This is a genomic window from Streptomyces sp. NPDC002911 (assembly GCF_053591835.1).
In genome coordinates, this window is the sequence record NZ_JBSFUO010000019.1 from 57,529 (window position 1) to 115,199 (window position 57,671).

The window sequence follows — 57,671 nt, forward strand, 5'->3', positions numbered from 1 at the left end:
CCACGCCGCCGATGAGGAGGTGGATCCCCATGTCGTGGGGCCGCGCCGGGTAGTGGCGCGCCAGCGGATCGAGATCCGCCCGGTAGATCTCCCAGTAGCTCATGGGCGTACCTCCGAGGACCCCGAGGCACGGGACGCTGCGGCCGTCCCCCGCGAGCTGCTGACGGAGATGAGCGGCGGTGAGCGACTCCGGTCCGGCGAGTTCCCAGAAGGCGGAGACGGCGGGGTCGTTCATCCAGCGGCTGATCACCACCAGGTCGCGTGCGGGGTCCACCGGGACGAGCTGGAACTCCCCGGCCGTGGTGGTGACCGGGCTCCACGTGCCGGGGTCGCCCACGAGAGCGAAGGCCTCGGCCCCTGTGGCGGCAGCCGTGGGGGCGGCACCGAGCAGGGTGAGGAGCTCTTCGGTCAGCCGTAGCTCCAGAGTGTCCTCGGTGCCGGTGACGTCGTGCGGGACGGCACCGGTCTCGGTGTGGGCATCGGCTCGATGCACCGTGACGCTCCCCTCTCGTGGGTTCAGGCGGTCATGTCCTCTAGCCGCGGAGCGGATTGGCGATGGTGACATACACGGACTGCGTGTCGACCGGCCCGACGAGTTCGTCCAGGCCGTGCATCCGGGTCAGCAGGTTGGCCTTGCAACGGAGCTGGCCGGTCTCCAGAAGGTATGCAGGAAGGGAGGAGCCCATTCCGGCGGCGCCTTCGAGGAAGCGGCGGAAGGCGGCGAGGAGCAGCTGTTCGTCGGCGAGCCGCTGGGAGCCGAAGGCCCCGATCAGCCCGAACACGTTGTTGATGCCGAGGTAGTAGGCGAGCCGCTCGTCGGTGACGGCGTCGGAGACGAAGGTGTCGCTGACGGCGCCGATGCCCGGGAGCCTGCGCTCGAGTGCGGACCGGTGGGACTCCCGGAAGTAGTAGCCCTGGTTGTCGCGGTACCTGCCGCCGACGGGCCAGCCGTCCGGGTCGAGGAGTACGAGCGTGTTCTGCTGGTGGGCCTCCAGGGCGACGCCGGCGTGTGCGTCGAGCCAGAGGACGGGGAGGACGACGCGGTCGAGATAGCGCAGGAACCACTCGGCGCACACCGCCCCGGTCGTCCTGCCCGTACGGGACGCCAGCGACGAGACCGTGTCGGCGAGCCGCGAGTGCGTGCCCGGGCGGCCGGACCACGGGCGGGGTGCGGTGAGTCCGGCGATGCAGACCGCGTCGTCGGCCGGGCCGAACGGATTGTGTCGGAGCATCACGTCGAGGCCGGGGACGGGGCTGCCGTCCGGGTGGTCGACGGCCAGCCATGCGGGGTCCCGGACGATGTCGAAGCCAGGGTGTGCCTCCTGCCACCGGTCCGCCAGGCCGGTGCGCAGCAGCCGGTGGACCTCGGCTCCGCGGTGGAGCTCCTTGCGGAGGTTCTCCCGGCGGGAGTTGGTGATGCGCACGCCCAGGGACAGCTTCAGCATGAGGTCGGAGCCGGGGCGGTGCACGGTGCGGACGGAGGAGGTGGGGTGCCAGCGTTCCCCGTACGGACCGAGGTCGTGCAGGAGGCCTTTCTCGCACATCGCGACGACCTCGGGACGGCGCAGGACCTCCGCGGCCTGCCAGGGGTGGAGCGGAAGGGCCGCGGTTCCCTCGGGGAGGCCCAGCCCTTCGGTGTGGGGTGCGAGGAGCGCCTCCGCCGGGACGGGCCTGCCGGCCTTCGTCCACGACGACTCCGTGGCCAGCACGGTGCGGTCCACGGCCAGCCAGTGGAGCGGGAAGGAACCACGCAACTCGGGTGAGTAGAGCAGCGTTTCGGACTCGGAGAGGCCTTCGCGGCTCTTGGGCGTGGGGTGCAGGGGGTGGCCGAGGACGAGGGACTGCTCGGCGGTGAGGAAGAGATCGGCCTCGGGCGACGCGGTGGGTGTGCGGCGCCGGTCCGCGATGAAAGCCGCCGTGTGCCGTACGGAGTCGGCCACCCTGGCCACCAGATCGACTCCGGTGTTCCGCTCGCTCTCACGGCTCAGCAACGCGGCCACGGTGACGGCGTCGACGCCCGGGGCACCGGAGGGCGCGTTCTCCAGAGCGGGCGTCCCGAAGCGGTGCCAGCCCGTCGCCGACCAGTGGACGACCGGGACCGTCAATGCGGTGCCGCTCGCGGGGAGCGGAATGCGCAGCGCGTTTTCCTGCGGACGGGGCAGGTCCTTCTCCCTGGTCCAGCAGCGCAGCAGATTCTCGGTACCGGCCGAGTCGGCCGCCCGAAGCGGGTCCGGATGATCCAGCGGGTCCTGCTCCGTATGCCCGGGGCGGTCCACCTGGACGGCGCCCGTGCGGGTGTCCGCCCCGGCACGCGGGGTTCCGTGCGGACCGGCCTTCTGGCGCGGAACGGTCGTGGACTCGACGGCGAGGGGGCCGTCCGGCAGGTCTTGTCCTCGCTGCTGGCTGGTGGGGGGGCCGTCGGCCTCGGGCGCAGGGGTGGGGTTCACGGCGGTCTTCCTTGTGGGGGGTCCGGATCAGCGGGTCGGCCCGACAGGGGCCTGGCGGTACGGAGAGCGCTCTGCCGCTCGCAGCGCGTCGGCGAGGCGGTCGACGACCGCCGTCGCCTGTTCGTCGGTGAGAGTGAGAGGAGGAAGCAGCCGGACTACGGCGCTGTGGCGTCCGCCGAGTTCGACGATGAGGCCGCGGCGTAGGCATTCCTGTTGCACCGCGGCGGCGAGGGCGGGATCGGGTGGCGGGGCGGAGCCGTTCTCGGCGGTGACGGTGAGCGGATCCGCCCCGGGGTCGACCAGCTCGATGCCGATCATCAGGCCGCGGCCCCGGACGTCGCCGATGCTCGGATGCTCCGCGCTCAGTGCCTGCAGCCTGGCGAGCATGCGCGCGCCCAGCGTTCCCGCGCGTTCGGCGAGCCGGTTCTCCCGTACGTACGCGAGGGTCGCGGCACCGGCCGCCATGGCGAGCTGGTTGCCCCGGAAAGTGCCCGCGTGGGCACCCGGCTGCCAGAGATCGAGCTCGGACCGGTAGACGATCACGGCGAGCGGCAGCGAGCCGCCGATGGCTTTGGAGAGCACCATCACATCGGGCACGATACCGCTGTGCTCAACCGCCCAGAAAGTGCCGGTCCTGCCGACACCGGTCTGCACCTCGTCCGCGATCAGGGCGATGGAACGCTCCTGGGTGATCTCCCGCATCCGGCGCATCCAGCCGTCAGGGGCGGGATTCACGCCGCCCTCGCCCTGGACCGGCTCCAGGATCATGGCGGCCGGAGCGGGCACCCCGCCCTTGGGGTCGTCCAGGAGGTATTCCGTCCAGCGCGCGGCGATGTCCGCGCCCCGCTCCCCGCCGGCTCCGAAGGGGCAGCGGTAGGTCTGCGGGAAGGGCAGCCTCGTCACCCGTACGTCCGTGGCCCCGCCAGAAGCGGCCATGGCACCGGCGGTCATTCCGTGGTACGCGCCGGTGAAGGCGAGGAGTTCGCTGCGTCCGCTCGCTGCCCGGGCCAGCTTGAACGCCGCCTCGACGGCGTCCGTGCCCGCCGGTCCGCAGAACTGGATCCGTGCGTTGTCGGCGAGTTCCCGGGGCAGGGTGGCGAACAGCTCCGTCGTGAAAGCGTCCTTGACGGGGGTGGCGAGGTCGAGCACATGCAGTGGTGCGCCGGAGTCGATGACCTTCCTGATGGCCGCGAGCACCACAGGGTGGTTGTGGCCGAGTGCCAGCGTGCCCGCCCCTGACAGACAGTCGAGATAGCGTCGGCCGTCAGCACCCTCGATGGTCATGCCTCGCGCGCGTACCGGCACGATCGGCAGGGACCGCGCATAGGTGCGGGCCGCCGACTCACGTTGTGCCTGCCGCCGCAGAATCCCTTCGTGCACAGGGGAAAGTGCCACCGGAGCTGGTTCGGTCACGGCCACGGCTGTTCGGTCCTCCTGCTGTAACAGTTGCGTTGCGCCTCGGTACGGCCCCCCGGGCGGACTGCGCCGATGAACGCTTTCCGGACGCCCCCCGTACGTACCAACGACGCCGAACGCGGGAGATCACGGGTATATCGGAAGATCCTTGCGCACGCGGAACCGTGGCCCTGCCGCGCGCCGTCCCCGTCGGCACCGGCATAGTAGGGGCCGCACTCGGGACGGAGCCGCCGCTCCGGGGTGTGCGCCGTGGTCCGCGGGTCCGTGCCGCGCACCCCGAGTCCGCAGTGCAGTACCGAAGTCAGTGACGAAGTCCCAGGGGGATCACCAGATGCGACCCATGCGCCCGATCGATACCGCACACCGCGGGGGGAGTGCCCGTCGTGCCCCTCGGGTGTTCGCCGCAGCCGCCCTCTCCGCTGTCCTGACGCTCACCGCTGCCGCCTGCGGGCCGGAGGAGGACGGGGCGATCAGCGAGCCGAGCAGTTCCACCGGCCAGTCCTCCGACGGAAAGATCGTGATCCCGGACGATCTCAAGGACCAGCTCAAGGAGCACGGGATCGACCTCGACACGTGGAGGAACGGCGAGTGGAAGAACTGGGACAAGGACAAGTGGCTGCGTGAGGCCCAGGACTACGTCAACCCCATCATCGAGGACCTCTGGGACCCGGACCGGATGCGGAAGGCCGACAAGCCCCCGGAGAACCCGGTCGACAACGACATCTCCGGCGACGAGGGCGTGACGGACCCGACCCCCGCACCGGTCGAGGCGGCGAACCTGCAGACCCCGTACCACGACAGCGCGCCGGAATCCGGCAAGCTCCTGTTCGACGGCCCTGAGGGTTCGATGGTCTGCTCGGCGACCGTGGTACAGGACCCCGCCCACCCGGGCAAGTCCAACATGGTCTGGACGGCCGGGCATTGTGTGCACGCGGGCAAGAGCGGCGGCTGGTACCGCAACATCGCCTTCGTCCCCTCGTACAACGACAGCGGTACGTCGACTGCCGAGCTGGAGAACGCGTCCACGGAGGAGATCGCTCCGTACGGCGTGTGGTGGGGCCAGTGGGCACAGACCTCCGAGCAGTGGATCAGCCAGGGCTCCGCGACCGGTGGCCAGGGCGCTCCGTACGACTTCGCGGTGCTGCAGGTCGCTCCGGAGAAGGGCTCGACGGGCAAGTCCCTCGAGGAGACCGTCGGTTCGGCACTCCCGGTCGAATTCGACGCGCCGGCAGTCCCGGAGATCGACAGCATAACGGCGACCGGCTATCCGGCGGCGCCGCCGTTCGACGGCCAGAAGGCGCTTCAGTGCACCGACGAACCGGGCCGCCTCGCCGTCTTCGAGCAGCAGCCGACGATGTACCGCATCGGGTGCACGATGACCGGTGGTTCCTCCGGTGGCGGCTGGGTCGCCAAGGGCCAGGACGGTAAGCCGGCCCTGGTCTCCAACACCTCCATCGGCCCCGTGACGGCGGGCTGGCTGGCCGGCCCCCGCCTGGGCCAGGAGGCCAAGGGCATCTACGAGGCCGTCAGCAAGAAGTACGCGGGACAGTAGGGCCCGCGGGTTCCGGGTTCCGGTGCGGCGATCGCCGCACCGGAGGCACAAGGAGGCCGGGCTCCCCCTTTTCGAGGGGAGCCCGGCCTCCTTGTGTGTTCTACCGGATCAGTGCGCCACCGGGACGAAGACCGCGAGCTCCGCTCCGAGTTCCTCGTGGACCCTCGCCTTGAGCAACGTCCCCTCCGGCGTGTGCTCCTCGGAGATCACCTCGCCCTCGGCATGCACCCGGGAGACGAGTCCGCCCTGGGTGTAGGGCACGAGCGCCTCGATCTCCACCGACGGCCGCGGCAGCTCGGAATCGATGAGCGCGAGCAACTCGTCGATACCGGCACCGGTCCGCGCCGACACCGCGATCGCGTGCTTCTCGGTGCGCAGCAGGCGCTGCAGCACGAGCGGGTCCGCCGCGTCCGCCTTGTTGATCACGACGACCTCACGGACGTCGAGCGCGCCGACTTCCCGGATCACCTGACGCACGGCGGCGAGCTGCTCCTCCGGCACCGGGTGGGAGCCGTCCACCACATGCAGGATCAGGTCGGATTCACCGACCTCCTCCATGGTGGAGCGGAACGCCTCGACCAAGTGGTGGGGAAGGTGCCGTACGAACCCGACGGTGTCGGCCAGGGTGTAGATCCGGCCGCTCGGCGTCTCGGCCCGACGCACAGTCGGGTCGAGGGTCGCGAACAGGGAGTTCTCCACGAGGACACCCGCGCCGGTGAGCCGGTTGAGCAGCGAGGACTTCCCGGCGTTGGTGTACCCGGCGATCGCCACCGAGGGCACCTTGTTGCGCTTGCGTTCCTGGCGCTTGATCTCACGGCCCGTCTTCATCTCCGCGATCTCACGGCGCATCTTCGCCATCTTCTCGCGGATCCGTCGCCGGTCCGTCTCGATCTTGGTCTCACCGGGGCCACGGGTTGCCATGCCACCGCCACCGCTGGAACCGCCGCCGCCCATCTGCCGGGACAGCGACTGACCCCAGCCTCGCAGGCGCGGGAGCATGTACTGCATCTGTGCCAGCGACACCTGCGCCTTGCCCTCACGGGACTTGGCGTGCTGGGCGAAGATGTCCAGGATCAGAGCGGTCCTGTCGACCACCTTGACCTTGACGACGTCTTCCAGGTGGATCAGCTGGCCCGGGCTCAGCTCACCGTCGCAGACGACGGTGTCGGCCCCGGATTCGAGAACGATGTCCCGCAGCTCCAACGCCTTGCCCGAGCCGATGTAGGTGGCCGGGTCCGGCTTGTCACGCCGCTGGAACACGGCGTCGAGCACCTGGGCACCCGCCGTCTCGGCGAGCGCCGCGAGCTCCGCGAGAGAGATCTCCGCGTCGTGGACGGTCCCCGATGTCCAGACACCGACGAGAACCACGCGCTCCAGGCGAAGCTGCCGGTACTCGACCTCGGTGACGTCCTCGAGCTCGGTGGAGAGTCCTGCCACACGGCGCAGCGCCGCACGCTCGGAACGGTCGAACTGCTCGCCGTCCCGCTCTCCGTCGATCTCCTGGCTCCAGGCGACGTCCTCTTCCATCAGGGCGTCGGCCCGAAGGCTCTCGGTGAGGCTCTCGGAGTTGGCTTCCGTGGCACTCTGCGCGTCCCGCGCGTCCTGGGGAAGGGAGGAAGAGGAGGTCATTGGATCCTTACGTCGATAGAAGTCCGTTACGCCAGTCACAACGCGTGACCCCGCCGGAAGATTCCCGCGAAGGAAGTCCACCGGCCGGCCGCTGTGCCGACCCGTCGATAGTGGCATGTGCCCGCCCGGCTCGTCATTCGGGTTTCGGCGCCCGCGCGGGGCTCGGCCCGGCTACCGCGTTGCGGGGTGTCTCGCTGCGCCAGTCCGGGTGCCCCGGCATGGGCGGGGTCTTCTTCCCGTACAGCCACCCGTCGAAGAACTCCGTCAGGTCCCGCCCCGCGACCCTCGACGCCAGGTCCGTGAACTGCCGGGTGCTCGCCGATTCGTCCCGGTGGGCGCGCACCCACGTCCGCTCCAGGCGGTCGAACGCGGCCCCGCCGATCTCCTCGCGCAGCGCGTACAGGATGAGCGCGCTCCCGTCGTACACGACCGGCCTGAACAAGCTGATCTTGTGGTCGGGGGTGGGGACGTCCGGGCGGGCGGGTGGGCCGCCGGCGGCGCGCCAGGTGTCGGAGCGGGCGTAGGCCTCACGCATGCGCCGCTCCATCGGCTTCTGGGCGTGTTCCTCGGCATAGCGGGCCTCGTACCAGGTGGCGTGTCCCTCGTTGAGCCACAGATCGGACCAGGACCGCGGGGATACGCTGTTTCCGAACCACTGGTGGGCGAGCTCGTGCACCATGACCGAGTCGACGTACCACTCGGGATATCCGGGCCCCGTGAACAGGGAACGTTCGAAGAGCGAGAGTGTCTGGGTCTCCAGCTCGAAGCCCGTCTCGGTGTCCGCGACCAGCAGTCCGTACGTCTCGAAGGGGTACGGGCCGATCTGCCTCTCCATCCAGGCCAGCTGCGCCGGGGTCTTCTTCAGCCAGGGTTCCAGCTTCTCGCGGTCGGCCGCGGGCACCACGTCGCGTACCGGCAGTCCGCCCGGTCCGGTGCGGCGCAGGACGGCGGAGCGGCCGATGGACACCTGGGCCAGTTCCGTCGCCATCGGGTGCTCGGTGCGGTAGGTCCAGGTGGTCGCGCCCGCGTGGTCCCGCTTGCCGGCGGGAAGGCCGCCGGCAACGACGGTCAGGCCCTTCGGTGCGGTCACCTGGAAAGTGAAGTACGCCTTGTCGGCGGGGTGGTCGTTGCTCGGGAAGACCCGGTGGGCGGCGTCGGCCTGGTTGGCCATCGCGAGACCGTCGGCGGTCGGGACCCAGCCCCCGCTGGCCCGGTCCCCCGAGGGATCGCTCGTATGCCGGACGGTGACCCGCACGGGCACACGGGCCGGGAGCCGGGAGGGAGCGTCGACGATCAGGTCCTCGCCCGCGGTGGCGAATTCCGCACGCAGCCCGTTGACCTCGACGGAACGCACCGCGCCCCGGGCGAAGTCGAGGTTGATCCGTTCCAGGGGCTCGGTGGTCCGCGCGTCGATCGTGGTGACGGCGTCGAGCGGGTCGGTGTTGCTGCCTTTGTAGGTGAGCGAGACGACGTACGAGAGGACGTCGTAACCCGGATTGCCGAGGTGCGGGAACAGACGGTCGCCGATGCCGAGCGGTTCGGGCGCGGGCAGGGTGGCGGCGACGAGGGTGACCGACGCGGTGGCCAGCAGTGCGGCGCGCAGTCGGCGGGAGGTGAGCGGCATGGACTACGGCTACCAGCGCGCACCGCCCGCGCGGGGGTGACGCGCTCCGCACCACCCGAACGGGGTCGTCGGGAAGCGGCGACGCGCGGCCGCCGGCGGTCAGCCCGCGGCGGCGGGCTGCTGGGCGCGGCTCACGTCGTACACACCGGGTACGTCACGCATCGCCCGGATGAGGCCCGGCAGACCTGCCGCATCCGGCAGCTGCAGCGTGTAGGTGTGCCGCACGCGCTGTTCGCTGGGCGGCTCGACGGTCGCCGAGACGATGGCCGCGTCCGCGGTCGCGATGGCCTCGGTGAGATCGGCGAGCAGCCGGGGGCGCCCGAAGGACTCGGCGACGAGGGTGACCCGGTATTCGGCGGTGGCGCTCCAGTCGCCCGGGTCGTTCCAGCGGGCCTCGACGGCCGCCCGGCCGATCTCCCGCATGCGGGCCACCGCCGAGCACTCCTCCCGGTGTACAGTGACGGCCCCGCCACGCACCGTGAATCCGACGATGCCGTCGGGCGGGACGGGGGTGCAGCAGCCGGCGAGCCGGACCGGCGCGCCCGGCGTCCCGACCGCCACGCTCGGAGCCCCGCCCCCAGCCCTGCCACGGCTGTTCGACGCGTCGTCGGCGGCCTGGGCCTGCGGCCTCGGTGCGTCAGGCTTGCTTCTGTGCTGCCCTTGCGCGCCGTCCGGATGGGCATCGAGCCACGTCGTGATCGCGATGCGTGCACCAGGGGTACGCGCGTGGTCGAGCCACTCCGGAGAGGGGCCGGACGAGGCGTCCTGGGCGAGCAGCAGCTGCACGGTGTCGCCGTCGTTCAGTACGGTGCTGAGCGTGGCCAGCCGCCCGTTGACGCGGGCTCCGATGCAGCCGTGCGCCTCGTCGCCGTACTGCGCGTAGGCGGCGTCGATGCAGCTGGCGCCCGCCGGCAGGCCCAGCGTCCCGCCGTCGCTGCGGAAGACCGTGATCTCCCGGTCCTGGGCGAGGTCGGCGCGCAGCGTGGCCCAGAACGTGTCGGAGTCGGTCGCTGATTCCTGCCAGTCCAGAAGACGGGAGAGCCAGCCGGGCCTGGTCGGGTCGGCGCGCTCGCCGTCGGCGGGTTCGGCCTGGTGCGCGGCGATGGTGTTGCCGTCCTGGGCGTACGGGTTGCCGAGCGCGACGACACCCGCCTCGGCGACCTTGTGCATCCGGTGCGTACGGATGAGGACTTCGGCGACCGCGCCCTCGGGGCCGACGACCGCCGTGTGCAGCGACTGGTAGAGGTTGAACTTGGGGGCCGCGATGAAGTCCTTGAACTCGGAGATCACCGGGGTGAAACAGGTGTGCAGTTCACCCAGAACCGCGTAGCAGTCGGCGTCCTCCCCGACCAGCACCAGCAGCCGTCCGAAGTCGGTGCCCCGCATCTCGCCACGTTTGCTCCTCACCCGGTGCAGCGAGACGACGTGACGCGGTCTGATGCGCACCGTGGCGCTGATGCCGGCTTCCCGCAGCGTCGAGGTGACGCTGTCCGCGATCTCTGTGAGCGGGTTCTGCGCCCCTCCCCATGCGCCGAGCAGGGCCTGGGTGCGCTCGTACTCCTCCGGGTGCAGGATGGCGAAGACGAGGTCCTCCAGCTCCGTCTTGAGGGCCTGCACACCCAGGCGCTCGGCGAGCGGGATGAGTACGTCCCGGGTGACCTTGGCGATCCTGGCCTGCTTCTCGGGGCGCATGACGCCGAGGGTCCGCATGTTGTGCAGCCGGTCGGCCAGCTTGATCGACATGACGCGGACGTCGTTGCCGGTGGCGACGAGCATCTTGCGGAAGGTCTCGGGCTCGGCGGCGGCTCCGTAGTCGACCTTCTCGAGTTTGGTGACGCCGTCGACCAGATAACAGACCTCGTCGCCGAACTCCTGGCGCACCTGATCGAGGGTCACCTCGGTGTCCTCGACCGTGTCATGGAGGAGCGAGGCCGTCAACGTCGTGGTCTCCGCGCCGAGTTCGGCAAGGATCAGGGTCACGGCCAGCGGATGGGTGATGTACGGCTCGCCGCTCTTGCGCATCTGGCCGCGATGGGAGGACTCGGCAAGGACGTAGGCCTCGCGCAGAATGGTGAGGTCGGCGTCCGGGTAGTGCGCCCGATGGGCCTCCGCGACATGCCCGATGGCATCAGGCAGCCGGTCACGGGAGACCGGCCCGAGCAGGGCGACACGGCCCAGCCTGCGCAGATCGATCCGTGAACGACCGCGCCTGCGAAAGGGAGCACCTGGTTCGGTGGCCTCTGCGCTCATGGGGCACGCACCTCCGGCAACGTCGACCGGCGGTGGGGAAGTGCGGATACACCTCCGGGCCGGTGCTTGATGCTATCGACCCCACCACGTGGCGCAGTCCAGCTCTCGCTCGGCGTGAAACGGATCACCCATTCGAGCGAGGTTCTAACCGGTCATCGTTTCGAGCCAGGCGGGGTCGATCATGCCCTCCGCGACGATCACGGCGGGTCCCGTCATGTCGATCCCGCCGTCCGGGTATTCGGTGATCACCAGCGTGCCGCCGGGCAGGTCCACGGTGTACGTGGCCGGGGAACCGGTCCGCGCCGGGTCCACGCCGTCCCGGCGGGCCGCGGCGACGGCCACCGCACAGGCACCCGTGCCGCAGGACCGGGTCTCGCCGGAACCACGCTCGTGGACGCGCATCGCGACGTGCCGGGGCCCGCGGTCCGCGACGAATTCGATGTTGACACCGTCCGGATAGACGGACCGCGGGCTGAACGGCGGCACGGAGCGAAGCTCTCCGGCGTGGGCCAGGTCCTCGACGAACGCGACGGCGTGCGGATTGCCCATGTTCACGTTGCGGGCCTCCCAGCTACGGCCGTCCACAGTGACCATGACTCTGTGCTCGGTCAGCACGGCCCGGCCCATGGAAACCGTGATGTCGCCGTCCTTCGGGATGTGCACCCGCTTGACCCCGCCCCGGGTCGCGACGGCCACATCGCCCTCCTCGACGAGTCCGGCGCGCTGCAGATAGCGGGCGAATACGCGCACCCCGTTGCCGCACATCTCGGCGACCGAACCGTCCGCGTTGCGGTAGTCCATGAACCACTCGGCCTGCGCGGCCATACCTCGCGCCTCGGAGTGCGCCGCGGACCGCACGACGTGCAGCAGCCCGTCGCCCCCGACGCCCGCCCGGCGGTCGCACAGCCGGGCGACGGCGGAGACCGGCAGGTCGAGGGCGTTGTCCGGGTCGGGCACGATCACGAAGTCGTTCTCGGTGCCGTGGCCCTTGAGGAAGGTGATCTGCGGAGTGCTCACGGTCCAACTCTACGAGTCCGCACCGACAGCCGGGAAACCCACCACCCGGCGGGACCGGCGAGGCCTGTGGCTCAGGAGCGGAGGCGGGCCACACGCCAGACGGCCAGGGCCACCAGTGCGGCGCACACGGCGACGTACAGCCCGATCACACGCCAGTCGGAGCGTGCGTTCGATCCCCGGGCGGGCAGACCGGGCCAGGTGTGACCCACACGGCGTGCGGCCATCATGCCCCAGCCCGCGGCACAGCAGCTGATCAGCAGTCCGAGCATCGCCACGACGGCGCCGCCGCCGCCGAACTCGAAAGCGAGCGGGAAGGCGAACATCAGGGAGCCGACCGCCGCCAGCCCCACGATGGGGGCGAGCTGCCAGATCCGCAGGCGGCCGGCCGGGCGCAGTTCCACCTCGACCTCGGGGGTCACATCGGTCTCGTCCGGCCCGTCAGGGCTCAGGCGTCCCGCCTCGTGCTGCGCATCCGGTGCGTTTCGGTCGATGTCGTGAGGGCCGGCCTCCATCGCCACGCGCCCTCCCAACTCGGACTCCACTGGTCGATCGATGCTCGATGATGGCACGGCCCCGGCCGCCGAAATGACGGGCGGAGCTTCCCGATGCCATCACGTGATCAGGCTGTAACCGCTCGTTCGACCAAGGCCAGCGCTCGGTGCGGAAGTTCTTCGCGCTGTTCCTCGGCACCACTCAGCCACCGGACGCGTGGGTCGCGCCGGAACCATGAGTCCTGACGGCGCGCGAAGCGCTTGGTGGCGCGGACGGTCTCGGTGCGCGCCTCGCTCTCGGTGCACTCCCCCGCGAGCGCCGCGAGCACCTGCTGGTAGCCGAGCGCACGCGAGGCCGTGCGCCCCTCGCGCAGTCCCCGAACCTCCAGGTCGCGCACCTCGTCCACGAGTCCGGCTTCCCACATCCGGTCCACTCGGCTACGGATCCGTTCGTCGAGTTCGGGGCGCTCGACGTCCACACCGATCTGCAGGGCGTCGTAGACCGCTTCCTCGCCCGGGAGGTTGGCGGTGAAAGGCTTGCCCGTGATCTCGATGACCTCCAGGGCGCGGACGATCCGGCGTCCGTTGCCGGCCAGGATGGCGCGGGCGGCAGCGGGGTCCGCCGCCGCGAGCCGGTCGTGCAGCGCCCAGGAGCCGAGCTCCGTCAGCTCCTGTTCGAGCCTGGCACGTACGCCGGGGTCCGTCCCCGGGAATTCGAGGGCGTCGATCGCGCCCTTCACATAGAGGCCTGAACCGCCCACCAGGACGGGGGTCCGTCCTTCGGCCAGCAGCCTGTCGATCTCGTCGCGGGCGAGCCGCTGGTATTCGGCGACGCTCGCGGCCTCGGTCACGTCCCAGATGTCCAGCAGGTGGTGCGGAACGCCGACGCGCTCGGGGGGAGTCAGCTTCGCGGTGCCGATGTCCATGCCCCGGTAGAGCTGCATGGAGTCGGCGTTGACCACTTCCCCGCCGAGCTGCTGGGCGAGAAACACTCCCAGATCGGACTTTCCGGCCGCGGTGGGACCGACGACGGTGATGACGCGGGGGGTGGGAGCTGATCTTCTCACCTGGACAGTCTCGCAAACTTCGACGTGCGTCCCGACCGGAAGAGACCGAGTGTTTCTCCGCCCGGTCCGGCGACGACGTCCCGGTCCGCCGGTTGTGGACGCCCCGCCCCGCGGGTGCGGACGGACACGGCGAGTGACGCGCGTTTGCCCACGGGCGGGTAAAATGTGACCACAGTCCCCCAGCACGGAAGGTGACCCATGGGTTTCCTGGACAACCTGAAGGCCAAGCTGGCCCCGGCCAAGGAGAAGGTCGGCGACCTCGCGCAGCAGCACGGGGGCAAGATCGACCAGGGCCTCGACAAGGCCGCCCGCACGGTCGACCAAAGGACCAAGGGCAAGTACAGCGACAAGATCGTGACCGGCACGCAGAAGGCCAAGGATGCGGTCGACCGCCTCGGCCACAAGAACGGCGGCGGAACACCGCCTCCGCCGCCCGCCCGCTGATCCGGGCCTCAGCGGAGTCGAGGGCCGTGGAGCGATGTTGCTCCACGGCCCTCACCCGTGCCCGTGAAGGGCCGTGGGCGGAGTCATGACCATGCGGCGACGGCGTATCCCACGCCGTACGGGGCGTCGTCGTACAGCAGCTGACCGCCGAGTCCCGCTCCTTGGGCCGCGCCCGCGAGCACCTGCCAGGGCGCCCGGCCCGCCGCCTTCAGTTCGTATGCGAGCGACTCGTCCAGAGCGCTCAGCACGGCCAGGTCCGCACCGCCCAGCGCCCGGGACGCCACGGCGTCGAACTCCGCCGCCCGCTCGTCCAGATAGCCGGGCGCCTTGACCGTACGGCAGGCACTGCCGTCCCCCATGACCAGTAGCGCCACCCGCGCCTCCCTGGCCGCAAGGTCCGCTCCGGCCCGCAGGCAGTGGTCGGCGGCGAGCGACTCCCCCACTCCGAGCCCTTCGACCGGGGCACCGTCCCACCGGGCGTGGCCCAGCAGCCAGGCGCCGACGGCGAGGGAGCCCGGGAGCGGGCGTTCCGGTGCGGGGGCTCCGCCGGGCGCCTCACCCAGCCGCACGGTCAGATCGACGCCGAATCCGGCGAAGGAGCCGGCCGAACCCGGTAGGAACGGCCCGCGCTCGTCCGGCCCGGCGGGCCCGGCCACGATCAGCAGATCGGGGCGCGCGGCGGCGAGGACACCCAGCGCGTCGAGGCTCGCGTTCCTCGCAGCATCGAGCTCGGGCCCGGCTCCGGCGGCCACCTCGGGCACCAGGAGGGGCGGGCAGGGACAGACTGCGGCGGCGACAAGCATGCCGGTCAGCGTACTCAGACCGGGCGGTCTCAGTCGCAGCCGCACCCCGGGGTGACGGCCGCGGGCAGCGGGGTGGGCGCGCCGATGCCGGGCAGGCCCAGCATGACTCCGGCGGGCCGGTCGGCAGGCGTCGCGGTGCGCTTCTCCCAGGCGTCTCCCGACCGGGTGCGCCGGACGCCCAGGGGCGCCCCCTCGGCGAGCAGGTGGTGCGGGGCGGCGTAGGTGACCTCGACGGTCACCACGTCGCCCGGGCGTACGTCCTGGGACGGCTTGGTGAAGTGGACCAGGCGGTTGTCGGGGGCGCGGCCGGAGAGCCGGTGCGTGGCACCGTCCTTGCGGCCCTCGCCCTCCGCGACCATGACCTCCAGGACGCGGCCGACCTGCTTCTTGTTCTCCTCCCAGGAGATCTCCTCCTGAAGGGCGGACAGGCGCATGTAGCGCTCCTGGACGACCTCCTTGGGGACCTGCCCCTCCATGTCGGCGGCCGGGGTCCCGGGGCGCTTGGAGTACTGGAAGGTGAAGGCGTTCGTGAAGCGGGCCTCGCGTACGGCGTGCATGGTCTGTTCGAAGTCCTCCTCGGTCTCCCCGGGGAAGCCGACGATGATGTCGGTGGAGATGGCGGCGTCCGGCATGGCGGCGCGCACCTTCTCGATGATCCCGAGGAAGCGCTCCTGGCGGTACGAGCGGCGCATGGCCTTCAGGATCGTGTCCGAGCCCGACTGCATCGGCATGTGCAGCTGCGGCATCACGTTCGGCGTCTCGGCCATCGCCGCGATCACGTCGTCGGTGAAGTCGCGGGGGTGAGGCGAGGTGAACCGCACGCGCTCCAGGCCGTCGATCGTGCCGCAGGCCCGCAGCAGCTTGGAGAAGGCCTCGCGGTCGCCGATGTCGGAACCGTAGGCGTTCACGTTCTGGCCGAGCAGGGTGATCTCGCTGACCCCCTCGGCGACGAGGGCCTCGATCTCGGCCAGGATGTCGCCGGTGCGGCGGTCCTTCTCCTTGCCCCTCAGTGCGGGGACGATGCAGAAGGTGCAGGTGTTGTTGCAGCCCACGGAGATCGACACCCACGCGGCGTACGCGGACTCGCGGCGGGTGGGCAGCGTCGAGGGGAACGCCTCCAGGGACTCGGCGATCTCGACCTGCGCCTCCTCCTGGACCCGGGCGCGCTCCAGCAGCACCGGCAGCTTGCCGATGTTGTGCGTACCGAAGACGACGTCCACCCAGGGTGCTCTCCGGACGATGGTGTCGCGGTCCTTCTGTGCCAGACAGCCGCCCACGGCGATCTGCATCCCGGGGCGCTTCGTCTTCATCGGGGCGAGACGGCCCAGGTTGCCGTAGAGCTTGTTGTCGGCGTTCTCCCGCACCGCGCAGGTGTTGAAGACGACGACATCGGCGTCCCCGTCGGACCCCTCGGGGGCGCGCACATACCCGGCGCCCTCCAGCAGACCCGACAAGCGTTCGGAGTCGTGGACGTTCATCTGGCACCCGTAAGTGCGTACCTCGTAGCTCTTCTGGACGTCCACTGCTTCGCTCCGGTTGCCGCTGGTCATGGGACAAGGGTAGGCGGTGGCCGGGGCCTGGCCGTACCTCGGAGCCGCAGCAGGGGGCGGGCGGAAGCCGCCCGGGGCGATCAGCGGGCCCGGGGCCGTTGGTCGGCTCGTTCCGGCCTGTTTCTATCCTTGGTACTTCCACGCTCGAAAGGTGTATGTGATGGTCCTCTCTCTCCTCCGCGGCAGGCGATCCAGGAAGGCCTCCGGTGGGGGTGCGAGATTCGCTCTTCCCGTGCCTCCCGGGGCCGGAACCGTCACCTGTGAGGTCGTCGACCCCATGGGCCAGCCGCTCGGCGGCGCCGAAATCACGGTCACGTCCCAGAAGTCGGCCCGGAGGGTGGCGAAGGGGACCACCGACCTGTTCGGCATGTTCGTCGCGGCCCTGCCGCCGGGCGACTACCGCCTGCTCATGACGGCCGAAGGCATGCAGCCGAGCAGCTGGACCTTCGGTATCGCTGCGGGCGAGACCCTGTCGATGGGCCGCGTGCAGCTGGACATCGCCCGGCAGCTTGAGCCCCCGGCCCCCGGCACCTGGCTCTTCGATCCGCCGCACACCGCGATCCGCTTCATCGCCAAGCACGTCGGCATGGCCAACGTGCACGGCCGTTTCACCGCCTTCGAGGGCGGAGTCCGGATCGCCCCCTCTGTCGAGGATTCCCAGGTCGAGATACGCATCGACGCTTCGAGCATCACCACGGGCAACAAGACCAGGGACAACCACCTGCGGTCGGCCGACTTCCTCGACGTGGAGAACTACCCGTACCTCCATTTCGCCAGCACGCGGTTCGTCTACCGGGGCGGGAACAACTGGACCGTCCAAGGAGGGCTGACGATGCACGGGGTCAGCCGCTCCGTCTCCCTGGACACGCAGTACCTGGGCGCTGTCAACGGCGGTTACGGCGAGGAACTGCGCTGTGCGGCACGTGCCACCGCCGAGCTGCACCGCGAGGACTACACCCTGAACTGGCGCAACATGCTGGCCCGCGGCATCGCCATCGTCGGGCCCACGATTCAGCTGGAGATGGACATCCAGACCATGTTCCAGGGCCCCGACACCCCGACGCCTCCGGAGTGACGCCCAGGGAGAACGCCCTGCTCTCGGCGCGGACGGCCTGATCCGCGCGGAGTGAGCGGCCACATCCCGACAGGGACGTGCGACCACCCGCCCTGGCCGTCACGGGCGATGAACTGGCAGGATCGCACCATGCTGCACGCACTGTCCCGGTTCGGCCGGCGACGCACCCTGCAAGGGGGCGCCGCCGCCGTGGCCGTGCTCGGCCTGCTGGCGTGGTGGGTGCTCCCGATCGGGGAGGAGGAACCGAGCGGTTCACTCACCTTCTCCACCGGCGTACGGAGCGGGGTCTACGAGCGCTACGGGCAGCGGCTGGAGGGTGCGCTCGCCAAAGACATGCCCAAGGTGTCGATACAGCTGCAGACCAGCGAGGGCTCGCAGCAGAACATCGAACGGGTCGCGACGGGGAAGGCCGACTTCACCATCGCCACCGCCGACGCCGTCGCCACCTACCTGCAGAGCGGGAAACCGGGCGGTGAGCGGCTGCGGGGCTGCGTCCGTCTCTACGACGACTACGTCCAGCTGATCGTGCCCCGGGACTCCGAAATCCGTGAGGTCGCCGATCTGCGGAGCAAGCGGGTCGGGGTGGGGCAGAAGGGGTCGGGGGTGCTGCTCGTCGCGGACCGGCTGATGAACGCGGCGGGCGTCGACCCCACCGATGACATCACTCCCGTCCACGCCGGCATCGACACGATGCCGGCGAGGCTGGCGGAAGACCGGCTGGACGCCTTCTTCTGGTCCGGTGGGCTGCCGACCGGCGCGGTGCAGGACCTCTCGGAGAAGTTCGCGATCCGGTTGATACCGCTGGACGACACGCTGATCACCGAGCTCCAGTCGATCGGAGGGTCCACGCGCTACTACCGCTCGGCCGTGATGCCGGCCGACGCGTACCTGCACGCGCAGCAGGGTCAGGCCGTGCGGACGGTCGCGGTCTCCAATCTGCTGATCACCACGGACCGTACGGATCCGCTGACGACCGAGGCGTTCACCCGGACCGTGATCGACAGCCGGGACCGGATCGGCCGCGAGGTGCATTCGGCACAGCTGGTGGATCTGCGGACCGCGATCTACACCGATCCGCTGCCGCTGCACGAAGGAGCCAGGCGCTACTACCGCTCGGCCAAGCCCTGACGGTCCGGTGCGGGGCTCACACGAGCGGAGGGTTACGCGGCACGGTGACCGTGACCCGCAGGCCGTGCGGCTCGTGCGTCTCGTAGCGGATCGACCCGCCGCCCGCCGCGAGCAGGGCACGCGAGATGGAGAGGCCGAGACCCGATCCCTTGATGTTCTGGTGCCGCCCGCTGCGCCAGAACCGGTCGCCGATGCGCTCCAGTTCCTGCTCGGTCAGGCCGGGGCCCCGATCGGCGACGACGACCGTGGCGCCCTCACCGTCGGACCCCACCGTGACCCGGACCTCCTGGCCCTCGGGGGTGAACTTCACCGCGTTGTCGATGACTGCGTCCAGCGCGCTGGAGAGGGCGATCGGATCCGCCCAGCCGGTCACCGCGGGCACCCCGTCCGACGTCAGCCGTACGCCCTTCTCCTCGGCCAACGGGTGCCACGAGGCGACCCGTTCACCGGTGAGCGCGGCGATGTCCGTCAGCTGGAGGTCCGCCGCCGTGTGCTCGGCCAGCGCCAGATCCAGCAAATCGTCGAGTACCTGGGCGAGGCGCTTGCCCTCCGTACGGACCGAGGCGATCTCCTCGTTGCCCTCGGGAAGTTCGAGCGCCAGGAGCTCGATCCGGAGCAGCAGCGCGGCCAGCGGATTACGCAACTGGTGCGAGGCGTCGGCGACGAAGGCGCGCTGCTGCTCCAGCACGTCCTCGACGTTGTCGGCCATCTCGTTGAACGAGCGCGCCAGGCGCCGGAGCTCCGGAGGCCCGCCTGAGGCGGCGACACGGGACCTCATCCGGCCGCTCGCGATGTCGTGGGTGGCCGCGTCCAGGACCCGTACGGGCAGGAGCACCCACCCGGTGAGACGGAACGCGGCGCCGACCGCCACCAGCATGGCCGCGGCCTCGCCGAGGGCGATGAGCAACCAGCCACCCAGCGTCCGGGAACGCATGTCGCCGGTGGGCGAGTCGGTCACGACGACGGCGATCACGTCTCCGTCGCGTACGACCGGGGATGCGACGACGATCCGGTTTTCCTGCCAGGGCCAGACCTGGGGCGGGTCGTGGGAGCGGCGGCCGAGGAGAGCCTCCGCGAAGGCCTCGCGCCCCTCTCCCTCGGTGGGAAGAATCCAGGAAGTGGGGGCCTTGGCGAGCGCTCGGCCGTCCCGGTAGAAGACCCCGGCCCGGATTCCGTACACCGTGTCGTAGGCCTCGAGCTCGGTCTGCAGTGTCCGCTGCCGTTCCTCGGCGCCCCGGACGGGCTCGTCGACGAACTGGGCCAGCGCGCCGAAACGCGCGGTGTCGTCGATCCGGTCGATGATGACCCGCTGCTGCTCGGCGGCGGCCACGCGCACGGCCAGCGGGAAACCAAGGGCGAGCAGCACGGAGGCCATCAAGATGATGAGCAGGGGGAGCAGGCGGGTGCGCACAGGAACGTAGGTCCTCAGGCCGACGGGGGGACGAGCCGGTAGCCGACACCGCGTACGGTCTCGATCAGTGCGGGAAGCCGCAGCTTGGAGCGCAGCGACGCGACGTGCACCTCCAGGGTGCGTCCCGTTCCCTCCCAGCTCGTCCGCCACACCTCGCTGATGATCTGCTCCCGTCGGAAGACCACGCCAGGGCGCTGGGCCAGCAGCGCGAGCAGGTCGAACTCCTTGCGGGTGAGCTGGACCTCCTGGTCTTCGACGCTGACCCTGCGGGTGGGCAGCTCGATGCGGACCGGTCCGATCCGCAGGGCCGCGAGGGGGGTCGGTCCGGTGTCCTCACCGGCCGTCCTGCGCCGGGCGACAGCGTGGATCCGGGCCAGGAGTTCACCGGTGTCGTACGGCTTCACGACGTAGTCGTCGGCGCCGAGGTTGAGGCCGTGGATCCTCGAGCGCACGTCGGAGCGCGCGGTCACCATGATCACCGGGATCGCCGAGCGCTTACGGATCTTGCCGCACACCTCGTAGCCGTCCTGGTCGGGCAGGCCGAGATCGAGGAGCACGACCCCGAAGGGCTTCTTGTCGGCCGGCAGAAGCGCCTGCAGGGCCTCTTCGCCGGTGCGGGCATGCACGACCTGGAAGCCGTGTCGTGCGAGCACGGCGGACAGGGCAGCCGCGACGTGGTCGTCGTCCTCGACGAGCAGCAGTCTCATGGCTCCCCTCTCCCCTTCATGTCCGGTCATGTCCTTGGTGGCTACGACGGACCGTGACGATCCACCGGTGTTCCGCCCGGCGGACCTTGCCGTACAGCAGCGATTCACGTCATTGCCGTACCAGGGCATCCACGCTGATGACAGGTACCTCAGTCAAGTCCCCGCCCGTTACCACCAGGTTTCCGTTACCCACCCGGTACGCCGACGTGCGTCCCGTGGCGTCCTGTGTACGCGGTGTGTCCGGCTGCGGCCGGATCGTTATGCTCAATTTCCGCTCAGATGTAATGACGCTGATAGCACCACCTCACTAGGGTCCTTCTAACCGAGGAGGACGGAGCATGAAGCCGATGAGCGGAGTTTCAGTGACCAAGGCCGCCGAGGATGCCGCACCCGCGGAGGACGACCTTGTCGTACTGAGCAACGTCAACAAGCACTTCGGCGCGCTGCATGTGCTCCAGGACATCGACCTGACCATCGCTCGCGGCGAGGTCGTCGTAGTCATCGGACCCTCCGGGTCCGGGAAGTCCACGCTGTGCCGCACGATCAACCGCTTGGAGACGATCGACTCGGGCGCGATCACGATCGACGGCAAGCCACTGCCCCAGGAGGGCAAGGCGCTGGCCAGGCTGCGTGCCGATGTCGGTATGGTCTTCCAGTCGTTCAATCTCTTCGCGCACAAGACAGTGCTCGAGAATGTGATGCTGGGCCAGATCAAGGTCCGCGGGACGGACAAGAACGCCGCCGAGGAAAAAGCCCGGAACCTGCTCGACCGGGTGGGAGTCGGCGTGCAGGCGGACAAGTACCCGGCGCAGCTCTCCGGTGGTCAGCAGCAGCGCGTCGCTATCGCCCGTGCGCTGGCGATGGACCCCAAGGTCATGCTCTTCGACGAGCCCACGTCGGCGCTCGACCCGGAGATGATCAACGAAGTGCTCGAGGTCATGCAGCAGCTGGCCCGGGAGGGGATGACCATGGTCGTCGTCACCCACGAGATGGGCTTTGCCCGTTCGGCTGCGAACCGGGTGGTCTTCATGGCTGACGGGAAGATCGTCGAAGAGGCGGCTCCCGACCAGTTCTTCAACAATCCGTGCAGCGACCGGGCCAAGGACTTCCTGTCGAAGATCCTTCACCACTGATACCGACGACCCACGACACGAGGATTGTTCACATGAAGCTCCGCAAGTCGGCCGCCGCTACGGCCATCGCTGTGCTCGCTTTGACCGCGACCGCGTGCGGTGGCAAGGAGGGCTCCGCCGGCGACAAGCCGTCGGGCACCAAGCCCGGTTCGTCGGAGGCCCCGAAGCTGCCGACGTACACCGTCGCGACCGGTGTCGACCTGGACTCGCCGGCCTTCAAGGAGGCGAAGAAGCGCGGCAAGCTGGTCATCGGTGCCAAGGCCGACCAGCCGTACCTCGGCTTCGAGGACCAGTCGACCAAGGAGCGCTCCGGCTTCGACATCGAGATCGCCAAGATGATCGCGGCCGACCTGGGCTTCTCCGACAAGCAGATCGAGTGGAAGACCGTCGACTCCGGAATCCGTGAGACGGCCATCTCCAAGGGCCAGGTCGACTACTTCGTCGGCACCTACACGATCAACGACGAGCGCAAGAAGCAGGTCGGCTTCGCGGGGCCGTACTACAAGGCCGGCGCGGACCTGCTGGTGCGCAAGGACGAGACGTCCATCACCGGCAAGGAGTCGGTGAAGGACAAGAAGGTCTGCTCGATCGTGGGTTCCACCCCGCTCCAGGAGATCAAGAAGCCCGAGTACGGCGCGCAGGTCGTCGAGCTGGCCAAGTACTCGGACTGCGTCCAGCAGCTCCTGACCAAGCAGGTCGACGCCGTCACCACCGACGACTCGATCCTCAAGGGTTACGCCGCCGCCAACTCCGGCAAGCTCAAGGTCGTCGGCAAGCCGTTCACCGACGAGCCCTACGGCGTCGGCCTGGACAAGGACGACAAGGTGCTCCGCGAGGCGATCAACAAGACGCTGGACACCCGTGTCAAGGACGGCACGTACAAGAAGATCTACGACGCCACCCTGGGCCTGTCCGGTTCGGAGTACACCGAGCCGCCGGCCATCGAGAGCTACTGACTCAGCTCCGTCGCTGACGTCCCGTCACTGACGCCACCCGCGTGAGCGAGGCGTCCCGTCCGCCGCCGTCCCTGAGCACGACGGCGGACGGGGCGCCCCTTCCCCTGCCCTGATGCCGCTGACCGCCGACGCGGAGACCCCATGAACGTATTGCTCGACAATTTCCCGGAATTCCGCGACGGCTTCATAGGAACTGTGTCGATCACCGTCATCAGTTCGGTCATCGCCCTTGTCCTGGGTGTCGCCATCGCCGGCTGCCGGGTTTCCCCCGTACCGCCGCTGCGCTACTTCGGTACCGCCTGGGTGACCCTGCTGCGCAACACCCCGCTGACACTTCTCTTCCTCATCTTCTTCTTCGTGGTGCCGGAGATCCTCTTCCCGGGCATGAGCCCCTTCCTGCTCGGCTCCCTGGCCCTCGGCTTCTACACCTCCTCCTTCGTGTGCGAGGCGGTCCGCTCGGGCATCAACACCGTTCCCCTGGGGCAGGCCGAAGCCGCGCGCTCCATCGGAATGACGTTCACGCAGACCCTGCGGATCGTAGTTCTGCCGCAGGCCACCAGGTCCGTCATCCCGCCGCTGAGCAGCATCTTCATCGCGCTCACGAAGAACTCGGCCATCGCCGGCGCCTTCAGCGTCACCGAGCTCTTCGGCTGGCAGAAGCTGATGAGTGACCGGGGCTACGAGATCACGCCCGTCTTCATCTGGGTGGCCCTCGGCTACCTGGTCGTCACGTTCACCATCAGCGGTCTCTTCCGGCTGCTGGAGCGCCGCATGGAGGTCGCCCGATGAGCGCCAGCGTTCTCTACGACGCACCGGGCCCCAAGGCCGCCGTCCGCAACCGGATCTACGCCGTGGCCGGAAGCCTCGCGATCCTGGCCCTGATCGCGGTCAGCGTGGTGCGGCTGTCCGAAAAGGGGCACCTCGCCCCCGAGATGTGGGACATCTTCAACTACGCGGGCATCCGGCAGAACATCGCCGACGCCGTGCTCGCCACGCTCAAGGCCTTCGGTCTGGCGGCGGTCGGCTCACTGATCCTCGGCGTGCTGCTGGCCGTCGCCCGGCTCTCCGACCACAAGCCGGTCCGCTGGTTCGCCACCGCGTTCATCGAACTCTTCCGTTCGATCCCGCTGCTGATCACCATCTACGCCGTCTGGGTCGGCTTCCTCACCGACTACTCGATGTGGGCCCTGGCGCTCGGACTGTCGGTCTACAACGGCTGCGTCCAGGCCGAAGTGCTGCGCGCGGGCATCAACTCCGTGCCCAAGGGCCAGAGCGAAGCCGCGTACGCCCTCGGGATGCGCAAGACCCAGGTCATGGTCAGCGTGCTGATGCCGCAGGCGGTCCGTGTGATGCTGCCGACGATCATCAGCCAGCTGGTGGTGACCCTCAAGGACACCTCGCTCGGCTTCATCATCCTGTACCCGGAGCTGCTCCAGACGGCGCGTCTGATCGCTTCCAACACGCAGGTCAACGCCCAGTACCCGTACGTCTCGACCATCGCCGTCATCGGTACGATCTACGTGGCGATGTGTCTGGTCCTGTCGGCGCTGGCCACCTGGATCGAGAAGCGCGGCCGGCGGGCCAAGACCGGTATCGAGGTGGCCGCGGCTGCCGAGACGCCGGGAATCCTGCCCGTCGGCAGTCTCGCGGGCCCCCGCACCGAGGACGGCCCGGCAGGCGGCCCCGAGGGGAACGAGGGGAACGGCAAGATCGGCAAGACGGACTGACGGGTCACGCGCCGGCATCTCCCCCAACGGGTGACGCGCCGTACGCCCTCCTCCCGTCCTTCCGTTCATGGCAGCCCGTCGGTACACCGGCGGGCTGTCCTGCTTCCCTGAACCACACATTCGCCACTGCACGCCGCACACGGTGCCCCGATCTCCTGGTACGGACGGAGGCATGGGAGCTGCATGGGTTGCGCGGGACGGCAACGCGGGCCTCCCGCCCCACTGTCGCTTGACGCAAGCAGCGGCAGTGGGTTGCATTCGTTCTGTGATCGCGTCCCGAAGCACCGCCGCCGCGCCCCCTCCCTCCCTTGTGAGCTCCACGGCCTCCACCACCCCCATGCCCCTCGCGACAGCCTTGACGAACTTCGCGACCCGCACGATCAGCGCCGGAAGGATCACACCGTGGACCCGGTGATCGTCGTAGGCACCGGGCCGGTCGGGCTGGCGCTGTCGCTCGCCCTCGCGGCGCAGGGCGTTCCCTCCGTCCTGCTCGACGAGGGGACGGGAAAGGACGAACCGCGTCCCGCCCGCACCGTCGTGCTGCGTGAGGACACCGCGGACCTGGTGGAACGGCTCGGCTGCTCGGCACTCCAGGACGAGGGGCTGCGTTGGACCGGCTGGCGATCGGTGCGGCGTAAGCAACTGGTGCGGGCGGTTCCCCTCGGCGAGGAGGCGGGCATCGTGCCGCTGCCCTCGCCCGTCCACCTGCCCCAGCACGCGCTCACCGGAGGGCTGCGGGCCGCCGTCGCCGCGCAGGACCTGGTCACCATGGTGCCGTTCAGCAGGATCGACACGCTGGAGCAGGACCCGCACGGCGTCACCGTGCACACCCGGGAACCCAAATCGACGTGGTGGCGTGGAAGTTACCTGGTGGGCTGTGACGGCGCACGGTCCACCGTGCGCAAGCTCCTGGACATCAGGTTCCCCGGTCGTACGGCGGTGGAACGGCACGCCGTCGCGGCGCTCCGTGCCCAACTTCCCTGGCCCGGCGAGGCCGTGCTGCACCGGTCTCCGCCCTGGCGTACAGGCGGTGCCGAAGTCACCGCGCGGCCGCTGCCCGACGGGGTCTGGCGACTGGACTGGCTTCTTCCGCCGCGCGGCGAACTCGTCACCCCCGACGCCCTGATCACCCGGATCCGGGACACGCTCGAGGGTTGGTGCGGCGAGACGCCGGCCTACGACCTGTTGGACACGGGCGTGTACACACTGCACCACCGGCTGGCCCGGCGGTGGCGGTCCAAGCGTGCCTTTCTCGCCGGGGACGCCGCCCACCTGCTGGGCGCACTCGGCACGCAGGGCCTGGACGAGGGGTTGCGGGACGCCGAAAATCTCGCCTGGAAGCTGGCGCAGGCCTGGCACCAGGGCGCCTCCGACCTTCTGCTCGACAGCTACCAGGCCGAGCGCAGGGCCGCAGTGGCCTCCCGGCTGCGCGCCGCCGACCAGTCGCTGCCGGTACTGCGGGGCGGCCCGGGCCTCCGGACGCTCGTACCGGGCTCCGCACGAGGGCACGACACGTTACTGGCCGACGGCCATCTGGGATGCGGGCCCCTGGGCGCGCCCCCCTCATACACGCACTCCCCCCTCTCACCTCCACACACCGAGGCTCACGCAGCGGTGGGAACGGCCCCCGGTGCGCCGGTCGCCGATGTGCGGGTGACCGCACCCGACGGGGAGACGGTGCGGCTGCGCGAACGGCTGGACCTGGGACACCTGCTGGTGATCCTGGTCGCTCCGGGCACCGGAGTGTGGGACAGGCGGCACTGGCTGACCGCGGGCGTCATGCCCCGGCTCATCGACGCGGTGGCCGCCCTCCCCGCGAAGGCCGAGCTACTGGTGACCGAGAGCTACCCGGGGGCGACGGCCCACACCGTATTGCTGGTCAGGCCGGACGGGCATCTCGTGGCCGCCTTCAGCGGGGTGCGGCCCGCCGAACTCCTGGCGGCGGCCGATGCGGCGCGCGGGGGTGGTGCGGACGCAGCGCACGACGACCCACCACGTATGACCGCGAACTCCGAACGGGCCGCGGACATCAATTGACCGCCGCAGGCACACATGGTGTACTCCAGATCATGACCGACACCGATGTGCGCCTGTGGCGGAGGGTCCATATGGACCTCGTCCGCTATGCGGGCTGCGTGTGTCGCCCGTCCTGCTGAATCGCCTCTCCCGGCACGCCGCGCTGTTTCCGCCCGGCCGTGCTTCCACGCGAACTCTCAGGACGGTCCCCGTGTCTTCCCCCTCTTCTTCGCTGCCCACGCCCGCGCCCCCCGTCGACGCTGACCCGTCGGCCCCGACCGCCGCGGAACTGCTCGACTTCGTCCGCCGGACCGCGGAGGACACCGCGCTGATCGCCTCGCTTCCCCTCGATCCCGAGGGACGCACCTGGCTCCGGCTCGAGGGCCCCGGCGGCAGCGAGGCGTGGCTGATCAGCTGGCCGCCCGGTACCGGCACCGGCTGGCACGACCACGCCGAGTCGACAGGTGCGTTCACCGTCGCCACGGGCGCCCTCAGGGAGCACTCCCTGGCCGCCCGGCTGCCCACCGAGGGCTGGAAGACCCTCGAACTGAGCGAGGGCATCGACCGGAGCCGGCTCCTGACGACCGGCCGGGGCAGGGCTTTCGGCCGGCACCACGTCCACGAGGTGCTCAACGAGTCGGGCCGCGAGCACGCCGTGTCGGTGCACGCCTACTACCCGCCCCTGCCGCAGATCCGTCGCTACAGCCGTACGGGGGCGGTACTGCGCCTGGAGCAGACCGAGCGCCCGGAGGACTGGCAGTGAGCGGTGGAGACCAAGGACACCAGGACCCTGCGAGCATCGACGAACTGCTCACTGGCGTGCGGGCCGCCTACGAGCGGATCGGCCCTCGGGAGGCCGCAGCCGCGGCTGCGGAAGGTGCCCTGCTGGTCGACATCCGCTACGCGGCGCTGCGCGAGAAGGACGGCCTGATCCCCGGGGCTCTGGTCGTCGAGCGCAACGAGCTGGAATGGCGGCTCGATCCGCAGGGCAGCCACCGTGCCCCGCAGGCAGTGAGCCACGATCTGCGGATCGTGGTGATCTGCAACGAGGGCTACGCCTCGAGTCTCGCGGTCGCCTCCCTGCGTCAGCTGGGACTGCACCGGGCCACAGATCTGACCGGCGGTTTCCAGGCGTGGCGCGCGGCCGGGCTCCCGGTCGCTCTCTGACCGGATGCGCGTGACCGAATGGCCGGTGGCACTGTCACCGGTCATTCGGCTGTTCCCGGAGCCCGGATGATTCCCGGACCCACCCGAACGCTGCTCTCCGGTGGAGCAATCGCCGCGCGCGACGGACATTCGTCTCATCACTGAGAACCGGAATGTACGGAGATGTCGCGTCGATGGAGACCGCTCAGCTCAGCCCGGACCAGCTCGACGCACAGGCCTCCCGGCTCCACGACGCAGACCGCTGGCAGCGCATCATCACAGGCTGGGAGCGCACCGCCCCAGAGCCCGCGCCTCCCGTGGCCCAGGCAGCCCTGGCCTCCCCCGTGGCCCCGGCGGCCCCGGCGTCCCCCGTGGCCATTGCGGCTCCTGCTGCCGTGCCGGACAGTGCGGCACGGGCCGCAGAACTGGCCGGCTGGCGGGATCTGCTGTCCGTGCCCGTCGACCGGCTGATCGAGGACTCACTGCGGACCTTGCCCGCGCGGCGGCCTCAGGAACGCCCTCTTCCAGGGCGCTTCGGCGCTGCGCTGCCCGAGCGTCTGCACGCGTGGCGCCGCATCGGACAGCCCGATGTCCGTCCGTCCACTCATCTCGGCTACGCGCGCCAGATCCTGACCCAGTGGGGCTGGCAGAACACCCCTTACCGCCTGCGCAACGCCCGTGGTGCGCGCTGCCTCTGCGGGGCCATGCTGACCGCCCACCGGCTCGGCTACGGGTCGCTCGACACCGTCGACCGTGCCGGCGCCTGGCTCATCACCGAGCTGCGCTCGGCGGGCTGGACCGGCCTGATCGGCCCCTGGAACCGTCAGCCGGGCCGCACCGCCGCAGACGCCCTGGCCCTGATCGATGCCACGATCCGCCGGGCGTCCCTGGCAGGGCACTGAGCCAGTCGGCGGGCTGCCCCGGCCGGCGCCGAACGCAGCCTGGGGGCGGTCGGCTGCCGCGGCGGTGGCCCCCTCCGCCACCGCCGCGGGCCCGTTCCATGGCCTGTGCGCCCACTACCAGACCCCCGTCACTTCCCGCCGAGCGCCACGCCCCCGTGTTCGCCGCCCGGCGCGTCCCCCGCTTGCCGGTCAAAAGGGCTCGTCCAGCCCTTCCGTGTCCTCCCCCTCCGCCTCGATCGCCTGGCGCACCACCCGCAGGGCCATCCCCTCGCCGTACCCCTTGCGGGCGAGCATGCCCGCGAGCCGTCGCAGACGCTTGTCGCGGTCCAGCCCCCGGGTGGAGCGGAGCTTTCGCGCGACGAGCTCCCTGGCCGTCTCCTCCTCCTGTTCGGGGCAGAGCTGCCCGACCGCCTCGTCGATCACCGCCGGGTCCACCCCCTTGGTGCGCAGCTCCCGCACGAGGGCACGCCGCGCCAGCCCCCTCCCGTGGTGCCGGGACTCGACCCAGGCGTCCGCGAACGCCGCGTCGTCGATCAGCCCCACGTCCTCGAACCGCGAGAGCACATCCTCCGCCGCCTCGTCGGGAATCTCCCGCTTGCGGAGCGCGTCCGCCAACTGCTGTCGGGTGCGCGGGGTCCCGGTCAGCAGCCGGAGGCAGATGTTGCGCGCCTGTTCGGCCGGGTCTCGCGGTTCCCCCTTCTCGGCCCTCGACGAGGAAGGGGAACCGCTGCTTCTGGAACGGGAGCGGGAACGACGGCCAATCCCCTCGCCGGCCCCGGGCCCCCGACCGGGATCCGGGGGACCCCCGTACGGCTCTGCGGCGTACTCGGGGCCGGGACCCGCACCGGTGTCGATGCCGGTGCCCGGCCACTCCGTGCGACGCGTCACGGCCTAGCTCTTGGCCGCTGCGGTCTTGGCGGGCTTGGCCTTGGTCGCGGGAGCCGGTACCGACTTGGCCGCCCCGTCGGCCGGGGCACCGGCGACTGCGGCATCGGCCGCGGGCTCCGCCGTCGCTTCCTCCGGACGGACACCGACGCCGAGCTTGTCAAGGATCTTCTTCTCGATCTCGTTGGCGAGGTCGGGGTTGTCCTTGAGGAAGTTGCGGGAGTTCTCCTTGCCCTGGCCGAGCTGGTCGCCCTCGTACGTGTACCAGGCGCCGGCCTTGCGGACGAAGCCGTGCTCCACGCCCATGTCGATCAGACCGCCCTCACGGCTGATGCCCTGACCGTAGAGGATGTCGAATTCGGCCTGCTTGAACGGCGGCGCCACCTTGTTCTTGACGACCTTGACGCGGGTGCGGTTACCCACGGCGTCGGTGCCGTCCTTCAGCGTCTCGATCCGGCGGATGTCCAGGCGGACCGAAGCGTAGAACTTCAGCGCGCGGCCACCGGTCGTGGTCTCCGGGGAGCCGAACATCACTCCGATCTTCTCGCGGAGCTGGTTGATGAAGATGGCGGTGGTCTTGGACTGGTTGAGCGCGCTGGTGATCTTACGGAGCGCCTGGCTCATCAGACGGGCCTGCAGACCCACGTGCGAGTCACCCATCTCACCCTCGATCTCCGCACGGGGCACCAAGGCCGCGACGGAGTCGATGACGATCAGGTCCAGTGCACCGGAGCGGACCAGCATGTCCACGATCTCCAGCGCCTGCTCGCCGTTGTCCGGCTGCGAGAGGATGAGGTTGTCGATGTCGACGCCGAGCTTCTTCGCATACTCAGGGTCCAGAGCGTGCTCCGCGTCGATGAACGCTACCGAGCCGCCGAGCTTCTGCGCGTTCGCCACGGCGTGCAGCGTCAGCGTCGTCTTACCGGAGGACTCCGGCCCGTACACCTCCACCACGCGGCCGCGCGGCAGACCACCGACGCCGAGCGCGACGTCGAGCGCGGTGGACCCGGTGGGGATCACCTCGATCGGCTCGTTCGGCCGCTCACCGAGGCGCATCACCGCGCCCTTACCGAATTGCCGTTCAATCTGTGCGAGTGCGGCGTCCAGCGCCTTCTCGCGGTCGGTTCCTGCCATGGGTTCCACCCGATTTGCTTGAGTCGATCGCTTCACGTCACAGACGCTAACCCCTGCCACTGACAATGGGCCTCGACGTCCTCCCGGCCTGTGGACAACTCCACGGCCGGGCCCGGCAAAACCCGGCCGGAATCTCATGAGAATGGATGTTCGATTTCAGTGTCAAGCGCACCACGCCCGGCCGACACGGCCGAGATCAGCCGCCCATGACAGCCGATAGCGAACAAGTCAATAAAATGTGACAGGCTTCATGCCGAACTCACGGAGGCCCAAGACCCTGGAGGGCCTTCCGGCCGATGTCACCGGTCACCGCCGGCCCGGCCGCTGACACCCCCGTCGCCCCGCACCGGGCGGCGGATCCTCGACAGCACCGGCTCGCCACGGTGCCAGTGGTGGCCACCCTGCACCCTCGGGTCGTCCATCACGTCGTAGCGCTTCACATACGCGCCCAGGAACGCCTGGAGCGTCGCGATGGCCGGAATGGCGATCAGCGCACCGACCGCGCCCATCAGCGCGGTACCCGCGACCACCGAGCCGAAGGCGACCGCGGGGTGGATGTCGACCGTCTTGGACGTGAGCTTCGGCTGCAGCACGTAGTTCTCGAACTGCTGGTAGACCAGGACGAAGCCGAGGACCCACAACGCGTACCAGGGATCGACGGTGAAGGCGATCAGCATAGGCAGCGCGCCGGCCAGATACGTACCGATCGTGGGGATGAACTGGGAGACGAGGCCGACCCAGACCGCCAGTGCCGGCGCGTAAGGCACACCGAGGACCATCAGCAGGATGTAGTGGGCCGCGCCCGAGATGAGCGCCATCAGTCCGCGGGAGTAGATGTAACCACCGGTCTTGTCGACCGCGATCTCCCAGGCTCGCAGCACCTCGGTCTGCCGGGAGGGGGGCAGCACGGAGCACAGCGCGCGCCGCAGCCGGGGGCCGTCGGCAGCGAAGTAGAACGAGAACAGGAAGATCATCAGCAGCCGGAACAGCCCGCCGAGCACGGTGGTCGAGACGTCGAGTACGCCGGTCGCGCTGTTCTGCACGTACTTCTGGAGCCAGTCGGAGTGCAGCAGGCTGTCCCGCACCTCGACCCGGGAGAGCTGTGTACGGAAGGTCTGGTTGACCCAGTTGATCACCGAGTCGAGGTACTTGGGAAACTCCTCGACCATGTCGACGATCTGGCCGGCGAGCATCGAGCCGAGCAGGACGACGAAACCCACCCCGGCGATCAGCACGGCGAGAAAGACCAGGAAGGTGGCGAGTCCCCGGCGCATCCCGCGTCCGGCCATGCGGCTGACGGCCGGCTCGATGGCCAGCGCCAGGAAGAAGGCGATGAGGACGTTGGTCAGCAACCCGATGAGCTGGTAAAAGGCCCAGCTGCCCAGTTGGAAGCACCCGTAGAGCGCCAGTGCCATGACTATCGCGCGCGGCAGCCAGCCGGGCATGCGGACAGGGCCGGGGCCGGGCGGCGGCGGATTCGGTGGTGCGGCCGGCGGGACGGGCGGCGAGGCGGGCGGCTGGGTCTGGGCGGTCTCGTCTGTCGGTGCCACAGGGTAAGTCTCGCTCACCGCAATGACAGCCGGCTGCCGACCCCGTCGGCGCCCGCCCCGGAAGACAGGTCACGCGGTCGTGCCCGTGGACAGAATCGCGCCGCTCAGCGTTTGTCCGGAGGCACGCCGACCGCCGAGCAGACCCCCCGCCAGACGTCCCTGGCCTCCCACCCGGCGGCCAGGGCCTCGTGCACCGTACGGCCGCCGAGTTCCGCCATGACGTGATCGCGCGCGAAGGAGTCGGCGTACGCCCCGCCGAAGTGGTCCGCCATCCGTTCCCAGAAAATCGTCAACCGCATGCCCCCAGTATCCCGCTCCTGGGAGTGCAGCCGGGCCGGGAGGTCCTGTCGGCGGCACTTTCCCCTCTACGGTCGGTCCCATGGCTGGAACCGGAGCAAACCCTCTCGCCCGCGCCGAGCAGTTCATCTGGCTCACCGCACGCGTCCTCGAACAGCGGCGGTTCGCCCATCTCTTCCTGGGGGGCAGCGCGGACATCGTGGAAACCGCGCTCGCCGCCTATCGCAACGAGGACGGCGGCTACGGTCACGCGCTCGACCCCGATCTTCGCGGACCGATGAGTCAGCCACTGCACACCGCTCATGCGCTGAGCGTGCTCGACTCGATCGGTGGCTGCGGTGGTCCGCGCGTCGAGCGGATCTGCCGCTATCTGACGGACGTGTCGACCAAGGCAGGCGCGCTGCCCGCCCTCCACCCGTCCCAGCGCGGCTACCCCTCGGCACCTTTCGTCCCCGTCGTCGACGACCCGCCCGCCGAACTGCTGGCGACGGGCCCGGTGGTCGGTCTGCTGCACCGCAACAAGGTGTGGCATGCCTGGTTGTTCCGGGCCACCGACTTCTGCTGGGCCGCCGTCGACGCCCTGGAGCAGTCCCATCCGTACGAGATCGAGGCCGCCGTCGCCTTCCTGGACGGCGTCCCCGACCGTGCGCGTGCCGAAGCGGCCGCCGACCGGCTCGGGCAACTGGTTCGTGAGCAGCGGCTGGTGGTGCTCGATCCGCAGCGTCGCGCGGAATACCCGGTGGCCCCCGGTTACGCCCCGGGGGAACACCACTTCCCTCACGACTACGCCCGCGCACCCGGGTCGCTCGCCCGCCGCTGGTTCAGCGACGGCGAACTGGGGCGCTCCCTGGATCATCTGGCTGCCGAACAGCAGAAGGACGGCGGCTGGCCGGTCAACTGGCGGCAGTGGGCGCCCGGAACAGCCCTGGAGGGCCGCCCCATCGTGACGCTCAAGGCCCTGCAGACCCTCCGGGCGTACGGTCGTGATCTGCGCTGATCCGTCCCGCTCCGGAGCAGGGTGCGCGTGCCCGCGGTGGCCATGACGGCGGCCGTTGCACGCCGGGTCGTTCCAGGACTCCGGCGGGGACCAGAAACCCCGGGGGCTTCGCGAGACAGCAGTTGACAGTGGTGAGACCGATGGCGATCCAGATGTTCATCGGCCCTCCCCAGGCAGTGCCTTCGGTGCCGGTATCGTCCACGGCGCTCTCGTCACGGCCCTTCAGGACGAGGACGACCGAAGCCGCCGACGCGGCCACGAGTACGGGCGCACCAGATCGAGACCGGGCAGCTCCTCGTAAGGCCGGCGCCTCGCCCGTTCCTCTGTCGTGTCCACCTCCGCCGTCCTCGCATTCTCGCAGGTCCGGGCGGGTGGCCGAAGTCCGGGAAGTGAGTGGCGGACACGTCCACCGGCCGTTGTCAGTGGTGGGGTGCACGATGGGGGACATGGCCGGTTCCGCACTCGATTCGTTCTCGCCCGCGACCCGCAGCTGGTTCGCGGCGGCATTCGACGCGCCCACCGCGGCGCAGGAGGGTGCCTGGCGGGCCATCGGCGAGGGCTCGGACGTGCTGGTCGTCGCACCGACCGGATCGGGTAAGACGCTCGCCGCCTTCCTCGCCTCGCTGGACCGGCTTGCGGCCGTCCCGCCGCCCGCCGAGGCGAAGAAGCGCTGTCGGGTGCTGTACGTGTCACCGATGAAGGCGCTCGCCGTCGACGTGGAGCGGAATCTGCGTTCACCGCTGACCGGGATCCGTCAGGAGTCGGTGCGCCTGGGCCTCCCGGAGCCGGACGTGCGGGTGGGTATCCGTTCCGGTGACACCCCTCCGGCCGAGCGCCGTTCGATGGCGACGAAGCCCCCGGACATCCTGATCACCACTCCCGAATCGTTGTTCCTGCTACTCACCTCCTCGGCCCGGGACGCGCTGGCGGGGGTCGAGACGGTGATCGTGGACGAGGTACACGCCGTCGCGGGCACCAAACGCGGTGCCCATCTCGCCGTGTCCCTGGAGCGTCTGGACGAGCTGTTGCCACGGCCCGCGCGGCGTATCGGTCTGTCGGCGACGGTCCGCCCGGTCGACGAAGTGGCACGGTTCCTGTCGCCGCAGCGGCGGGTGGAGATCGTCCAGCCACCGTCCACCAAGGAATTCGACCTATCCGTCGTGGTTCCGGTGGAGGATCTCGGCGAGCTGAGCGGCTCCCCCGCCACGGGCGACGAAGGCGGCCAGGCGGAGAAGCCGTCGATCTGGCCGCATGTCGAGGAGCGGATCGCCGATCTCGTGCAGTCGCACCGTTCCACGATCGTCTTCGCCAATTCCCGGCGGCTGGCGGAGCGCCTGTGCAACCGGTTGAACGAGATCGCCTACGAGCGGGCGACCGGCGCCGCGTTCGAGGAGGATCCGGGGGCGGGCCAGCCCCTGCCCGAGGCCCACTCCCCCGCCGAGATCATGGCCCAGTCCGGGGCCGCGAAGGGGGCGCCGGCCCTCCTCGCCCGTGCCCACCACGGCTCGGTCTCCAAGGAGCAGCGCTCCCAGGTCGAGGAAGACCTCAAGGCGGGCCGGCTGCCCGCCGTGGTAGCCACCTCCAGCCTTGAGCTGGGGATCGACATGGGCGCGGTCGACCTGGTGATCCAGGTCGAGTCGCCGCCGTCCGTAGCCTCGGGGCTGCAGCGGGTGGGACGCGCCGGACATCAGGTCGGCGCCGTGTCCACCGGTGTGGTCTTCCCCAAGTACCGCGGCGACCTGGTGCAGGCGGCCGTCGTCACCGAGCGGATGCGTGAGGGCGCCATCGAGGCGCTGCGGATCCCGTCCAACCCCCTGGACGTGCTCGCCCAGCAGATCGTCGCCACGGTCGCGCTCGACAGCTGGCAGGCCGACGACCTGCTCGCCCTCGCCCGCCGCGCAGCCCCGTTCGCCTCGCTCCCCGAATCGGCGTTCACCGCCGTGCTCGACATGCTCGCCGGACGCTATCCGTCCGACGCCTTCGCGGAGCTGAGGCCCCGCGTGGTGTGGGACCGCGTCACCGGTACGGTCACGGGCCGCCCCGGCGCCCAGCGCCTCGCCGTCACCTCGGGCGGCACCATTCCCGACCGCGGGCTCTTCGGCGTCTTCCTGGCCGGCGCGGACCCGAAGAAGGGCGGCGGACGTGTCGGTGAGCTGGACGAGGAGATGGTCTACGAGTCCCGGGTCGGCGATGTCTTCACACTGGGCACCACGTCCTGGCGGATCGAGGACATCACCAGGGACAGGGTCCTGGTCTCGCCCGCCCCCGGAGTCCCAGGCCGGCTGCCGTTCTGGAAGGGCGACCAGCTGGGCCGCCCGCTGGAGCTGGGCCGTGCGCTGGGCGCGTTCCTCCGGGAGCTCGGCGGGCTGTCGGCCGAGGACGCCCGGCTCCGCCTGCTCGCCGCCGGGCTCGATGCCTGGGCCGCGGACAACATCCTGTCCTACCTCGACGAACAGCGCAGGGCCTGCGGCCACGTCCCCGACGACCGCACCGTCCTCGTCGAGAGGTTCCGGGACGAGCTGGGCGACTGGCGGATCGTGGTGCATTCGCCGTTCGGCGCCCAGGTGCACGCCCCGTGGGCACTCGCCCTGTCGGCCCGGCTCGGCGAGCGGTACGGCATGGACGCACAGGTCATGCACGCGGACGACGGCATCGTGCTGCGGCTGCCCGACGCCGACCTCATGGGACTCGACCTCCTCGACTTCGATCCGGTCCAGGCGGATGCGAGCGGGGGGGCCGGCGCCGATCCAGGACGCGGCGGTGGGGGCCCCGGTTCTCCCACCGCCGGCTACGACAGCGAGCAGCCCCCCGTCGGGGCCACCGACGTGGTGTTCGACAAGGGTGAGATCAGCCAGGTCGTCACCGAACAGGTCGGCGGGTCAGCCCTGTTCGCCTCCCGGTTCCGCGAATGCGCCGCGCGCGCCCTGCTGTTGCCCCGGCGCAGCCCGGGAAAGCGCACCCCGCTGTGGCAGCAGCGTCAGCGCGCGTCCCAGCTGCTGCAGGTTGCCTCCGAGTTCGGCTCGTTCCCGATCGTCCTCGAAGCCGTCCGCGAATGTCTGCAGGACGTCTTCGACGTCCCCGGCCTCACCGAGCTCATGGGCGATCTGGAGGCGCGCCGCATCCGTCTGGTCGAGGTGACCACACCCGAGCCGTCGCCGTTCGCCCGCTCGCTCCTCTTCGGTTACGTCGCGCAGTTCCTGTACGAGGGCGATTCGCCCCTCGCCGAGCGCAGGGCAGCAGCCCTCTCGCTCGACTCCCACCTCCTGGCCGAGCTGCTCGGCCAGGCGGAGCTGCGCGAGCTGCTCGACGCCGACGTCCTGGGCGAGCTGGAGCGGGAGCTTCAGTGGCTGACCGACGACAGGAAGATCAAGGACGTCGAGGGGGCAGCCGATCTACTGCGCGTCCTCGGCCCCCTCACCGACGCCGAGCTGGCGGAGCGCGGCGCGGAGCCGGCCTGGGCGCCGGAGCTGGCGACGTCCCGGCGCGCCATCCAGGTCCGCATCGGCGGAGCCGCGCACTGGGCAGCCGTCGAGGACGCGGGCCGGCTGCGCGACGCACTCGGCACCGCGCTTCCGGTCGGTGTCCCCGAGGCGTTCACCGAGCCGGTCAAGGACCCGCTCGGCGACCTCCTCGCCCGTTACGCCCGTACGCACGGCCCATTCACCGCTACGCAGGCGGCGAGCCGATTCGGTCTCGGCACCGCCGTCACGGACGGGGCGCTGCAACGGCTCGCCGCGTCCGGCCGCGTCGTGCAGGGCGAATTCCACCCCGCGGGCATCGGCCAGGAGTGGTGCGATGCCACGGTCCTGCGGCGGCTGCGCCGCCGTTCGCTCGCCTCGCTCCGTCAGGAGCTCGAGCCGGTTCCGCCCGCTGCGCTGGCCGGTTTCCTCCCTCAGTGGCAGCACCTCGGCGACAACAGCCTGCGCGGCATCGACGGGCTGGCCCGCGCCATCGAGCAGTTGCAGGGCGCCCCGGTCCCCGCGTCCGCCCTGGAGAAGCTGATCCTGCCGAGCCGGGTCGCGGGGTACACCCCCGCGATGCTCGACGAACTCACCACCACGGGCGAGGTCGTCTGGGCGGGCGCGGGTGCCCTCCCTGGAAAGGACGGCTGGCTCTCCGTCTACCTGGCCGACAGCGCGCCTCTGCTCCTCCCGCCGCCACACCCGCTGCAGGAGACGGCGTTGCACGAGTCGGTTCTCACCGTCCTTTCCGGCGGGTACGGGCTCTTCTTCCGGCAGATCGCCGATCAGGTCCGGGCGACCACCCACCCGGACTGCACCGACCCCCAGCTGGCCGACGCGCTCTGGGACCTGGTCTGGTCGGGGCGTCTCACCAACGACACGCTAGCCCCCCTGCGTTCGCTCCTCGGTTCAGGGCGCACGGCCGGCTCCACCGCGCACCGCGCGAGACGCAATGTGCCGCGCGGCCGTTACGGGTCACTGACCGCGGCCGCCCGCCCCGCGTCCCGCACCGGTCCGCCGACCGTGTCGGGGCGCTGGTCGCTGCTGCCCCCGGCCGAACCCGAGCTGACTCACCGCGCACATGCCCTGGCCCGGACGCTCCTCGACCGCCACGGTGTGGTGACCCGCGGTGCGGTGCAGGCCGAGGGCGTCGCTGGCGGGTTCTCAGCGGTCTACCGCATCCTCGCCGCGTTCGAGGACAGCGGGCAGGCCCGCCGTGGCTATGTCGTCGAGGGACTGGGGGCGGCTCAGTTCGCCATGGACGGTGCCGTGGACCGGCTCAGGGCAGCCTCCACAGCTCGCGACCGTGCGGACCCCGGATCCGCTCCCCGCGCGCTGGTCCTCGCGGCAGCTGATCCTGCCAACGCGTACGGGGCCGCCCTGCCCTGGCCCGAGTCGCCGGACGGAGCGGGACACAAGCCGGGACGTAAGGCGGGCGCGCTGGTGGTCCTCGTGGACGGCGAGCTGACGCTCTACATGGAGCGCGGCGGCAAATCCCTTCTCGCCTGGCCCACCGATTCCGCCGACCCGGCACTCCGCGCCGCAGCGGAGGCGCTCGCGTCGGCGGCGAGAGCGGGGACGCTCGGCACGGTCACGGTGGAGCGCACCAACGGCGCATCCTCCCTCACCTCCCCACTGGGCCGCACCCTGGAGGCCGCCGGCTTCCTCGCCACGCCGCGAGGTCTGCGGCTGCGCGCCTGAGGACGACAGCGGGCTGAGGACAGCAGCGGGCTGAGGACAGCAGGGCCTGAGGACCGCAGGGCCTGAGGACCGCAGCGGTGCGGCCGAGCGACCATGCGCAGCCATGTCCGCGCATCATGGATGCATGCCCGAAGGTGACACCGTCCTGCAGACCGCCCGGCGTCTCGACGCGGCACTCGCCGGTCAGGTGCTGACGGTCTCCGACCTGCGGGTCCCACGGTTCGCCACAGCCGACCTGACCGGCCGCACGGTGCTGGACGTCACGGCACGCGGCAAGCATCTGCTCGCCCGGTTTCAGGGCGGTCTCACCCTCCACAGCCATCTGCGTATGGACGGTGCCTGGCGCGTGTACGACCACGGGGAGCGCTGGCAGGGCGGCCCCGTCCATCAGATCCGCGCTGTCCTCGCCACCGCGGAGCACACCGCCGTCGGCTACCGCCTGCCCGTCCTCGAACTGCTCCGTACCGAGGAAGAGGAGCAGGTCGTCGGCCATCTCGGCCCCGATCTGCTGGGGCCGGACTGGGATCCGGACATCGCTCTGCGAAATCTGCTCGCCGACCCCGGGCGGCGTGTCGGGGACGCGCTCCTGGACCAGCGCAATCTGGCCGGTATCGGCAATGTCTACATGTGTGAGCTCTGCTTCATGGCCCGTGCGACGCCATGGCTTCCGATGGGCGAACTGCCCCTGCCCATCGCCACCCGTCTGGTCGGCACCGCCAAACAGCTCCTGGAGGCCAATCGTGACCGGCCGATGCGGACCACGACCAGGGCGACCCCGGCCATGTCCCGCAGCCGTACACGGGAGCGTCTCTTCGTCTACGGACGGGCCGGCCGCCCTTGCCTGCGCTGCCGTACCCCCGTCCGTCTGGCGGACCGCGACGACCGTCCCGCCTACTGGTGCCCGCACTGCCAGTCCGGGCCTACCCGCTGAGAGCGACCGAATCCGCCTGTCGAGGCGGCACAGCCTAGGAGGCTATGTCCGTCCGGGCCGCCCCGGCCTCATCGGCACCCGACTCCGGCCGCACCGCGGAGGCCACATGTACGGGCAGGAGGCTCAGCCCCCATCCGCCGGCCGCCACCGCGCCCTCGACCAGCCCGGCGTGTTCCGGCTCCAGAAGCAGCCGCAGTACGGCCCACCACCACAGGCCACCGATGACGAGCGCCAAGACCCCTAGCCGTACCATGGCTGCCTCCTCCGGCCGACGCTAGTACGGCACGATCTCCGGGCGGGAGGGCGCACCGGTGCAGCTGTGCAATACCGGCGTGCGCGGTGTGAGCGGGGATGACACTGCGCGCTCCCCCTCGGACCAACCGCCGGGAGAGGAAAACACGGCCCTCACCCGCAGTTTCCCCCGGCTCCGCGCCCACTGCATCCCGCGGCCCCACCTGCCCGCGCCTCGGGCCTGGCACGGCCCCGGACAATGCAGACATGCCGGTGCCCCCGGGATTCACCGAATCCGCGGGGGCACACCGGGTTATGCGATGTCCCTACCTGTCGTCGTCGGTGAGGGAATCCTTCACGCCCTTGGCGCTGTCCCCCGTCGCACCCAAGGCGCCCTCCGCCTTGGCCTTGGCTTGGTCGGACTTGCCTTCGGCCTCCTTGCGGCGGTCTCCGGTCACCTTGCCGGTCGCTTCCTTGGCCTTGCCCTTGAGCTTGTCCATAGCCTTCTTGTCCGCCACGGCGACACCTTCCTCGAGTTCGTTCTCAGGCACTCTCCGCCTGGAACATCCACGCGTGCTTCTCAAGATCAGCAGTGAGCGTGATCAGGATGTCCTGGCTGATGGGGTCCGGTTCGTCGGTCGCCTCGATCCGCTCCCGCATGCGGTCGACGACCACCCGGAGGGCGTCGACGAGCACCCGTACCGCGTCCACGTCCTTGATCCAGCCGTCAGGGACTGCATCGATGGCAGTGGTCTTCGCGAGCGTCCGGGACCGGCCGTCCGGGTTGACGCCGACCGCGGAAGCCCTCTCCGCCACCGTGTCCGAGTGCTGCCGCGCCGTGTCCACGACCTCGTCGAGCTGAAGGTGCACGGAGCGGAAGCGCGGGCCGACCACATTCCAGTGGACCTGCTTGGCCACCAGGGAGAGGTCGACCAGGTCGACCAGCGCGCCTTGCAGCGCGTCGCCCACGACCTTGCGATCACCATCGGACAAGGCGCTCTTCACGACAGACATGCACTTCTCCGTTCAGATAGCTGTTCGGCCTACCATCTGTCCACCATGTCACATGTAGGGCAAAACGGTCATTCGAGTGGCTGTTCCGAAGGCTCGCTCCGAGAACCGCCACACGGCCTCACACCGCGCCTGCCCCACGAACGGCCCCGCACGCACCGCGCCACACACGAAAGCCCCGGTCGGCCACTGAGGGCCGACCGGGGCTCCGTTCCACACGAAACGCGCGGTCAGGCGGCGACGACGTCCACCGCTTCTGCGGGCGCCTTGATGGTCACCCGTCCCGTCGGTACGCCGGCGACCGACGTAACAGAAACGGAATTGAGCATCGGGCGTACCGGCACAGGCACCGCATCACTGGCTGCTGCCGACTCGGCCAGTTCAGCCAACGACAATTCATCGCTCACTTCACGCATGAGCTCGGACATCCGTACGTCCAGCGCGTCGCAAATGGCGGAGAGCAGTTCGGAGGATGCCTCCTTCTGCCCCCGCTCCACCTCGGAGAGATAGCCGAGCGAGACTCGGGCGGACGAGGAGACTTCGCGCAGTGTACGGCCTTGGCGCTGGCGCTGCCGACGCAGCACGTCACCAAGCAGGCGACGGAGCAGAATCATCGGTGGCTCCCTCCTCGGACCGCGTAGCCGCATCCTTCACGCCCCACCGTACCGCCTTGCGCTGCGGCCGTGCGGGGAGCGATGTCGTGTTCACTCAGGGCTGCAAACATCAATTCCCCCCGTTCTGTTCCGTATCCTGTGCCCTCATATTTTCGCCGAGTTCGCCGGAGAGCAGCTCGAGCAGGCTCCGTACACTCTCTTTACGGATGTCCGCCCGCCCACCGTTCAACCGCAGCTCGGCCACTTTCCGTACGCCACGCGGCCCGGAAACGGCTATGAAGACGGTTCCGACAGCCTTGCCGTCCTGCGGCTTCGGGCCCGCGACCCCGGTGGTCGAGACGCCCCAGTCCGCACCGAGGACCCGGCGCGCGCCGACAGCCATCGCGTGGGCGACCTCCGGGTCCACCGCTCCGCGCTCGGACAGCAGCGTGCCGGCGACGCCCAGCACATCCCGCTTCAGGGGCGTGGCATACGCCGTGACGGACCCACGGAAGCACCGCGAGGCGCCCGGCACGGCGGTCAGCTCAGCCGCCACCAGACCGCCCGTGAGGGATTCGGCGACGCCGAGCGTCTCCCCGCGCTCCTGAAGCTGTCGCAGCACCTGGGCCGCCACGGACGTCACCGCTCCGCCTCAGCAGCGCCCCGGCTGCCCGCCACGCGCTCCCCTGCAGGTTCCCCGAGGGGCTCCACCGCGCCTTCGGCCGCCCCGCTCGCTTCGTCCGTGACATACCGCCCGGCGGCGTCCACCCCGTCCGCTGCCGCCGCCACCGCTGCCAGGGCCGCGGCCCGTTCGGCTGCGAGCCCGCGGCGGCGCAACACGACGGCCTGGCGCACGTAGTCGAGACCGGTGACGACCGTCAGTACGACGGCGGCCATCATCACCCAGAAGCGCAGGGTCGCCAGGGGGCCCGTCAGCGCCAGGACATACATGCCTACAGCGATGCCCTGGGCCAGGGTCTTCATTTTCCCGCCGCGGCTGGCCGGCATCACCGAATGCCGAATGACCCAGAAACGCATGAGCGTGATGCCGAGCTCACGGAACAGGATAACTCCGGTGATCCACCACGGGAGGTCGCCCAGCGAGGACAGAGAGATCAGTGCCGCGCCCATGATCGCCTTGTCCGCGATCGGGTCGGCGATCTTCCCGAAATCGGTGACCAGGTTGTACGTGCGCGCCAGATGGCCGTCGAATACATCAGTGATCATCGCGACGGCGAAGGCCGCCCAGGCGAACGCCCGCCAGACAGGGTCGTGGCCACCGTCGTGCAACAGGAGCACGACGAAACCCGGGACGAGCAGCAGCCGCACCATCGTGAGGATGTTCGCGATGTTCCACAACCCGGCCTGATCGACAGCCGCCGCACCCAGCTTGCCGCCGCGGGGCGCCGGCGTCGCGCCGGAGCCGCCTGCCGCGGATGCCGGGGCTCCCGTCATCTGGCCGCCTCCACAGGCTCGTGGTGTTCGGCCACGAGGTCCACTCCCTCGGTGCCCACTGCCTTCGCTTCGACCATACGGCCCGGCACGAGACCTTCGCGTGCGGTGAAGATGACCTGGCCGTCCGTTTCCGGCGCCTGATGGGCGGCTCGGCCCACTGCCACGGGCCCGTCCTCCTCGGACTCCACGGACTCGACGAGAACCTGCAGCGTTTCACCGACCCGCTCCTCGGCACGCTGCGAGGTCAGCTCCTCGGCGAGCTGCGAGATGTGCGCGAGGCGCTCCGCGATGACGTCGGCGTCCAGCTTGTTCTCGTAGCCGACCGCCTCGGTGCCCTCCTCGTCGGAGTAGCCGAAGACCCCGATGGCGTCCAGGCGCGCGCCGGTGAGGAAGCGTTCCAGCTCGGCGAGGTCGGCCTCGGTCTCACCGGGGAAACCCACGATGAAGTTCGACCGCGCACCGGCCTGTGGCGCCCTCGTCCGAATGGTGTCGAGAAGTTCGAGGAAGCGGTCCGTGTCGCCGAACCGCCGCATCGCGCGGAGGACCCCGGGGGCGGAGTGCTGGAACGAGAGGTCGAAGTAGGGGGCGACCTTGGGCGTAGAGGTGAGTACGTCGATCAGCCCCGGCCGCATCTCGGCGGGCTGCAGGTAGCTGACGCGGATCCGCTCGATGCCTTCGACGTCGGCGAGCTCGGGCAGCAGCGTCTCCAGAAGCCTGATGTCCCCGAGGTCCTTGCCGTACGAGGTGTTGTTCTCGGAGACGAGCATGACCTCCTTGACTCCCTGCTCGGCGAGCCAGCGGGTCTCTCCGAGTACATCGGAGGGGCGTCGCGAGATGAACGAGCCGCGGAAGGACGGGATGGCGCAGAACGAGCAGCGCCGGTCACAGCCCGAGGCCAGCTTCACCGAGGCGACCGGGCTGGTCCCCAGCCTGCGGCGGAGCGGCGCTCGCGGCCCGGAGACCGGCGCGACACCTTCCGGCAGGTCTTCGGGCGCCGGCACGATCTCCTGGGAGTGCCCCGGCAGCGCGACGGCGGCGTCCTGCCGCTCGGCCGGACTGATCGGCAGCAGCTTGCGCCGGTCGCGCGGGGTGTGGGAGGCGTGGATGCCGCCGTTGAGGATGGTCTGCAGGCGGTCGGAGATGTCGGCGTAGTCATCGAATCCGAGGACTCCGTCCGCTTCCGGAAGCGCCTCGGCAAGGTCCTTGCCGTAGCGCTCGGCCATGCAGCCGACGGCCACGACGGCCTGGGTTCTGCCGTGATCCTTCAGATCGTTGGCTTCGAGCAGGGCGTCGACGGAGTCCTTCTTGGCGGCCTCGACGAACCCACAGGTGTTGACGACGGCGACATCCGCGTCCGTGGCGTTCTCGACGAGCTCCCAGCCGTCCGCTGCCAAGCGGCCTGCAAGCTCCTCCGAGTCCACCTCGTTACGGGCGCAGCCGAGAGTGACAAGGGCGACGGTACGGCGTTCGGGCATGAGCTCAAGACTACTTTGTCCCGGCACTCGCCCTGCCGTGCAGGGTTCACTGCTACAGGGAGTGACAGAACAGTCGGTGAATCGGAGGGATCGCGAGCAACGCAGACGGTGAGTGCCCGGCAGGACTGCCGGGCACTCACCGTCGGGAAAAGCACGGGTGGGAGATCAGCCGACCTCTGGGTCGCCCTTGGTGTACGAAAGCCTTTCGACCTGACCGGATTCGAACTGGTCGTCGACCTTCCTGCCGTTCACGAAGAGATCGATCGCTCCGGCATCACCGAGGACGAGGTCGACCCGCTCCGTGTCCTGGAAGATCTTGGAGTCTCCCTGGGCCAGCAGTCCGTCGAAGAGCAGCCGTCCGTTGTGATCCTTGGCGGAGATCCAGCTCTTGCCCTCGGTGGCGCTGAGCCTCACCGTCACCTTGTCCCGCGGAGCTGCGGCGATAGCACTTTCGGAGGGAACGGGCTTGGGGTCGGCGGGCTTGGTCGTAGTGGGTTTGGGCGTGATCTTGTCGGATGTCGAGCCTTCGGCGACCTGCGCCGAGCCCGAACCCTCGCCCTCGCCGCTGAAGAGCGTGAAGCCGACGAAGCCGACCACAGCGACGATCGCGGCGACCATGGCCGCGGTCCAGTTGGGCCGACGGGGTTCGGAACGGATCCGCTCCGCCTCGAACAGCGGCGCCGCAGGCGTGGGTGCGGGACGGCCACCGTGCTCTGCGTCGAACTCCGCGATCAGAGGATCGGGGTCGAGCCGTACGGCGCGGGCAAGCATACGGATATGGCCGCGGGCGTACACGTCGCCGCCGCAGCGGGAGAAGTCGTCCTCCTCGATCGCGTGCACGATGGGAATGCGCACCCGGGTGGAGCTGCTGACTTCCTCGGCCGTCAGACCTGCGGCGATACGAGCCTGATGAAGCACGCGACCGATCGAAGGCCGGTCGTCTTCGGGGGAGTTGCCGATGGACACGGGGGCGCCTTTCGAGCGTGAGCCACCTGCTGGATGTTCAGTCTAGGGGTGGTACGAAAGGGTGGGGCAACCGGGAGCGACGACTTTGTACGCCATCAGGTTCGCCGGACAGCCCCTCGGGCAGGGCAGAGGACGGAGCACAAGACAGATCATCCCGCTGCTCCTTCCTCCAACTTGACGTACGGCCGGGCGAAACGGTTGCCCGCAAAACACTTACGGAGCGGTTTCCCCACGGATGACGGCCAACACACCGTCGAGTTCGTCCGGTTTCACCATGACATCGCGCGCCTTGGAACCTTCGCTGGGACCCACGATGTTGCGCGACTCCATAAGGTCCATCAGCCGACCGGCCTTAGCGAAGCCGACCCGCAGCTTGCGCTGGAGCATCGATGTCGAGCCGAACTGGGTGGACACGACCAGTTCGGCCGCCTGGCAGAGCAGATCGAGGTCGTCGCCGATGTCCTCGTCGATCTCCTTCTTCTGCTTCGTGCCGACCACCACGTCTTCGCGGAAAACCGGCGCCATCTGATCCTTGCAGTGCTGGACGACAGCCGCGACCTCGGCCTCGGTGACGAAGGCCCCCTGCATGCGGGTCGGCTTGTTCGCTCCCATCGGCAGGAACAGGCCGTCGCCCTTCCCGATGAGCTTCTCGGCCCCCGGCTGATCGAGGATGACCCGGCTGTCGGCGAGCGACGAGGTCGCGAAGGCGAGCCGGGAGGGCACATTGGCCTTGATCAGACCGGTCACGACGTCGACCGAGGGGCGCTGTGTGGCCAGCACCAGATGGATGCCGGCGGCGCGAGCCAGCTGGGTGATCCGGACGATGGAGTCCTCGACGTCGCGCGGGGCCACCATCATGAGGTCCGCCAGCTCGTCGACGATGACCAGCAGGTACGGGTAAGGAGACAGCTCCCGCTCGCTCCCCTCCGGTGCCTTGGCCTTGCCGGTGCGTACCGCCTGATTGAAGTCGTCGATGTGCCGGAAACCATAGGCCGCGAGGTCGTCGTAGCGGAGATCCATCTCCCGCACGACCCACTGAAGTGCCTCGGCGGCCTTCTTCGGGTTGGTGATGATGGGCGTGATGAGGTGCGGAATGCCCTCGTAGGCGGTGAGCTCGACCCGCTTCGGGTCGACGAGCACCATCCGCACGTCCTCCGGCGTAGCCCGCACCATGACCGAGGTGATCAGACAGTTGATGCAGGAGGACTTACCCGAACCGGTCGCACCGGCGACCAGGACGTGCGGCATGTTCGCCAGATTGGCCATCTCGTAGCCGCCCTCGACGTTCTTGCCGAGCGCGACCAGCATGGGGTGGTCGTCCTCGGCCGCGTCCGCGAGGCGGAGGACGTCGCCGAGGTTGACCATCTCCCGGTCGGAGTTGGGGATTTCGATACCGACTGCGGACTTGCCGGGGATCGGCGAGATGATCCGGACGTCCGGACTAGCGACGGCGTAAGCGATGTTCTTGGTGAGGGCGGTAATCCGCTCGACCTTGACGGCGGGGCCGAGTTCCACCTCGTACCGGGTAACGGTCGGGCCGCGGGTGAAGCCGGTGACGGACGCGTCGACCTTGAACTCGCTGAAGACGTTGGTCAGTGAGGCGACGACCGCGTCGTTGGCGGCGCTGCGCGTCTTGCCGGGACCACCACGTTCCAGCAGGTCCAGCGAGGGCAGCGAGTAGGTGATGTCGCCGGAGAGCTGGAGCTGTTCGGCACGGGCGGGCAGGGCTTCGGACCGCTCGGGGGCAGGTTTCGTCAGATCGGGAACTCCGCCTGTGGACGAGGCGCCCTTTCCCTCACCCTTGTCACCGGACTGAGCCTTCTCGGCCGACCGCGCACCGGGAACCGGGGTTCCGGCCCGCTCCCGGCCCCGGTCCGTGGAGACGCCCTGGGTCAGATCGGCGACGACCGGCGACGGGGGCATCCCGTTGAGCACCGCCCCGTCGAGCGCTGCTGCGGCGGCGGCCGCGACGTCGACGGCGTCCATGGTGCGGTTCATCGCGGGCTGGGCCGACGGCCTGCGGGGCCTGCGCCGCTTGGCCGGCGCCTCGCCCTCGGCGTGATCCGGGTCGTACACGCCGTCCGAATCCGCACCCCGGACCGAGGAGCGCCGCGAGTGCCCGGGCAGCGCCTCGCGCCACTGTTCGTCGTACCGCTCGTCGTCGCTCCCGTCCTCCTCGCCCGGTACGTACACCGGGTCGGCGATGCCGAGCCTGACACCGAGCTGCCGCAGCCGCCGGGGGATGGCGTTGACCGGCGTGGCGGTGACGACCAGAAGCCCGAAGACCGTCAGCAGGAGAAGCAGCGGTACGGCGAGGACCTCGCCCATCATGAAGACGAGGGGCTGGGAAGCGCCCCATCCGATCAGTCCGCCCGCGTCCTGCAAGGCCCCGGTGCCGTCCTCGCGGCCGGGTGATCCGCAAGCGATGTGGACCTGGCCGAGCACACCGATGACGAGGGCGGAGAGTCCGATGACGATACGGCCGTTGGCCTCGGGCTTCTCCGGATAGAGGATCAGCCGCACGGCGACGGCGCCCAGCAGTATCGGCACCACCAGATCGAGCCGGCCGAACGCCCCGGTCACGAGCATCTCGACGAGATCGCCCACGGGACCCTGCAGATGCGACCAGGTGCCCGCCGCCACGACCAGCGCGAGGCCCAGGAGCAGAAGGGCGATTCCGTCCTTGCGGTGTGCCGGGTCAAGCCCCTTGGCGCCGCGCCCTATGGAGCGGAACACCGCCCCGACGCCGTGCGCGGTTCCCAGCCACAGCGCACGGACGAGCCTGTACACGCCCCCCGTGGGGGAGGGCGCGGGCTTGGGCGCCGCTTTCTTCGCCGCAGCCTTCCTGGCGGGCGCCCTTCTCGCGGACGCTGCCTTCTTCGAAGCCGCCTTCTTGGCGGGCGCGGCTTTCTTCGCCGGTCCCCCGGTGCGACCGGCACCCTTCGCGGTGCCCGCCGTGCCCAGGGAACCCTTGCCGGACGTACGTGAGGCCATGCGACTGAGGTTACCGGTGTCGACGCCGGTGGACACGTGTACCTACGGCCTCACCCGTCCGTGTCGCCCTTGCACAGGCGTGGAACTGACGCGCCCTCAGCGCGGCAGCTCAGGGCTGCGAAGGCAGGGTGACCGCAGAACCGCCCGCCCCGGGCTCCAACGCGTCGAGCGCACGGCGCAGTCCGGTGAGCTTGCGCTCGAGATGGGCTGCGGTGGCCACGGCGGCCGCGTCCGCCGATTCGTCGTCCAGCTGCTTGGAGAGAGCCTCCGCCTGCTCCTCCACCGCGGCGAGCCGTGCCGAGAGCTCGGCGAGCAGACCGGCCGGCTCCTTCTCGTCGGCGCCCCGGTGGGTGCCGCCCTCGAGCTGGAGCCTCAGCAGCGCCGCCTGTTCGCGCAGCTGGCAGTTCTTCATGTACAGCTCGACGAAGACCGAGACCTTGGCACGCAGCACCCAGGGGTCGAAAGGCTTCGAGATGTAGTCCACCGCACCCGCCGCATAACCCCGGAAGGTGTGATGCGGACCGTGGTTGATCGCGGTCAGGAAGATGATCGGGATGTCCCGGGTCCGCTCCCGCCGCTTGATGTGCGCGGCCGTCTCGAATCCGTCCATGCCGGGCATCTGTACGTCCAGCAGAATGACCGCGAAATCGTCCGTGAGCAGCGCTTTGAGCGCTTCCTCCCCTGACGATGCCCGTACCAGTGTCTGATCGAGCGCAGAGAGGATGGCCTCCAGCGCCAGCAGATTCTCCGGCCGGTCATCGACCAGGAGGATCTTGGCCTTCTGCACCATGGCCCGTCCTCCTCGCCCCGGAATCGCACCGGGTGCCGCCCCAGGGGACGACTCCCTTACGCCGTCCGTCCTTGTGCCGGTCATGGTAGCCGCACCCCGCCTGTCACCACACCCTGTCACCGCGATGTCACTGTGCACATAGCGAAAACGCGGTCGAAGCTCAGAAGGTTCCCCGGATCTCGCCCACTCACACCCTGCCGGACACAACGGGCCGATGGATCCCCGTGAGTCACTCCCCGCCCGGTCACTCTCCGCGCATCCAGTTCTCCATAACCGACAGCAGATGATCGGAATCGACCGGCTTGGTCACGTAGTCGGAGGCTCCGCAGTCGATCGCCTTCTCGCGGTCGCCCTTCATGGCCTTGGCTGTCAGCGCGACGATCGGCAGCCCTGCGAACTGCGGCATCCGCCGGATCGCCGTCGTCGTCGCGTAGCCATCCATCTCGGGCATCATGATGTCCATCAGAACGATCGTCACATCGTCGTGCTGCTCCAGGACTTCGATGCCCTCGCGTCCGTTCTCCGCGTAGAGCACCGACAAGCCGTGCTGCTCGAGCACGCTGGTGAGAGCGAAGACATTGCGGATGTCGTCGTCGACGATCAGTACCTTCTCTCCGTGGAAACGGAACGTCCGGCGAGGTGTCGGCGCCTCCTGCGCGCTCTGCACCCACTCCTCCGGCGCCGCGCTCTCCTCCACGGACCTGCCGTTCGCCAGGGCGGGGCGCTGCGCCGCTCCCCCCAGGGCCTTGCGCCGGCGACGGAACACCCCGGCGGAGTTCGCAGGGTCGCCCAGGGGCTGCTCGACCCCGTGGCCATGCGGCGCCTCCAGGTGCAGGGCACCCCCGGCGGAACTCGCGTGGATCTCGATGGGACCGGGCCCCATCTGCGGATAGCCCTGCGGAGGCAGCTCGCTCGGGTGCAGGGGCAGGTACAGAGTGAAGGTCGACCCACGCCCCGGTTCGCTGGCCGCGTGGATCTCGCCGCCCAGCAGACGGGCGATCTCCCGACTGATGGAGAGGCCGAGGCCGGTCCCCCCGTACTTGCGGCTGGTCGTGCCGTCCGCCTGCTTGAACGCCTCGAAGATCACCAGCATCTTGCTCGACGCGATGCCGATTCCGGTGTCGGTGACCGAGAAGGCGATCAGGTCGCCGTCGGCGTCGCGCAGCGAACCGGCCTCCAGCAGGTGCTCCCGGATGGCGTTCGGCACATCGGCGCCGGCCGGCCGGATAACCAACTCCACGGCACCGCTGTCGGTGAACTTCACCGCGTTGGACAGGAGGTTGCGCAGCACCTGCAGCAGCCGCTGCTCATCCGTGTGCAGCGTGGCGGGCAACTCCGGAGACACCCGTACGGAGAAGTCGAGCCCCTTCTCCGCGGTGAGCGGGCGGAACGTCGCCTCCACGTAGTCGACCAGCTGCACCAGGGCGATCCGAGTCGGACTGACGTCCATCTTGCCCGCCTCGACCTTGGACAGGTCGAGGATGTCGTTGATCAGCTGGAGCAGGTCGGAACCCGCCCCGTGGATCGTCTCGGCGAACTCCACCTGCTTCGGCGAGAGATTGCCCTCGGCGTTGTCCGCGAGCAGTTTGGCCAGAATGAGCAGCGAGTTGAGCGGCGTACGCAGCTCGTGCGACATATTGGCCAAGAACTCGGACTTGTAACGCATCGAGACGGCGAGCTGCTCGGCTCGCTCCTCCAGGACCTGCCGTGCCTCCTCGATCTCGGTGTTCTTCACCTCGATGTCGCGGTTCTGCTGAGCCAGCAGTTCCGCCTTCTCCTCCAGCTCGGCGTTGGACGCCTGTAGCGCCTTCTGCCGGTTCTCGAGCTCCTGCGAACGGTCGCGCAGCTGTTCGGTGAGCTCCTGGGACTGTTCGAGGAGTTTCTCGGTCTTCGTGTTGACGCTGATGGTGTTGACGCTCGTGGCGATCATCTCGGCGAGCTGGTTGAGGAAGTCCCGCTGAATGTGTGTGAACGGCTGGAACGATGCCAGTTCGATGACACCGAGCACCTTCCCCTCGAAGAGCACCGGAAGCACGATCACGTGCGCGGGCGGGGCCTCTCCGAGCCCTGAGGAGATTTTCAGATAGCCCGGCGGCACGTTGTCCACCTGGATCGTCCGCTTCTCCTCGGCCGCCGTGCCGATGAGCGTCTCACCGGGCCGGAAGGAGGTCGGCATGGAGCCCGCCGAGTAACCGTAACTGCCGCGCATGCGCAGCTCGTACGAGTTCTCGCTGCCGGCGTCCGACCCGACCTCGTCCCCGTCGCCGGTGGTCATGGCCAGGAAGAACGCACCGTGCTGGGCGGAGACGACCGGCGTCAGCTCGCTCATGATCAGCGAGGCGACGTCGTCCAGATCACGGCGGCCCTGCATCAGACCGGAGATCCGGGCGAGGTTGCCCTTGAGCCAGTCCTGCTCCTTGTTGGCCAGCGTGGTGTCGCGCAGATTGGCGATCATCGTATTGATGTTGTCCTGCAGCACCTGGATCTCGCCGGCCGCGTCGACATCGATCTTGAGGTTGAGATCGCCCCGGGTCACCGCGGTGGCGACGGCCGCGATCGCGCGCACCTGGCGGGTCAGGTTCCCCGCCATCTCGTTCACCGACTCGGTGAGGTCGCGCCAGGTTCCGTCGACGTCGCGGACCCGGGCCTGACCGCCGAGCTGCCCTTCGGTGCCCACCTCACGGGCCACCCGGGTCACCTGCTCGGCGAACGAGGAGAGCTGGTCGACCATCGTGTTGATGGTGTTCTTCAGCTCCTGAATCTCACCGCGCGCATCGATGTCGATCTTCTTGGTGAGATCACCCTTGGCGATGGCCGTCGTGACCGTGGCGATCTGGCGCACTTGCCCGGTCAGGTTCGACGCCATCGAGTTCACCGACTCGGTGAGGTCCTTCCAAGTGCCCGAGACACCCGGGACACGTGCCTGGCCGCCCAGCTCCCCCTCGGTGCCCACCTCGCGCGCCACCCGGGTCACCTCGTCGGCGAACGAGGACAACGTCGTCACCATCGTGTTGACGGTGTCGGCGAGTTCGGCGACCTCGCCGCGCGCCTCGACCGTCACCTTCTTCGTGAGGTCTCCGTTGGCGACCGCGGAGGAGACCCTGGAGATGTTGCGCACCTGGCTGGTCAGGTTGTTGGCCATCAGGTTGACGTTGTCGCTGAGGTCCTTCCAGATTCCCGTAGCACCGCGCACCCGGGCCTGCCCGCCGAGGATCCCCTCGGTACCCACCTCACGGGCGACCCTCGTCACCTCGTCGGCGAAGTTGAGCAGCTGGTCGACCATCGTGTTGACCGTCGTCACCAGTTCGAGGATCTCGCCCTTGGCGTCGACGGTGATCTTCTTGGAGAGATCACCCTTGGCGACCGCTGTGGTCACCTCGGCGATGTTGCGCACCTGGAGGGTCAGGTTGTTCGCCATGCCGTTGACGGACTGGGTGAGGTCCTTCCACGTACCGGAGACGCCCTGCACCTCCGCCTGCCCGCCGAGGATGCCCTCCGTGCCCACCTCGCGGGCGACACGGGTCACCTGCTCCGCGAAGTTGGAGAGCTGGTCGACCATGGTGTTGAGGGTGTTCTTCAGCTCCAGGATCTCGCCCCGGGCGTCCACGTCGATCTTCTGCGACAGGTCACCCCGCGCAACCGCCGTGGCGACCTGCGCGATGTTACGGACCTGGGCGGTGAGGTTCCCCGCCATGCCGTTCACCGAGTCGGTCAGATCGCGCCAGACGCCTGCCACCCCCGGGACCTGAGCCTGACCGCCGAGACGGCCGTCCGTGCCCACCTCGCGGGCCACCCGTGTCACCTGGTCGGCGAAAGCGGAGAGCTGGTCGACCATCGTGTTGATGGTGTTCTTCAGCTCCAGGATCTCGCCCCGGGCATCCACATCGATCTTCTGCGACAGGTCACCCCGCGCAACCGCGGTGGTCACCTGGGCGATCTGGCGCACCTGGGAGGTCAGGTTGCCGGCCATGAAGTTGACGGAGTCGGTGAGCTCCTTCCACGTGCCGGAGACACCGTCGACGCGGGCCTGACCGCCCAGACGGCCCTCCGTGCCCACATCCCGGGCCATCCGCGTCACCTGGTCGGCGAAGTTGGACAGTTGAGCCACCATCGTGTTGACGGTGTTCTTCAGCTCCAGCATCTCGCCGGCCACATCGACGGTGACCTTCTGCGACAGATCACCGTTGGCGACGGCCGTCGTCACCTGCGCGATGTCACGCACCTGGCCCGTGAGGTTACGGAACGCGGTGTTCACCGAATCGGTGAGGTCCTTCCACGTCCCCGCCGCCCCCGGTACCTCGGCCTGACCGCCGAGCCGGCCCTCGACACCGACCTCCCGGGCGACCCGGGTCACCTCCGAACCGAAGGCCTGGAGCTGGTCCACCATCGTGTTGACGGTGTTCTTCAGCTCCAGCATCTCGCCGGCGACATCGACGGTGACCTTCTGCGTCATGTCACCACTGGCCACCGCGGTGGTCACCTGCGCGATGTCACGCACCTGCGTCGTCAGGTTCCGGAAGACCGTGTTCACCGAATCGGTGAGGTCCTTCCAGGTCCCCGCGGCACCCGGCACCTGGGCCTGGCCTCCGAGCAGACCCTCACCGCCGACCTCGCTCGCCACGCGCGTCACCTCGTCGGCGAAGGTACGCAGCGTCTCTGTCATCTGGTTGATCGTCTCGGCGAGCTGGGCGACCTCGCCGCGGGCGCTCACCGTGACCTTCTGGGACAGGTCGCCGTTGGCGACGGCCGTCGTCACCTCGGCGATGCCGCGTACCTGGGACGTGAGGTTCCCGGCCATCGTGTTGACGGAGTCGGTGAGGTCCTTCCAGACTCCGGCCACCCCCGGCACGGTCGCCTGCCCACCCAGTTCACCCTCGGTGCCCACCTCACGGGCGACCCGGGTCACCTCCGAGGAGAACGACGACAGCTGGTCCACCATCGTGTTGACGGTGTTCTTCAGCTGGAGCATCTCACCGGCCACATGGACGGTGACCTTCCGCGACAGGTCTCCCTTGGCCACGGCCGTCGTGACCAGGGCGATGTCGCGCACCTGTGCGGTGAGCCGGTAGGCCATGGTGTTCACGGAGTCCGTGAGGTCCTTCCACGACCCCGACATGCCGCGCACCTGGGCCTGACCGCCCAGCTTGCCCTCGGTACCCACCTCCACCGCGACCCGCGTCACCTGCTCGGTGAACGCGGACAGCTGGTCGACCAGGTTGTTGACGGTGCGGGCAACCTTCAGGAACTCCCCGCGCAGAGGGCGAACGGTCTCGTCCGCCGCGTGCGTACGCAGTTCCATCCGTTGTTCGAGGTCACCGTCGGCGACGGCGGAGAGCACGCGTCCGACTTCGGACACTGGTCGCGCCAGGTCGTCGACGAGCTCGTTGGAGGCATCGATCGCGGCCGCCCAGGAGCCCTCGCACGCGCCGGTCTCCAAGCGCTCGGTGAGTTTCCCTTCGCGCCCGACCACACGCCGTACACGAGCGAGCTCGCCCGTCAGATGCAGATTGCGGTCGGCCACCTCGTTGAAGACCGCGGCGATCTCCGTGAGTACGCCGTCGCCGGAGACGGTGAGCCGCCTGCGGAAGTTCCCGTCACGCATCGCCACGAGGGCCGCGAGCAGTCTGTTCAGAGCTGCCGCGTCCACATCGATGGTCCCATTGCGCTGCTTTTTCACGGACTGCCCGCCTTTTGTGCGCGTTCCTGAACCCCGCGCCGCCACGCCAGACTCCACCGTGTCCCTCCCGCAGGGGTTGACCGTATCGCTCGGGCCGTAATCGGAAGCTTGCCCACTTCCACTTTGGCTCACCGCCACAGCACACCGTCAACGGGTAACTATGCGGTCGTCAAATCGTTGAAACGTACCAGGCCGGAGCGGGAGGGCGGGGAAGGTCTCATGGTTGTCCCATTTCCCTCACCGGGGCCCCCTAGTTGTGCGCCGGGCGCACAACCGCCGCCTGCCCTGCGTACTCAAGTCCGCCCTCGTGTACCCGGGAGACCCGGCGAGCGTCTAGCCTGGCAGACGAATCGAAGCGGCGATATACGGGCACAGGACTCTGGGAAGCGACGAGACACCAAATGGGGAGTGCTGTGATCACCGCGCGCGCGGCTGCCACCTTCGATCCGGTCGGACGCTCGGTCGCAACCGCCCGCGCCTTCGTCCGCGACACCCTTCAGGGGTGGGGTTACACGGATGTCGTTGACGATGCCGTCGTTCTTACCAGTGAACTTGTGACCAATGCGGTCGTGCACGCGGGCACAGCCGCCGACGTGCTGTGTCTGCGCACCGAGGACGGCGTACGCGTCGAGGTCTCCGACCACTACCCGGAGCGAGAGGTCCCGCTCCAGAGTTCCGGTCTAGATTTCGGCAGCCCGGACCGTGAGGGTGGCCGTGGCCTGCTGCTCTGCGCGGCTCTCGCTTCCCGCTGGGGTGTCGAGTACACCCCGACGCACAAACATGTCTGGTTCCAGCTCGATCTTCCCGAACGCCCCGTGGGTGTCCGCTCGGCGAGCCCGGTGCTGCCCACCGCACTCCTCCCGATAGCGGAACAGCGTGTACGCGTGGCCGTCGTCCAGATCGACGGATCCGGATCCATCGCCTCGTGGAACGACGACGCCTCCTTCCTCTTCGGGTACGCCGCGGAGCAGGTCGACGGCAAGCAGCTCACCGACTTCGTGGCGTGGCCGCACACCCCGGGCACCAACACCGGCATCGCCGACGCACTGCGACTCTCCCGGTGGGAGGGCAGCTACGGCATCCGCGGCGCCGACGGCCGTGTCATCCCGGTGTACGCCTCACACCTCAGAGTCCGTGACGCCGACGGCGAACCCTCCACCGTCTGCCTCCTCGTGCGCGATTACGAACGCGCCGTGCTGCAGACGCCGATGCGGGCCCCCGTCTCCGACTCCTCGGCCGAGAACCGCAGTACGGACCCCTTCGAGATCTTCATCGGCTCCCCCGCCCCCGACGACCTCGACGGGCTGCTGCAACGCACGGTCGAGCGGGCGCGCGACATGCTGGACGCCGACGCCGCCTTCCTGCTGCTGGCCACCGATGACGAGACCGAGCTGGAGGTCCGCGCGACCACCGGCCTGCCCTCGGCCCGCCAGCGCTTCGCCCGCGTCCCTGTGGAGGCAGGAACGGGCCGCTACGGCTCCGCCCGTATGCCCGCCGTCCACGAGGACCTCACCGTCGTACCGGGCGCCGTACCGCTGCTCGGCGACACCGGCATGCGCTCGGTCGTCACGGTCCCCCTCAAGGTCGAGGGCCGCCTCACCGGCTCCCTCGGTGTCGCGGCCGAAGCGGCCGGGCGGTACTCCAACGAGGAGGCCCTGCGGCTGCAGTTCGCCGCGGACCGCATCGCTCTGGCCGTCGAGTCGGCCAGGCTCGGCGAGCTGGAGCGCCTGCGCCGCGGCTCGCTGTCCTTCCTCGTCGAGGCGTCCGATCTGCTGGCCGGCACACTGGACAGGGACCAGACGCTGGCCCTGATGGCACAGATGACCGTGCCCACGCTGGCCACCTGGTGTGCCGTCTACACCATCGCGGACCAGTCCTCGGAGCCGTATCTCTCCTACGTCCTCCATGAGGACGAGGAGCGCATCGACGGCCTGAAGGCCCTGCTCTCCTCCATCGACCCGCCGGACCCGGTCCCGGCCCCCGGCGCCCGCATCTGGCCGGCGCCCACGGAAGCCGGGCATCAGGCCGCCCTGCGCACGTCCAAGCGCACTCTGGGCAGGGACGCGCCCCTGAGCATGGGGGCCGCGGCCCGCACCGTCCTGGCCACGGCGTTTGCCGTGGGAGGTGAGACCGTGGTCCTGCCGCTCGTGGCGAGGAACCGTGTGATCGGCATGCTCACGCTCGGTAAGCCGTCCGACGAGCACTTCCGCCAGGAGATCCTGGAGTTGGCCGAGGACCTGTCCCGACGGGCGGCTCTGGCCCTCGACAACGCCCGCCTGTACTCGGAGCGCATGGCCATCAGCCAGGCGCTCCAGCGCAGTCTGCTGCCGCCCGGCCTGCCCGACGTGCCCAACGTCGAGATCGAGGTCATCTACCGTGCGGCCGGCGAGGGCAACGAGGTCGGCGGCGACTTCTACGACGTGTTCCCCATCCGCGACGGTGCCTACGGCTTCGCCATCGGCGACGTCTGCGGTACGGGGCCGGAAGCGGCAGCGGTCACGGGACTCGCCCGGCACGCCCTCCGCCTGCTCGCCCGCGAGGGGTTCGGGGGCCCTGCCGTACTGGAGCGGCTCAACGCCGCCATCCTGGACGAGGGCGCACGCAGCCGCTTCCTCACGCTGCTCTACGGGGAGTTGTGGCCCCAGGAGGACGGAAGCGCCCTCCTGAAGGTGGTCTGCGCCGGCCACCCCCTCCCCCTGCGTCTGCGCCAGGACGGCTCCGTGGAGGCGGCGGCCGAACCGCAACCACTGCTGGGGGTCATCGAGGACCTCGAGCTGTACGAGCAGGAGGTCATCCTGAAGCCCGGTGACGTCCTCCTGTGTGTGACCGACGGAGTGACCGAACGCCGCGAGGGGGCGCGCATGCTGGGCGACGACGGCCTGGCCGATGTCCTCGCCATGTGTACGGGCCTGACGGCCGGCGCGGTGGCGGGGCGCATCCTGCGGGCCGTCGAGCGCTTCGCCGCAGAGCCCGCATCCGACGACATGGCCATCCTGGCCATGCGCGTTCCGGAGCCGCACAGCTTCTGACGC

45 protein-coding genes and 1 pseudogene (1 of these 46 running past the window's edge) are annotated in these 57,671 nt (G+C 69.6%); 17 read left to right on the top strand and 29 right to left on the bottom strand.

The features are described 5' to 3' along the window. The 3 genes in view from ACWD04_RS24785 to ACWD04_RS24795 are tightly spaced (at most 40 nt apart) and all read right to left on the bottom strand, a layout consistent with a single transcriptional unit that may run on beyond the window. Positions 1-493, bottom strand: partial view of a GNAT family N-acetyltransferase gene (locus tag ACWD04_RS24785; protein WP_451135389.1) — the 5' portion only. The gene continues 227 nt to the left of window position 1, outside the view; the window shows 493 of its 720 coding nt (coding positions 1-493); it begins with the start codon at positions 491-493; the stop codon falls past the left edge of the window. 40 nt (positions 494-533) lie between these two features. Then, on the bottom strand, positions 534-2,447 hold the full coding sequence (locus tag ACWD04_RS24790) for an IucA/IucC family protein (RefSeq protein ID WP_451135391.1): 1,914 nt from the start codon (positions 2,445-2,447) through the stop codon (positions 534-536). Between the two features lie 27 nt (positions 2,448-2,474). Continuing rightward, positions 2,475-3,866, bottom strand: a complete 1,392-nt coding sequence (locus ACWD04_RS24795; RefSeq protein WP_451135393.1) for a diaminobutyrate--2-oxoglutarate transaminase family protein — start codon at positions 3,864-3,866, stop codon at positions 2,475-2,477. 337 nt (positions 3,867-4,203) lie between these two features. On the opposite strand from ACWD04_RS24795, the gene ACWD04_RS24800 reads away from it, so the two are divergent. Next, the gene (locus ACWD04_RS24800) at positions 4,204-5,415 is read left to right on the top strand and encodes a trypsin-like serine peptidase (RefSeq protein ID WP_451135395.1); all 1,212 of its coding nucleotides are present in this window, start codon (positions 4,204-4,206) and stop codon (positions 5,413-5,415) included. A gap of 108 nt (positions 5,416-5,523) precedes the next feature. On the opposite strand, the gene hflX is transcribed toward ACWD04_RS24800, so the two are convergent. The 6 genes from hflX to miaA all read right to left on the bottom strand — a co-directional run bounded on the left by hflX (position 5,524) and on the right by miaA (position 13,493). After that, entirely contained in the window at positions 5,524-7,044 is a 1,521-nt protein-coding gene (gene hflX, locus ACWD04_RS24805; RefSeq protein WP_451135397.1) for a GTPase HflX, read from the bottom strand. Between the two features lie 133 nt (positions 7,045-7,177). Further along, the gene (locus tag ACWD04_RS24810; protein ID WP_451135399.1) at positions 7,178-8,668 is read right to left on the bottom strand and encodes a M1 family metallopeptidase; all 1,491 of its coding nucleotides are present in this window, start codon (positions 8,666-8,668) and stop codon (positions 7,178-7,180) included. Between the two features lie 99 nt (positions 8,669-8,767). Further along, on the bottom strand, positions 8,768-10,918 hold the full coding sequence (locus ACWD04_RS24815; protein ID WP_451135401.1) for a RelA/SpoT family protein: 2,151 nt from the start codon (positions 10,916-10,918) through the stop codon (positions 8,768-8,770). Positions 10,919-11,062: 144 nt separating this feature from the next. Beyond that, on the bottom strand, positions 11,063-11,935 hold the full coding sequence (gene dapF, locus ACWD04_RS24820) for a diaminopimelate epimerase (RefSeq protein WP_451135403.1): 873 nt from the start codon (positions 11,933-11,935) through the stop codon (positions 11,063-11,065). A 71-nt stretch (positions 11,936-12,006) separates the two neighbouring features. Then, positions 12,007-12,447 (bottom strand): hypothetical protein, encoded by a 441-nt coding sequence (locus tag ACWD04_RS24825; RefSeq protein WP_451135473.1) that lies wholly within the window; start codon positions 12,445-12,447, stop codon positions 12,007-12,009. A gap of 107 nt (positions 12,448-12,554) precedes the next feature. Beyond that, positions 12,555-13,493 carry a tRNA (adenosine(37)-N6)-dimethylallyltransferase MiaA gene (gene miaA, locus ACWD04_RS24830; protein ID WP_451135405.1) on the bottom strand — a complete coding sequence of 313 codons (939 nt, stop codon included), beginning with the start codon at positions 13,491-13,493 and terminating at the stop codon, positions 12,555-12,557. A 198-nt stretch (positions 13,494-13,691) separates the two neighbouring features. On the opposite strand from miaA, the gene ACWD04_RS24835 reads away from it, so the two are divergent. Then, positions 13,692-13,937: an antitoxin gene (locus ACWD04_RS24835; RefSeq protein ID WP_451135407.1), complete on the top strand. Its 246-nt coding sequence runs from the start codon at positions 13,692-13,694 to the stop codon at positions 13,935-13,937. A gap of 83 nt (positions 13,938-14,020) precedes the next feature. Here ACWD04_RS24835 and ACWD04_RS24840 read toward each other — a convergent pair whose 3' ends face one another. Together ACWD04_RS24840 and miaB are read right to left on the bottom strand one after the other, a co-directional pair. Further along, on the bottom strand, positions 14,021-14,740 hold the full coding sequence (locus ACWD04_RS24840; protein ID WP_451135409.1) for a class III extradiol dioxygenase subunit B-like domain-containing protein: 720 nt from the start codon (positions 14,738-14,740) through the stop codon (positions 14,021-14,023). A gap of 29 nt (positions 14,741-14,769) precedes the next feature. After that, positions 14,770-16,290, bottom strand: a complete 1,521-nt coding sequence (gene miaB, locus ACWD04_RS24845; RefSeq protein WP_451135411.1) for a tRNA (N6-isopentenyl adenosine(37)-C2)-methylthiotransferase MiaB — start codon at positions 16,288-16,290, stop codon at positions 14,770-14,772. A 160-nt stretch (positions 16,291-16,450) separates the two neighbouring features. Here miaB and ACWD04_RS24850 point away from each other — a divergent pair, with 160 nt between their 5' ends. Beyond that, positions 16,451-17,365: a YceI family protein gene (locus ACWD04_RS24850; RefSeq protein WP_451135413.1), complete on the top strand. Its 915-nt coding sequence runs from the start codon at positions 16,451-16,453 to the stop codon at positions 17,363-17,365. A gap of 129 nt (positions 17,366-17,494) precedes the next feature. Then, positions 17,495-18,493 (top strand): TAXI family TRAP transporter solute-binding subunit, encoded by a 999-nt coding sequence (locus ACWD04_RS24855; protein WP_451135415.1) that lies wholly within the window; start codon positions 17,495-17,497, stop codon positions 18,491-18,493. A 16-nt stretch (positions 18,494-18,509) separates the two neighbouring features. On the opposite strand, the gene ACWD04_RS24860 is transcribed toward ACWD04_RS24855, so the two are convergent. Next, the gene (locus ACWD04_RS24860; protein ID WP_451135417.1) at positions 18,510-19,904 is read right to left on the bottom strand and encodes a sensor histidine kinase; all 1,395 of its coding nucleotides are present in this window, start codon (positions 19,902-19,904) and stop codon (positions 18,510-18,512) included. 14 nt (positions 19,905-19,918) lie between these two features. Further along, a complete protein-coding gene (locus tag ACWD04_RS24865) occupies positions 19,919-20,611 on the bottom strand; it encodes a response regulator transcription factor (protein WP_451135419.1) in 693 nt (230 codons plus the stop codon). Between the two features lie 347 nt (positions 20,612-20,958). Between ACWD04_RS24865 and ACWD04_RS24870 the strand changes: the two genes are divergently transcribed. The 9 genes from ACWD04_RS24870 (at position 20,959) to ACWD04_RS24910 (ending at position 28,491) form a co-directional block, all read left to right on the top strand. Further along, positions 20,959-21,744 (top strand): amino acid ABC transporter ATP-binding protein, encoded by a 786-nt coding sequence (locus ACWD04_RS24870; protein ID WP_451135421.1) that lies wholly within the window; start codon positions 20,959-20,961, stop codon positions 21,742-21,744. Positions 21,745-21,776: 32 nt separating this feature from the next. After that, entirely contained in the window at positions 21,777-22,700 is a 924-nt protein-coding gene (locus ACWD04_RS24875; protein WP_451135423.1) for a glutamate ABC transporter substrate-binding protein, read from the top strand. 141 nt (positions 22,701-22,841) lie between these two features. Then, the gene (locus tag ACWD04_RS24880; protein WP_451135425.1) at positions 22,842-23,489 is read left to right on the top strand and encodes an amino acid ABC transporter permease; all 648 of its coding nucleotides are present in this window, start codon (positions 22,842-22,844) and stop codon (positions 23,487-23,489) included. Further along, on the top strand, positions 23,486-24,427 hold the full coding sequence (locus ACWD04_RS24885) for an amino acid ABC transporter permease (RefSeq protein WP_451135426.1): 942 nt from the start codon (positions 23,486-23,488) through the stop codon (positions 24,425-24,427). The genes ACWD04_RS24880 and ACWD04_RS24885 overlap by 4 nt, the downstream gene beginning before the upstream one ends. A gap of 402 nt (positions 24,428-24,829) precedes the next feature. Next, positions 24,830-26,464 carry an FAD-dependent monooxygenase gene (locus ACWD04_RS24890; protein ID WP_451135428.1) on the top strand — a complete coding sequence of 545 codons (1,635 nt, stop codon included), beginning with the start codon at positions 24,830-24,832 and terminating at the stop codon, positions 26,462-26,464. A gap of 32 nt (positions 26,465-26,496) precedes the next feature. Beyond that, complete coding sequence (locus ACWD04_RS24895) at positions 26,497-26,583, top strand: putative leader peptide (RefSeq protein ID WP_311605579.1); 87 nt, start codon at positions 26,497-26,499, stop codon at positions 26,581-26,583. Between the two features lie 71 nt (positions 26,584-26,654). Beyond that, complete coding sequence (locus ACWD04_RS24900; protein ID WP_451135430.1) at positions 26,655-27,206, top strand: cysteine dioxygenase; 552 nt, start codon at positions 26,655-26,657, stop codon at positions 27,204-27,206. Further along, a complete protein-coding gene (locus ACWD04_RS24905) occupies positions 27,203-27,610 on the top strand; it encodes a rhodanese-like domain-containing protein (RefSeq protein ID WP_451135432.1) in 408 nt (135 codons plus the stop codon). The genes ACWD04_RS24900 and ACWD04_RS24905 overlap by 4 nt, the downstream gene beginning before the upstream one ends. Positions 27,611-27,783: 173 nt before the next feature. Next, positions 27,784-28,491, top strand: coding sequence for a DUF6197 family protein (locus ACWD04_RS24910; protein WP_451135434.1), 708 nt, complete (start codon positions 27,784-27,786; stop codon positions 28,489-28,491). Between the two features lie 189 nt (positions 28,492-28,680). Here the strand turns inward: ACWD04_RS24910 and recX are convergent, their stop codons facing one another. The 4 genes from recX to ACWD04_RS24930 all read right to left on the bottom strand — a co-directional run bounded on the left by recX (position 28,681) and on the right by ACWD04_RS24930 (position 32,359). Next, positions 28,681-29,379, bottom strand: a complete 699-nt coding sequence (gene recX / locus ACWD04_RS24915) for a recombination regulator RecX (RefSeq protein ID WP_451135436.1) — start codon at positions 29,377-29,379, stop codon at positions 28,681-28,683. Positions 29,380-29,382: 3 nt separating this feature from the next. Continuing rightward, positions 29,383-30,510, bottom strand: a complete 1,128-nt coding sequence (gene recA, locus ACWD04_RS24920) for a recombinase RecA (protein WP_451135438.1) — start codon at positions 30,508-30,510, stop codon at positions 29,383-29,385. Positions 30,511-30,809: 299 nt separating this feature from the next. Further along, the gene (locus ACWD04_RS24925; RefSeq protein ID WP_451135475.1) at positions 30,810-31,955 is read right to left on the bottom strand and encodes an AI-2E family transporter; all 1,146 of its coding nucleotides are present in this window, start codon (positions 31,953-31,955) and stop codon (positions 30,810-30,812) included. A gap of 209 nt (positions 31,956-32,164) precedes the next feature. Then, on the bottom strand, positions 32,165-32,359 hold the full coding sequence (locus tag ACWD04_RS24930) for a DUF3046 domain-containing protein (RefSeq protein ID WP_451135440.1): 195 nt from the start codon (positions 32,357-32,359) through the stop codon (positions 32,165-32,167). An 80-nt stretch (positions 32,360-32,439) separates the two neighbouring features. On the opposite strand from ACWD04_RS24930, the gene ACWD04_RS24935 reads away from it, so the two are divergent. After that, entirely contained in the window at positions 32,440-33,354 is a 915-nt protein-coding gene (locus ACWD04_RS24935; protein WP_451135442.1) for a hypothetical protein, read from the top strand. Between the two features lie 52 nt (positions 33,355-33,406). Here the strand turns inward: ACWD04_RS24935 and ACWD04_RS24940 are convergent. Then, positions 33,407-33,514: pseudogene (locus ACWD04_RS24940) on the bottom strand (AzlD domain-containing protein); the annotation flags it as partial. A gap of 286 nt (positions 33,515-33,800) precedes the next feature. Here ACWD04_RS24940 and ACWD04_RS24945 point away from each other — a divergent pair. Both ACWD04_RS24945 and ACWD04_RS24950 read left to right on the top strand, forming a co-directional pair. Next, a complete protein-coding gene (locus ACWD04_RS24945) occupies positions 33,801-38,516 on the top strand; it encodes an Lhr family ATP-dependent helicase (RefSeq protein ID WP_451135444.1) in 4,716 nt (1,571 codons plus the stop codon). A gap of 124 nt (positions 38,517-38,640) precedes the next feature. Continuing rightward, on the top strand, positions 38,641-39,447 hold the full coding sequence (locus ACWD04_RS24950; RefSeq protein WP_451135446.1) for an Fpg/Nei family DNA glycosylase: 807 nt from the start codon (positions 38,641-38,643) through the stop codon (positions 39,445-39,447). A gap of 34 nt (positions 39,448-39,481) precedes the next feature. Here ACWD04_RS24950 and ACWD04_RS24955 read toward each other — a convergent pair whose 3' ends face one another. The 11 genes from ACWD04_RS24955 to ACWD04_RS25005 all read right to left on the bottom strand — a co-directional run bounded on the left by ACWD04_RS24955 (position 39,482) and on the right by ACWD04_RS25005 (position 54,639). Beyond that, complete coding sequence (locus tag ACWD04_RS24955; RefSeq protein WP_451135448.1) at positions 39,482-39,700, bottom strand: hypothetical protein; 219 nt, start codon at positions 39,698-39,700, stop codon at positions 39,482-39,484. A 304-nt stretch (positions 39,701-40,004) separates the two neighbouring features. Further along, complete coding sequence (locus ACWD04_RS24960) at positions 40,005-40,178, bottom strand: CsbD family protein (RefSeq protein ID WP_451135477.1); 174 nt, start codon at positions 40,176-40,178, stop codon at positions 40,005-40,007. Between the two features lie 43 nt (positions 40,179-40,221). Continuing rightward, positions 40,222-40,692 carry a Dps family protein gene (locus ACWD04_RS24965; RefSeq protein WP_451135450.1) on the bottom strand — a complete coding sequence of 157 codons (471 nt, stop codon included), beginning with the start codon at positions 40,690-40,692 and terminating at the stop codon, positions 40,222-40,224. Positions 40,693-40,919: 227 nt separating this feature from the next. Continuing rightward, positions 40,920-41,303, bottom strand: coding sequence for a helix-turn-helix domain-containing protein (locus ACWD04_RS24970; RefSeq protein ID WP_399330320.1), 384 nt, complete (start codon positions 41,301-41,303; stop codon positions 40,920-40,922). A gap of 109 nt (positions 41,304-41,412) precedes the next feature. Beyond that, entirely contained in the window at positions 41,413-41,925 is a 513-nt protein-coding gene (locus tag ACWD04_RS24975; protein ID WP_451135453.1) for a CinA family protein, read from the bottom strand. Beyond that, positions 41,922-42,737, bottom strand: coding sequence for a CDP-diacylglycerol--glycerol-3-phosphate 3-phosphatidyltransferase (gene pgsA, locus ACWD04_RS24980; RefSeq protein ID WP_451135455.1), 816 nt, complete (start codon positions 42,735-42,737; stop codon positions 41,922-41,924). Before pgsA ends, ACWD04_RS24975 begins: the two co-directional genes overlap by 4 nt. Continuing rightward, on the bottom strand, positions 42,734-44,212 hold the full coding sequence (gene rimO / locus ACWD04_RS24985; RefSeq protein WP_451135457.1) for a 30S ribosomal protein S12 methylthiotransferase RimO: 1,479 nt from the start codon (positions 44,210-44,212) through the stop codon (positions 42,734-42,736). Before rimO ends, pgsA begins: the two co-directional genes overlap by 4 nt. Before the next feature lie 165 nt (positions 44,213-44,377). Further along, positions 44,378-45,178, bottom strand: a complete 801-nt coding sequence (locus ACWD04_RS24990) for a helix-turn-helix domain-containing protein (RefSeq protein WP_451135459.1) — start codon at positions 45,176-45,178, stop codon at positions 44,378-44,380. A 213-nt stretch (positions 45,179-45,391) separates the two neighbouring features. Then, the gene (locus ACWD04_RS24995) at positions 45,392-48,172 is read right to left on the bottom strand and encodes a DNA translocase FtsK (RefSeq protein WP_451135461.1); all 2,781 of its coding nucleotides are present in this window, start codon (positions 48,170-48,172) and stop codon (positions 45,392-45,394) included. Between the two features lie 109 nt (positions 48,173-48,281). Then, a complete protein-coding gene (locus ACWD04_RS25000) occupies positions 48,282-48,962 on the bottom strand; it encodes a response regulator (protein WP_451135463.1) in 681 nt (226 codons plus the stop codon). 244 nt (positions 48,963-49,206) lie between these two features. Next, positions 49,207-54,639 (bottom strand): HAMP domain-containing protein, encoded by a 5,433-nt coding sequence (locus tag ACWD04_RS25005; protein ID WP_451135465.1) that lies wholly within the window; start codon positions 54,637-54,639, stop codon positions 49,207-49,209. 413 nt (positions 54,640-55,052) lie between these two features. Here ACWD04_RS25005 and ACWD04_RS25010 point away from each other — a divergent pair, with 413 nt between their 5' ends. Further along, positions 55,053-57,668 (top strand): SpoIIE family protein phosphatase, encoded by a 2,616-nt coding sequence (locus ACWD04_RS25010; protein ID WP_451135467.1) that lies wholly within the window; start codon positions 55,053-55,055, stop codon positions 57,666-57,668. The last annotated feature ends 3 nt before the right edge of the window (positions 57,669-57,671 follow it).

Excerpts from the sequence above, each read along its gene's own strand:
- ACWD04_RS24800 (WP_451135395.1), top strand. The coding sequence starts at position 4,204 with ATGCGCCCGATCGATACCGCACACCGCGGGGGGAGTGCCCGTCGTGCC.
- hflX (WP_451135397.1), bottom strand. The coding sequence starts at position 7,044 with ATGACCTCCTCTTCCTCCCTTCCCCAGGACGCGCGGGACGCGCAGAGT.
- ACWD04_RS24810 (WP_451135399.1), bottom strand. The coding sequence starts at position 8,668 with ATGCCGCTCACCTCCCGCCGACTGCGCGCCGCACTGCTGGCCACCGCG.
- ACWD04_RS24815 (WP_451135401.1), bottom strand. The coding sequence starts at position 10,918 with ATGAGCGCAGAGGCCACCGAACCAGGTGCTCCCTTTCGCAGGCGCGGT.
- ACWD04_RS24825 (WP_451135473.1), bottom strand. The coding sequence starts at position 12,447 with ATGGAGGCCGGCCCTCACGACATCGACCGAAACGCACCGGATGCGCAG.
- ACWD04_RS24835 (WP_451135407.1), top strand. The coding sequence starts at position 13,692 with ATGGGTTTCCTGGACAACCTGAAGGCCAAGCTGGCCCCGGCCAAGGAG.
- ACWD04_RS24840 (WP_451135409.1), bottom strand. The coding sequence starts at position 14,740 with ATGCTTGTCGCCGCCGCAGTCTGTCCCTGCCCGCCCCTCCTGGTGCCC.
- miaB (WP_451135411.1), bottom strand. The coding sequence starts at position 16,290 with ATGACCAGCGGCAACCGGAGCGAAGCAGTGGACGTCCAGAAGAGCTAC.
- ACWD04_RS24850 (WP_451135413.1), top strand. The coding sequence starts at position 16,451 with ATGGTCCTCTCTCTCCTCCGCGGCAGGCGATCCAGGAAGGCCTCCGGT.
- ACWD04_RS24855 (WP_451135415.1), top strand. The coding sequence starts at position 17,495 with ATGCTGCACGCACTGTCCCGGTTCGGCCGGCGACGCACCCTGCAAGGG.
- ACWD04_RS24865 (WP_451135419.1), bottom strand. The coding sequence starts at position 20,611 with ATGAGACTGCTGCTCGTCGAGGACGACGACCACGTCGCGGCTGCCCTG.
- ACWD04_RS24870 (WP_451135421.1), top strand. The coding sequence starts at position 20,959 with ATGAGCGGAGTTTCAGTGACCAAGGCCGCCGAGGATGCCGCACCCGCG.
- ACWD04_RS24875 (WP_451135423.1), top strand. The coding sequence starts at position 21,777 with ATGAAGCTCCGCAAGTCGGCCGCCGCTACGGCCATCGCTGTGCTCGCT.
- ACWD04_RS24880 (WP_451135425.1), top strand. The coding sequence starts at position 22,842 with ATGAACGTATTGCTCGACAATTTCCCGGAATTCCGCGACGGCTTCATA.
- ACWD04_RS24885 (WP_451135426.1), top strand. The coding sequence starts at position 23,486 with ATGAGCGCCAGCGTTCTCTACGACGCACCGGGCCCCAAGGCCGCCGTC.
- ACWD04_RS24895 (WP_311605579.1), top strand. The coding sequence starts at position 26,497 with ATGACCGACACCGATGTGCGCCTGTGGCGGAGGGTCCATATGGACCTC.
- ACWD04_RS24910 (WP_451135434.1), top strand. The coding sequence starts at position 27,784 with ATGGAGACCGCTCAGCTCAGCCCGGACCAGCTCGACGCACAGGCCTCC.
- recA (WP_451135438.1), bottom strand. The coding sequence starts at position 30,510 with ATGGCAGGAACCGACCGCGAGAAGGCGCTGGACGCCGCACTCGCACAG.
- ACWD04_RS24925 (WP_451135475.1), bottom strand. The coding sequence starts at position 31,955 with ATGCCCGGCTGGCTGCCGCGCGCGATAGTCATGGCACTGGCGCTCTAC.
- ACWD04_RS24930 (WP_451135440.1), bottom strand. The coding sequence starts at position 32,359 with ATGCGGTTGACGATTTTCTGGGAACGGATGGCGGACCACTTCGGCGGG.
- ACWD04_RS24935 (WP_451135442.1), top strand. The coding sequence starts at position 32,440 with ATGGCTGGAACCGGAGCAAACCCTCTCGCCCGCGCCGAGCAGTTCATC.
- ACWD04_RS24945 (WP_451135444.1), top strand. The coding sequence starts at position 33,801 with ATGGCCGGTTCCGCACTCGATTCGTTCTCGCCCGCGACCCGCAGCTGG.
- ACWD04_RS24950 (WP_451135446.1), top strand. The coding sequence starts at position 38,641 with ATGCCCGAAGGTGACACCGTCCTGCAGACCGCCCGGCGTCTCGACGCG.
- ACWD04_RS24955 (WP_451135448.1), bottom strand. The coding sequence starts at position 39,700 with ATGGTACGGCTAGGGGTCTTGGCGCTCGTCATCGGTGGCCTGTGGTGG.
- ACWD04_RS24960 (WP_451135477.1), bottom strand. The coding sequence starts at position 40,178 with ATGGACAAGCTCAAGGGCAAGGCCAAGGAAGCGACCGGCAAGGTGACC.
- ACWD04_RS24965 (WP_451135450.1), bottom strand. The coding sequence starts at position 40,692 with ATGTCTGTCGTGAAGAGCGCCTTGTCCGATGGTGATCGCAAGGTCGTG.
- ACWD04_RS24970 (WP_399330320.1), bottom strand. The coding sequence starts at position 41,303 with ATGATTCTGCTCCGTCGCCTGCTTGGTGACGTGCTGCGTCGGCAGCGC.
- pgsA (WP_451135455.1), bottom strand. The coding sequence starts at position 42,737 with ATGACGGGAGCCCCGGCATCCGCGGCAGGCGGCTCCGGCGCGACGCCG.
- rimO (WP_451135457.1), bottom strand. The coding sequence starts at position 44,212 with ATGCCCGAACGCCGTACCGTCGCCCTTGTCACTCTCGGCTGCGCCCGT.
- ACWD04_RS24995 (WP_451135461.1), bottom strand. The coding sequence starts at position 48,172 with ATGGCCTCACGTACGTCCGGCAAGGGTTCCCTGGGCACGGCGGGCACC.
- ACWD04_RS25000 (WP_451135463.1), bottom strand. The coding sequence starts at position 48,962 with ATGGTGCAGAAGGCCAAGATCCTCCTGGTCGATGACCGGCCGGAGAAT.